Genomic DNA, 57671 nt, shown 5'->3' with positions numbered 1-57671 from the left:
TCGTTGCTGGACACTATTCCTAGAGCTCAAGTTTTGAGATCTGGTTTTTGAAAAGCTTCTCCTGAGATGTCCCCTTTGCTCTCAATCGAGTGCGTCCAGTGTGTTCAGCCAGCCGATGCTGCCATACCTGAATGGTCCTGATCGAATGTGCTGACCTTGCTAGCTTCGTTGCCTTAACTTTGCCCATCTCATCATCTGCTCTATGGAGGTGCCAGCAAGTGCCATGTCTGCTTGGGGGATCTGGCATCCAGCGGAACCATGCCTCATCGATCAGTGAAGAAGATCTAACGAATGCTTCCTAGGAAGCTCATGAGCAGCTCAGGGGATCAGCGATCAAGTTTAGTCTTCTGGGAAAAGCAGGTTGGCGAGTTCTTCTGCATCAACGTCATAGACGCGCGCCAGGCTGGTTTCAATGGCGCTGGTCACGTCTCCTGGAAGAAAGCGCATCGCATTGAGCGCATCTTCAGAGATCTCATCAGTGAGCAGCTGATCCTCAGATTCGAGCTTTTCATCATTGATCACGGCCAATACCCACGTGATGTAGGCATCCACCAAATTCGAAAATTCGAGTTCGGGATCGTTCAGATCCAGGGTCATGGGCCCTGCCGGATTAGACACCTCATCAGTCTGCCTGCTGGAGGAGAGGATGTCTGCCATGGACGATTCCCAAGCAGTTCTGTTTCAGGGCAAATTGGTTGATTTTGCTTTGGCTGAGCTGGTGCGGCAGCACCGGGATAGCTTTCAGCCCCTCTGGACGGTGGATAGTTGGGCCAAGTTGCTGATCTGGATGGCGCTCAACTGTGGGTTGTCGGGAGAGCGCGAGAGCCTTGAGTTATTTGCCGAGGCTCTGGGCCCAAGGTTGACGGGTCGCTTGCGCGGGTTGTTTTACGAACGAACCTTGGAGGATCTCGAATTGCAGCTGATGGCTGATCCAGCTGAGCCCCAAGTGCTGGTGATGCCTATAGCACCTGGGGCCGTAGTGACACCCCAGCAGGCTTCCAGGGCATTGGATCAGGTGGGGTTGCTGGAAAGGGTTGATTCCGACCGCAGTCGCTGGCAAAGGCTTGATGCGCTAGTCGCTATTCCTTGGAAAGTTTCTCAGTGATGCGGGTGATGGTTTCGAGCCGTCATGGATGCGCCGCGGCCTTTTGCGAGCATGGTTCGAATGCCGTCCACTTCCATCGTGACTGAGCTGAGCGCCGCAGACCCAGCCTTTGTTCAGGCGGCTGATGCCCTTGCTAAGACCTATGACCCAGCTGGTACGGAGAGTCGCTGGCAGTGCGCATGGGAGGAGAGTGGTGCTTTTCACCCTGACCCACAGGCTGCAGGCGAGCCTTTTTCGGTGGTGATCCCCCCCCCAAACGTGACCGGCAGTTTGCATATGGGGCATGCCTTCAATACGGCTCTGATCGACACAATCGTGCGTTTTCAGCGCTTGCAAGGAAAAAATGTGCTCTGTCTGCCTGGGACCGATCACGCATCGATTGCTGTGCAGACCATTCTTGAAAAGCAGCTCAAGGCTGAAGCGATCAGTCGTTATGACTTAGGCCGGGAGGCCTTTCTTGAACGTGCCTGGGCCTGGAAGGAGGAAAGCGGTGGGCGGATTGTTGATCAGCTTCGCCGCTTGGGTTACTCGGTTGACTGGCAGCGTCAGCGCTTCACTTTGGATGAAGGTCTCAGTGCGGCTGTTCGTGAAGCTTTTGTTCGGTTACATGAGCAGGGCTTGATCTATCGAGGTGAGTACCTCGTGAATTGGTGCCCGGCTTCCGGATCGGCAGTGAGCGATTTGGAGGTTGAGATGAAGGAAGTCGATGGTCATTTGTGGCACTTGCGCTATCCCCTAACGGGTGGCCCAGCCGCTGATGGCACTACTCATCTTGAAGTGGCCACAACTCGCCCTGAAACCATGCTTGGCGATGTGGCTGTTGCGGTGAATCCGGCCGACGAGCGTTATCGCCATTTGGTGGGTCAAACCCTCACATTGCCCCTGCTGGGGCGAGAGATTCCCGTGATTGCTGATGATCATGTGGATCAGGATTTTGGGACTGGTTGCGTCAAGGTGACACCCGCCCATGACCCCAACGATTTTGCGATTGGACGGCGGCACGACTTGCCTCAGATCACGGTGATGAACAAAAACGGAAGCATGAATGGTCATGCCGGCCGTTTTGAGGGGCTGGATCGCTTTGAGGCCCGCAAGGCAGTGGTGGCGGCCTTGCAGGAGGAGGGCCTATTGGTGAAAGTGGAGCCCCATCGCCATAGCGTTCCTTATTCCGACCGGGGCAAGGTGCCGGTGGAGCCTTTGCTTTCCACTCAGTGGTTCGTGCGTATGGAACCTCTAGCGGCCCGTTGCCATGAGTGTTTGGATCATGGAGCACCTCGCTTCGTACCCAATCGTTGGCAAAAGGTCTATCGCGATTGGCTCACTGAGATTCGTGATTGGTGCATCAGCCGGCAGCTGTGGTGGGGCCATCGCATTCCTGCCTGGTTTGTTGTCAGTGAGACTGACGATCAGTTGACCGATGCCACTCCTTATCTGGTGGCTCGCTCGGAGGAGGAGGCATGGCAGCAGGCTCGTGATCAGTTTGGAGAGGCTGTGGTCATCCAGCAGGATGAAGATGTTCTTGATACCTGGTTTTCCAGTGGTCTTTGGCCCTTCTCCACCATGGGCTGGCCTGATCAAGAGAGTGCAGACCTTGAATGTTGGTATCCCACCAGCACTTTGGTCACAGGGTTCGACATCATCTTTTTCTGGGTGGCGAGGATGACGATGATGGCTGGTGCTTTCACCGGTCACATGCCGTTCGCAGACGTCTATATCCATGGCTTGGTGCGGGATGAGCAGAATCGCAAGATGAGCAAAAGCGCCGGCAATGGTATTGACCCGTTGTTGCTAATCGAGCGTTATGGCACCGATGCTTTGCGCTTTGCTCTGGTGCGTGAAGTTGCCGGAGCTGGTCAAGACATCCGCTTGGATTACGACCGTAAGAGCGACACCTCCGCGACAGTGGAGGCGGCCCGGAACTTCGCTAATAAGCTCTGGAATGCCACTCGTTTTGCCCTGATGAATCTGGGTGGAGAGACGCCGGCGTCGCTTGGTGAGCCTGATCCTGCGAGCTTGCAGCTCGCGGATCGTTGGATTCTTTCTCGCCTAGCTCGCATGAATCGCGATGTTGCTGAGCGCTACGACAGTTATCGCCTTGGTGAGGCGGCTAAATGCCTTTATGAGTTCGCTTGGAACGATATTTGCGACTGGTATTTAGAGCTGAGTAAACGACGGCTACATCCGGGTGAAGATGCCAGTGGTGAAGTTCTGGCCGATCAGTGCACAGCTCGTCAGGTTTTGGCCAAGGTGCTTGCTGATCTATTGGTGATGCTTCACCCATTAATGCCTCACTTGAGCGAGGAACTTTGGCATGGGTTAACTGGTGCGCCCAAAGATACTTTTCTGGCTTTGCAAAGCTGGCCAGCAAGCAACAAATCATCTCTTGATGACGCTCTTGAGCTGTCGTTTACTGAGCTGATTGAGGCCATCCGGGTGGTGCGTAACTTGCGTGCAGTTGCTGGTCTGAAGCCAGCTCAAACAGTGCCGGTTCAATTCATTACAGGCCGCCCTGAGCTGGCGGCTTTGTTAGAGCAGGCGACTGCGGATATCACAGCTCTCACGCGTGCTGAGAGCGTGGTGGTGGCGACCAGTGCTGATCTGACGCAGCGCTGCTTAGCCGGTGTTAGTGGGGAGTTGCAAGTGCTGTTGCCCATCGATGGATTGGTGGATCTGGATGCCCTTAGGGGTCGCTTGGAGAAGGATTTAGCTAAGGCAGAGAAAGAGATTGCTGGTCTGGCGGGTCGCTTGGCCAATCCGAATTTCGCAATCAAAGCTCCGCCGAACGTCGTTGAGGAATGCCAATCCAACCTTGCTGAGGCTGAGGCTCAGGCTGAGCTTGCGCGTCAGCGGTTGTCCGATTTGGGCTGATGTGGTGATTGAGGTAGAGCAGCTCAGTAAGACCTATCAAGTCGCGGATAAGAGTCCTGGTTTTGTTGGCACGCTCAACCATTTTTTTCGCCGCAAGACTCATGATGTTCAAGCGGTTCGTGATGTGAGCTTCAGCATCCAGCCAGGGGAAATGGTGGGCTTCCTTGGTGCCAACGGTGCGGGAAAAACCACCACCTTGAAAATGCTTTGCGGCTTAATTCATCCCAGCGCAGGAAGGGTGCATGTCGCTGGTTATGTACCTCAGCGACGTCAGGCTGCTTTTCTCAAGCAGATCACTTTGGTGATGGGTCAGAAGCAGCAGCTGATCTGGGACTTGCCGCCACTCGATTCGCTCTCGGTCAATGCTGCGGTCTATGGCATTGGAGAGAAGGAGGCCCGATACCGCATTAATGAGTTGGCGGAGATGTTGGAGATCGCAGAAGAGCTCACCCGCCCGGTGCGTAAGTTGTCCCTTGGACAGCGCATGAAGGCTGAGTTATTAGCGGCCCTATTGCATCGTCCCTCGGTGCTTTTTCTTGATGAACCGACCCTTGGCTTGGATGTGAATGCTCAGGCGAGGGTGCGTAGTTTCCTGGCCGAGTACAACCGTCAAACGGGCGCAACGGTGTTGCTGACAAGTCACTACATGGCCGACATCACTGCTTTGTGTTCGAGGGTGTTATTGATTCATCAAGGAGAGCTCATTCACGATGGTGGCCTTGATGCATTAGCCACGAGCCTGTCTCCCTTCCGTCAGGTTCGTCTTGAGCTCAATCGGTCAGCTTCCCCGGAAGACTTCGTCGGTTATGGCGAGTTGGAAGCACTGGATGATCGAGCCGTGCGTCTTCTGGTTTCACGCAGTGAGCTCACTGAGGTTGTGGCACGTCTGCTGGCCAATTTTGATGTTTTGGATCTTGAAGTTAATGATCCACCGATCGATGAATTGATTGGCAGCCTGTTCCGTAAGGGGAGGGTTGTATGAAGATTGCTGGCCTCTCTTGGCCGGTGGTGAGGGCCTTGTTGGCTTCTCAGCACGCCAACATGGTTCAGTATCGCGCTGAGATTGCTCTTTGGGCTCTCTCGGGTGTGCTGCCTTTCATCATGTTGAGCCTTTGGAGTCAAAGTGACGCTGGAGCGTCATTTGGCTTCAAGGGGGTGGGCTTGGCCCGTTATTACCTCAGCGTCTTCATGGTGCGTCAGTTTTCAGTGGTCTGGGTGGTTTTTGCCTTTGAGGAGGATGCCTTGCTCGGGCGTTTATCTCCCTTTTTGCTCCAGCCTCTGCATCCACTTTGGCGTTATGTGGCTGCTCATGTGGCTGAACGAGTCACTCGTTTTCCTTTTTCTATTGGCATTGCAGCCATTTTTTTCTTGCTTTATCCAACGTCTTTTTGGTTACCGTCGCTTGGCCAGTTTTTGTTGGCTTGTCTGGCCATCTTGCTGGCTTTTAGTATCAATTTTTTGCTACAGAGTTTGATTGCCGCACTCTGTTTTTGGAGTGAGAAGGCTAGTGCTTTAGAGCGCTTGCTGTTGATTCCATATCTCTATTGCTCTGGTTGGTTGGTCCCTATTGCTGCCTTCCCAGATGCGGCGCGAACGGTTTGTTTCTGGACACCGTTTCCCTATCTGATTGATTTTCCGGCACGGGTTCTGGCGGGTTTGCCTGTTGATTTTGTTGCTGGCTTTGCGGCTCAGTTGTTTTGGTTGATTCTGTTGCTGCCGTTGGTGGTAATTGCTTGGCGCGCTGGGGTGCGTCGCTATACAGCGATGGGAGCTTGAGATGGGGCGCTACTTGCTCAGCTTGAAGCGTTTTTGGGGCACGGCATTGGCTGGGCAGTTGGAGTATCAGGCCAACATGCTGATCGATTTGCTGGCCATGGTCGGCAGTTTGGCTGGCAGCATCTTTGTGCTGTCTGTGTTCTTTGGACAGGGGCGAGATCTGGGTGGTTGGAGTTGGGAAGCTGCCCTTGTGGTTCAGGGCATTTACACCTTTTTGGATGGTGTTTCCAGCACCTGGCTACGACCAAACCTCGGTGAGATTGTCACCCACGTGCGTGAGGGCACTTTGGATTTTGTGCTGTTGAAGCCGATCGACAGCCAGTTTTGGGTCTCGCTACGCATCATGGCGCCGGCGGGCCTTCCGGAAATGGGGTTGGGGTTGGTTTTGATCGTCTGGGCTGCATCCCGGGCAGGCGCATCTTTCAGCCTTGGCACAGTATTGGGCGCTGTTTTGATGCTTTGTGTAGGCGGTGTGATTCTCTATGCCCTGTGGTTTGTGATTGCTGCCACGAGCATCTGGTTCGTGAAGACCTGGAATGCCACTGAAGTGCTACGGGCCGTGCTGGCTTCCGGTCGGTTCCCAGTGAGTGCTTATCCACCGACTCTGCGCTTGGTGTTCACGTTGGTGTTACCGGTTGCTTTTTTGACCACGGTTCCAGCAGAGGTCATTCTTGGTCGTGCGGCCATGCCGATGTTGGCTTTGGGAATGTTTTTGGCTGTGATTTTTTTTGTTGGAAGCCGGGCTTTTTGGTTGTTCGCTTTGCGCTATTACACATCTGCTTCGAGTTGATGTGTCTTGCCGGTGGGCATTGGTTTGAGGCTTGGATTTAGGTGTCGCTTCCGACCCCATGGTGTACTCGGAAAAGATTGGTTGGGTCGTAACGTCGCTTGATACGCAGAAGGCGCTCGTAGTTCGGGCCCCAGAACTCCTGCTTCCAGTTTGGTTCGAAGAAATTCCCTTCATTCGCGCCGCCAGGGGTGGCGGCGCGAATGAAGGCCATGGCACGATCCACATCCTGTTGTTGCTTGAGGCTTTCTCTTGGGTTTGGCTGATGGCCGCTGATGCTCGGGTAGCGGTATTGCGTCCTATTTGCGAGTGTGACGTAGCCGGCATCATTGAGTACAGCCGGGTTCATTGACGTTTGTCGCTGACGGGATTCAGCTTCCGGAGAGATTCCAGCTAGGCCTTTGCTGGTCTGGAACAGTAAGAAACTGGTGCGGCTTGCGCTTACGAATGCTTTCGCTAATCGGTGTAGTGATTCGCCTTCTAGAGCACTCATGGGTACACCTCGGCCCTGGTCGCCACCCCAGTAAGCACCTACTTCATTTTGGTTTCCTTTCCACCAGAATTGTCCTGATGGTGCCCCATCTAGGCGATTCCAATGCACAGTATCTGCTTGAGGTCGCCATTTGTTCTCAAACGGCACGGCATGGAAATTGACTTGAACGTCGAAGGCATGTGGTTTGCTTTTCAATTGCTTTAGTAAGGGTGTCCAGATGGCTTCAGCTTCGTTGGCCTCGAGGTCGATAAATGACGTCATGATCTGTAGACGTCTTTGGCCTGGCTCAATCACGACACCTTCTCCCCAGTTGGGATTGATCAGGACCTTTTGAACCAGTTCTAGGTAATTCGTCAGCAACTCTTCAAGGGCGCCATCGTCGCTTGCTTCTATCTAGCCGGAGATCCAGCCATCGAGTCGAGGTATCGGATGGGCGAGCAAAGTTTGGCTGACTACGACTCCGTAGGTGCCACCACCTCCACCTTTTAGGGCCCAGCAGAGGTCTGGTTCTTGGAAGGCGTTGACGTTACGCAACTGACCATCGGCGGTTACGACCTCCATTTGCAGCACACCGGCGGCTCCACTGCCAAAGCGTTTGGAGTAGCTACCAAAGCCACCTCCTTGGCTAAAGCCTCCACATGCTCCTACGGTTGTGCACCCTCCGCCCTGCACATAGAGCCCGGCGGCAGTTGCTGCTTGATAGGCGTGGAGCCAGGCATTGCCAGCGCTGACGGTGAGGGCAGTGACTGGTGGCTGAGAAGCAGGAGCACCTTCTGGGGTGAAGCTTTGATGTGTTGTGATTGCGTTGAGGTCATGGGTCCAGATCAGCAGGGAGTTTGGCGGTCCGCTCGAGCGTCCGAAGTAATCGCCACCCATGCCTTTAATCACTAAGCGCAAGTTGTGGAGTCGGGCCACATCTACAGCAGTGGCAACGTCTGCTTTGCTGCCAACACGCACAGCGTTATGACTGGCTTGGGCAGTCCAGGCGCCCACCATGCCGGTTGATTGAGTGCCACCAGCTTGGCTGCTCAGTGCCCAGGGATTTTTGAGTTCCACGGGGACTGGGGTTTTCGCTAGTAGGTTTGCCCAGGGAAGTTTGGGCCTGATCAGACGAGTGCCGAGGCGTCGTTGTAACTCCTTGATGGCTGCTGTTGTGTTTGTAGCTTTGGCTTGTCGCCAAAGTGCTGGTAGGCCTAGGGCGGAGAGAGTGGCCAACGAGGCTTGCTGCAGAAGTTTGCGCCGACGCATCGCCAACTCAGCATGAATCTTGAGTATGAGAGGTATTGGTGTTGCATGCAGATTGCTTGTGTTGATTGATCCAGGGACTTGGTTGGAGTCTTGGCTGCCTTTCTTGCAGACACCTATTGGTGCAGTTCTATTTGTGCCTCTCTATGCAGTTTGGGTCACCTTGTTGCTGCCAGGGGTCTGGGCCTCGATGCTTGCAGGTGCGCTCTTCGGGACTGGGTTAGGAAGTTTGCTGGTGTTTGTCGGCGCCTGCCTGGGTGCAGAGGCATCCTTTCTGCTTGGACGTTACTGGCTAAGGAATTGGGCTCGACGTCGCTTGGCAGTTGTGCCAAAACTGCAGGCTGTTGAGAAGGCCGTGAGTCGTGAGGGGCTCAAGTTGGTGCTCTTAACCCGCCTGTCTCCGGCGTTCCCTTTTAGTGTGCTCAACCTGGCATATGGCCTCAGTGAGGTGAGCCTGCGGGACTATTCGATCGGTTTGATCGGCATTCTTCCCGGCACTGTTTTGTTTTGTGGTTTTGGTGCACTGGCTGGAGATGTGGCGCGATTTGGCGATGTCCTCTCTGGCCAGGCTGACCCGGCCACCTGGACTCTCAGGATTGTTGGGGTGTTGGCCACGGTTGTGGTGGTATGGCTGGTAGGCCTTGCAGCCAAGCGAGCTCTTCAGGATTCCGAGCCATCCAGTTGATCTGGGTTGTCTAGCTGCCAGTCTTTTAGGGCGGCAAAGAACACGAACCAGCTCAGCCGGAGGCGTGCAAGCACCCCAGTGCGTTGAGCCAGATCTGCATATTTGGCACGTCCGCAGGCTGTTTTGATCCAGGTGTTGATGTTGGCTTGGCTCATGCTCTTATGCAGTGATTCAAAGCCTAGGGATGGAGAACTTCAGCTGGCCAAAAGTTTGAGCAGCTCCTCCTGGTTAAGGACCGTGACTTCAAGTTTCTCGGCCTTGTTCAGCTTGCTGCCCGCTTCAACTCCAGCCACCACATAACTGGTGTTTTTGCTGACAGAGCTATTGACTTTGCCACCGGCGGCTTCGATCAGGGCTTGGGCTTCGCTGCGGCTCAGGGTTGGCAGAGTGCCTGTTAATACAAAGGTTTGGCCCTCCAAGCTGACCGTTCTTTGGTTTTGATCTGTGTCGTGAGCGAGCTCGTCTTCATTGGCTTCCAGGGAGATGCCTAGCTGTTTCAACTTGGCCAGAAGCTGTTGATTGGCGGGGGTGGCAAACCATTGTTGTAGTGACTGCGCAATTTCGTTGCCGACTCCGAACACTGACGTGATTTGTTCGGGTGCCTTGCAGGCGGCGTTGGCCAGTGTGGCGGCGCTGGGGAACTTTTTAGCTAGGGCTTTAGCGTTGACTTCGCCGACGTGGTGGATGCCTAGGCCGTAGAGCTGCTTATGCCAGGGCTTGCTTTTGGAGGCTTGCAGGGCGGTTATCAGGTTTGCTGTTGATTTACTGCCCATACGATCCATGCTTGCCAGAAGGCTTGCCTCGAGGGCATAGAGGTCAGCAATCGATTGCACTAGACCGCGATTTACCAGCTGTTCGATCAGCTTGCTGCCGAGGCCATCTACATCCAGAGCTCCTTTGCTGACCCAGTGACGTAGTGTTCCGCGCAGGATCGCTGGGCAGCTGCTGTTGACACAGCGTGTTACTGCTTCGTCTTCTTCCCGCACTAGGTCTGATCGGCATTCCGGACAGATATGAGGCAGCTTGAGTGTCTGTGCTCCTGCAGGTCGTAGTTCTCTCAACACACCTATCACTTCCGGGATGATTTCGCCGGCCTTGCGCACCACGATGGTGTCGCCGCTATGGAGATCGAGCTCGCTGACCCGATTGGCGTTGTGCAGTGTGGCGCGGCTCACACTTGTACCCGCTAGTGGTATTGCTTCGAATTCAGCCACAGGTGTTACGGCGCCTGTGCGTCCCACCTGGCAGGTGAGTCTTAGCAATTTGCTTGGGGCTTCTTCAGCGGCGTATTTGAGTGCAATCGCCCAACGTGGGGCCTTTTGAGTAAAGCCTGCGGTTTCTTGTAGTTGTAAGTCGTTGAGCTTTACGACTACTCCGTCGGTGGCGTATGGAAGTTGATGGCGATCCTCATCCCAGAGCTTGAAGAAGTTTTCTACCGCAGTTAAATCCGCAAGCAACGCGGTGTTTGGATTCACTTTGAAGCCGATGGCCTGGAGCCATTGCAATGCTGCCCATTGGTTCATGGGTCTGGCTGGATCATGAGCTTTCGCTTGCCAGTTGTCTGGTAGATGCAGGGTGTAGGCAAAGAAGTCCAGCTGACGTGAGGCCACCACCTTGGGATCTAGTTGACGCAACGTGCCGGCACAGGCATTGCGGGGGTTGGCAAAGGCTACGTCGCCCCGTTTTCCTCGGGCAGTGTTGATGTCTGCAAAGGTGCTATTCGGGATAAACGCTTCTCCTCGCACTTCCAGCCAGGCTGGAGGATGCACGAGTTGTAATCGCAGCGGAATGGAGGCAATGGTGCGGACGTTGGCTGTGATCTCCTCTCCATTAGCGCCATCACCGCGGGTGGCTGCGCGTATGAGTACGCCGTGTTCGTAGCTGAGGGCTAGCGCGTTGCCATCGATTTTCAGTTCGCCCACCATCGATAGATCAGGTTGAGGCGTTTTAGGGTTGGTTTGATGACCAAGCAGCTTGGCGAGTCGGACGTACCAGCCCGTTAGTTCGTCAACATTGAAAGCATTGTCGAGGCTGAGTAATGGGATGCGATGCTGAACACTTGCAAAGCCTTGAGCAGGGGCTCCACCAATCCTTTGGGTGGGGCTGTCTGGGGTGAGTAGCGATGAATCTTTAGCTTCTAGGTTCAGTAGCTCGCGATAGAGGCGGTCGTAGACGGCATCCTCCATCGTTGGTGTATCAAGTACGTAGTAAGAGTGGGCGGCCTGATTGAGTAGTTGGCGTAGTTCGGCTGCCCGCTCTGGGGGTGTTATCGACGTCGGGGTCACCGCAGCTGTCTTAAGAACGATTGGTCATGAATTGAGGGGCACAATGCGATCGACTCGCCATGAATCGTCAATCTTGCTGAATGTGAAATCCATTTTTAATTCATCTTTGCCATCAGATTTGAGTTTGATAGTGAGGATGACCTGACCTTCTTGGAGCCTAGGTCGACCGGATTTGAGGTTGCGATATCGGTTGAGTTTCAGACTGGCCAGGAAGCGGATGAATTGTTGTCTGTTGACGTGCTGCCGATAGGTCTTGGTGGTGAGTAGGTAGGCAGCATCAATCCGACCTGCCGCGACCTGAGTGAAGAACTGCTTGACCAAGGGGTTGATGCCCCTTGCACTGAAGACCAGCCTGACGGCCGTGATGGTCCAGTAGAGCAGTAGGGCTCCAGCGCCAGCTAGTAGGGCTTTGGTCCCAATGTCCCGTGCCAGGGCTAGATCCATCATCTTGATGCAATTGACAAGAGAGTCTGACTGACCGACTTCAGAAATATGGCTCTTCAGCGATTGTGTGAAGTGGGCAGACTGTCAAAGCTTGATTTAAGGGCCTACCCCACGCGCATTAATGCCTCTGGTGCCTCTGCTGCCGCTGTTTCATCGCTTCAATAGGGAATATTTCAATGGCGCCCTAGCGATTGGATCTCAGCCTCTTCTGTCTGTGCGGTGGAGTGATGGTCGATTGCGCAAGACAGCAGGTTTTTATCGTCGTGGCTTAAGGGTTGACGGCCGCAACAGCTGCGAGATTGTTCTTTCTCGTCCGTTGCTGGAGCTTCTGCCTCAGACCGCCACTGAAAGCACTCTTTGCCACGAAATGATCCATGCCTGGATTGATCTTGTACTGCAGGTTAAGGAGAGTCATGGCCCCAACTTTCATGCCCGGATGGCCGCCATTAACGCTGCCCAGAACCAGTTTCAGGTGAGTGTGCGCCATCAGTTTCCCGTGCCTCAAACGCCGCCGCGCTGGTGGGCGGTTTGCCCTCGCTGTGGTCTTCGTTCTCCTTATCAGCGACGTGTTCATCGCGCTGCTTGTCGGCAATGTTGCGACCGTCACTATGGGGGTAGCTGGCATGCCAGCTGTGTGTTCGTCTATGAACCTGCGTTACCGGAGGCCTGAGTGGACATGTTTTTCTGGGTGCTTCAGGTCAGTGGGGTCTCGATTGCCCTAATCGGTTGGCAACGGGAGCAGTGGTTGCACCGGCGGCGCCGGTAACGTCGATTCATGGATACACGTCGTCAACGTCGCCAAAGGTCCAGGGATCCCTTGGATCGACGTTTGGATCAGTGGCTTGAGACAGGTCGTCAGTTGGTTGATGGTGTGGCCGGCACCCGCCCTGGACAGCGTGGATCTGGTCGTACAGACCGTCGTTCCGCTGCGAGCTTGGGAACGGTTGGTCGCTGGGTGGGTGACAAGCTTGAATGGTTGTTGGAAGAGGAAGAGGACGATGGTTGGTTGGAGCCTTGGCAGTCTGAGCCTCAGTCCACTGAAATGCGAGTGAAGCGACCACTGGAAGCGATCTCTCGCCGTGTTCCCCCTTTGATTCAACCTGCGTCTTCTCGCAGTGAGGTTGTGCCTCATGAGGATGACTGGCCCGATGAGTCCACCTTCCAGGTTGATCGTTGGCAGCGTCGCCCATCAGAGCGGCTTAATCCTGAGGCCGTTTCAAACCGAAGCGCATCAGAATCATTGAAGCGACCGCTGGAGCGGAGACCTTTGCCGCGTTCCAGTCGTCGGCGAGATTGAGCCTGCGCGATTCAATCAGGCTGCAGCGCTCAAAGATGCCTGATGTGGTTTGTGCGCTACGCGAAAATGGCAGCCTCGCAGTGCGAGTTGATCATTGACGTCACCTACCATTTCTTCAGGTAGGTCTTCAGCCATTTGCTCTGCTGTTGCATTGATGGAGGGCGATCCCTCTTCAAGGGCCTCAAGTAGTTCGGCCCATTGCTCCACCTGAAGTGTTCGGTTGATGGGTTGGTAGCCGCTTTTCTCAAGCAAGCCTTTGCAGATTTTGGCGTTCCAGAGAGCTGTGCGTGGAGGGGTTTGTGGACCGTGCTTATGGGCTGCACCAGTCTCAAGGGCTCCTGGAGTTGGTCGTCCATGTCGATCGCGCAAGCCTTGCAGTTGTAGAGCTCGGCCGCAATTGATTGCTGAGATGCCGTAGATGCGTCCCAGATCAGTGAGGCTCAGCCAGCTTGGGGAGGGTGCCATGGAGAGGGGAACCGCTTGAATAATCTTCCCGAAAGCACAAGAGTTGGCAAGTTGTCAAGTTAAAAATCGACAAATCGAGAGCTCTGGTCATGAACAGAGTTGAAGCTCTTGTCGTGGAGTGGGTCCGAGCCATTTCTCGAGCTCAGGGCTGAAAACTTCTCGGATCACTGTTAGTTCACGCTCTTGGCGAAAGAAGCGATAATGACGGCTCCAAAATGGCCCTGTTTGGCCGAATGCGGATTCGAGCCAATCGGCAGCGACAAGGCCTAGTCCGTCGACTTCACGAAACAGTTCGGAACGGCCTTTTGTGAGACTGTCCCAGATGGGTTGATTGCGATTGTGGAGATGCTTTTCGGCTTCATCGAAATTCCACCAGCTTTCTGCCCAGGCCAGGGTATGGGAGTCGCAGATCAACCACACCTGGCGCCTTAGTAAAGGTGGTTTGAGTTCGCGAACTTCCTGCGGGGCTGTTGCATCAGGATTGGGTTCCGGTTGCATGGCAATGAGGTTGACTTGCACTTCATGGCCTGTGAGCAGTCTCAGGTGGCGGGTTGGGCTGCCATCCCCAAGCAGCATCAATCGCCAGGGTCCGGGCAGTTGCCAGGGGCCTTCACCAGAGAGCACTGCCTTGCTAGGGGCGTCCCAGACCCGTGCTGGTGAGATCAGTCCTGAGGGTGTCTGGTTCAGAAGGCGCCTCCAATGTTGAGCTGACGTTGCTGACCTTGATTTTTGATGACGGCACCATTGGCGTTGACAGAGTCCAAGCGCCAGTTGCTGCTACCGATGCTCTCTCCGGGTTTTGCGGAGGTGGAGGTTTGCTTCAGCTGAAAGATTGCTGAGCTGCTGCCTTTAGGGCCATGTACGACACCTACAAGTACGGGGACTTCGCTTGCATTGTCCTGCAAGTGACTTGAGTGGCTGGAGAACGTTTCTTCGCGGATGGGAACGATGACAGGCTCCAAGCTTTGGACCCAATCAGGATCAAGCGGGGTTTGGGGAAGGACTGCCAGCTCAGCGTTTGTGTTTTGGGCGTTAATGCTTGAGCTGTTGCTGGGTTCTTCGCTGGTCGTTCGAGATGCGGCGGGTAACTTTCTGAGCCGCTCCATGACTAGCAAATTTCGTTCTCGGTCAAGCTGGGCTTGGGAGGCCTGCCAATTGTGAGCTAGCCAGACACTGCTGATTAGCCCCGCAGTGGCAAGACCAGTAAGAGTAAGAGTAAGAGTTTGCCACTGAGGTGGCTTCGCCCTGAGTGATTCGTGGACATGCACCCTGGCAGAGGTCAGATGATTGTCTTGCGCGCGGAAGATGCGGTCCATCACCTGTTCAGCTCGTAGGTTCCAGTAGGCCCGCGAGGTGGTGAGCTGAGAGGGCACCGTTCGTTTCCAATGACATCCAACGTTATCGATCGTGACCAGAGGCGGCGAGGGTTCGACGCTTCTGCAGTTCCAGCCAGACCAACAGGGCGGTGAGATCTGCCTTGCTAACACCGGGAATCTGGCTGGCCTGAGCGAAATTGAGTGGCCCTACAGCGGTTAGTTTTTCGCGGGCTTCCTTAGAGAGGGTGCTGATGTTGGCGTAGTCGAGATTTGCAGGTAGGCGTCTTTGGCTCTGCCGCTTCAATTGATCAATTTGTTGTTGCTGCCGTTGTAGGTAACCGCTGTACTTGATATCAATTTCTGCTCCTTCTCTTACGCCTAGGGCAAGCTCTGGATCGACTAGGCCATGCTCGATCAGATCAGCACTACGCACGCCAGGACGTCGGAGCAGATCGGCCAGAGTTATGGACCCTTTGATTGTTGCGCCTGTTTTGGCCTCGAGGGCCGGTGCGGCTGGATCGCTAGCTTTGAGTCGCTGCTTTTCGAGTCGTTGTTTTTCATCCTCTAGAGCGGTTTGTTTGTGTTGAAACAGCTGCCAACGGCGTGCATCAATCAGGCCTAGCTGATAGCCCAGAGGCGTGAGGCGTCGGTCTGCGTTGTCGCCCCGCAAAATCAGGCGGTATTCGCTTCGACTGGTGAGCACCCGGTACGGCTCGTGTAGATCCTTGCTGACAAGATCGTCGATCATTGTGCCGATATAGCTGCCCTCGCGCGGAAATTGCACTTGCTCTTGGCCTTGGACGAGACGGGCTGCATTGAGACCGGCAACCAGCCCTTGGGCGGCGGCTTCTTCATAGCCGGTTGTGCCATTCAGTTGCCCAGCAGTGAAAAGCCCTTTGACGCGTTTGGTTTGCAATGAAGGACTGAGCTGTGTGGCGGGAAGGTAGTCGTAATCGACTGCATAGGCAGGCCGCAGCATGACGCATTGTTCAAGTCCTGGCAGGGTGCGTAGCAAGTCGAGTTGCAACCGCTCAGGTAGTCCGGTGGAGAATCCCTGCACATAAATTTCTGGCGTGTCGCGACCTTCCGGTTCGAGAAAAATCTGGTGAGAGTCTTTGTCAGCAAAACGGACGATCTTGTCTTCGATTGATGGGCAGTAACGCGGCCCTTTGCTGTCGAGAAAGCCTCCATAGATAGGCGTTAGTTCGAGGTTCTCTTTGATCAGTTGATGGGTTGATGCGGTGGTGCGGGTGATGTGGCAGCTCATCTGTTCACCGCTAACCCAGGCGGTTGGGTCGAAGGAGAAGAAGCGATCAGCGGCATCGCTGGGTTGCTCTTCCAGTTGATCGAGAGCAATGCTGCGTCGATCGACTCTGGCCGGAGTGCCTGTCTTGAGGCGATTGGTTTGGAAGCCAAGTGACTCGAGGGCTTCGGTGAGCCCTTCTGCGGCTTGCTCGCCGGCACGACCTGCCGGCATGGATTGATTGCCAATCCAGATCTGACCACCAAGGAACGTGCCGGTGGTTAGCACGACGGCTTGGGCCCGATAAATACTGCCGAAATAGGTCCGTACGCCTGTGATTTGTGCTGCATGTCCTTGAGCTGGCTCCCAGTGCTCCCCGCCACCCGATGGATCACCTTTGACTTCGAGGCCAGTCACCATTGCTTCTCTTAGAGAGAGGTTGGCTGTTTGTTGAAGCAACTGCAGCATTTGGCGTGAATAGAGGCGTTTGTCGGTCTGGGCGCGTAAGGCCCAGACCGCAGGGCCGCGGCTTGCATTCAGCACACGTTTTTGCAGCGCCGTCGCATCGGCAAGGCGTCCGATGACCCCCCCAAGGGCATCGACTTCATGCACGAGTTGACTCTTGGCTGGCCCTCCCACTGCGGGATTACACGGTTGCCAGGCAATCCGATCGAGGTTGAGGGTGAATAAAGCTGTACTTAGGCCTAAGCGCGCTGCCGTAATAGCGGCTTCACAACCGGCGTGCCCACCGCCGACGATGATGACGTCGAAGTGTTCGGTTGGGGGAGCACTGAAGGGCATGGGGCCCGTGACGTTCTAGAGAACAGTAGAAATCATCAATGTATTGCTGCTTTAGGCCGCCAGGTTGCGGAACCGTGTGAATTGGGGCTCGAACAGTAGTTTTACTGTGCCGACAGGGCCGTTGCGGTGCTTGGTCACGATGACTTCGGTGATGCCGCGGTCGGGGGTTTCTGGGTTGTAGTACTCGTCGCGGTAGATCATCAGCACCAGGTCAGCGTCCTGTTCGATTGAGCCTGACTCGCGCAGGTCGCTGAGCATTGGGCGTTTGTTGGTGCGGGATTCCACCCCACGGCTGAGCTGTGATAAGGCAATCACAGGTACGTTCAGTTCCCTGGCCATGCCCTTAAGGCCGCGGGTAATCCGGGAGAGTTCCTGAACACGGTTATCAGGCGTGGAGCCCTCCATCAGTTGTAGGTAGTCGATCACGATGAGTCCGAGTTCTTTGCCTTGTTCGGCCATGAGCCGCCTGGAGAGAGAACGCATCTCCAGGACGCCTGAATTGGGTTTGTCATCGATGTAGATCGGCAGCTGGCCAAGGGTGTTGATGCCCTGGCCCAGAAGAGGCCACTCCTCCTGTCGTAAACGGCCTGTTCTCAGTCGACTGCTCTCAATGCCAACCTCCATTGAAAGGAGGCGATAGGTGAGTTGTTCCTTGCTCATCTCCAGGCTGAACAAGCACACAGGCAGGTTGTGGAGTTGAGCAACGTTTTTGGTCAGATTGAGCACCATGGAGGTTTTGCCCATGGCTGGGCGGCCAGCCACGATGATCAGGTCACTGCGCTGCAGACCCTGGGTCATGGCATCGAGGTCGTAGAAGTTCACAGGGATGCCTGCGACGGACGTACCTAGTGAGCGGCTTTCGATCTCGTTGAAGGTGCTGGTAAGGATTTCTGCTGTGGGGGTGAGACCTTTGGATGGCTTTTCCTGGCTGATCGCAAAAATTGTTTGTTCTGCTTTGTCGAGAACCTGTTCCATCGGTAGGCCCTGGTCAAAGCCGAGTTGAATCACTTCGTTGCCTGAGCGAATCAACTGTCGCCGTAGGAATTTGTCCATCACCAAACGGGCCACTTGCTCGATTGATGCAGTGGAGGCGACGCGCTCTACAAGTTCGATCAGACGGTTGCTGCCACCTACCTTCTCCAGGGACCCTGTGTCGGCCAACCAGGCGCTCATTGCTGTGAGGTCGGTGGGTTTGCCCTGGCTGTGAAGCATCAGGGCTGTGCGGAAGATCTCTCGATGGGCGTTGAGATAAAAAGCCTCAGGTTGGAGCACATCGACCACTCTGCCGATGGCATCAGGATCAAGAAGGATGCCTCCTAGAACAGCTTCCTCTGCCTCCAGATTTTGAGGAGGCACGGAGTCTGGCAGGGCTTCAAAGCTCGGTTCTCGAGATGTAGAAGAGGCTTTCCTGAAGGGACGGGACCCCTCTGCGGCGGTATCGCCGTTGTTTGGCAGGGGGGCGCTCACCATGGATGAGGAGCTGACGTTATAAGGAGACCTACTTTGGCTTGTTTTGTAAGCCTTGCCAGCAATCAGTAGCTGACGACTTCGAGGTTGATTTCGGCGTTGACTTCATTGTGCAGTTTCACTTGCACCTTGTAGCTACCGGTTCGGTGAATTTCCGGAACGATGATATTGCGTCGGTCGATCTCCTTCTTTGTGGCTGTTTCGATTGCTTCAGCGACATCACCATTGGTGACTGTGCCGAACAAGACGTCGTCTTCGCCGGTTTGCTTTTTAACGGTGAAACGCCCGATTGTGACCAGCGCGGTTTGGAAGTCCAGGGCTTCCTGCTTGATTGCCGCCTGATGTTCGGCCTGCTTGGCACGTCGGTGACCGACTTGTTTCATCACGGCTGGGGTCACAGGGACAGCCTTGCCGAAGGGAAGCAGGAAGTTGCGGGCATAACCAGGAGCAACCTCAACTAGGTCGCCGTCCTTGCCGAGGCTGAGGACGTCTTCGTTCAGGACGACTTGTACGCGCTTGGCCATGGCGATAAGAAGACGGACGACGACTGTTGAGCGATCGACAACCTTACGATGTGATCGGTAGCCGGATCTTGCGAGCCAAGCCTAGGGCTCGCATGAGGCGGATGTGCTGCCAGGTGAGGTCGATCTGACCGCGCTGGAGTCCATGAATGGCGGAGTGCGGGAAGGCGTGGTGGTTGTTGTGCCAACCTTCGCCAAAAGTAAGAGCTGCTACCCAAGGGTTGTTGCGGGAGTTGTCACCGCTGTCGAAGGCCACAGTCCCCCAGCAGTGACTGGCGGAATTGACCAGCCAGGTGATGTGATACACGATCGTTAGGCGCAAGGGGATACCCCACAGCACGAGGGCCCACCCACCGGCTCCACTGACGCTGCCGATCCAGAAGAGCAAACCGGCTAGAGGGAGCTGCAACAGTAGAAAGTACTTGTTAAGCCAGCGGTAATAGGGATCCGCTGCCAGGTCAACAGTGAGGCGTGGCACGACCCGCATGGCTGGAATGGGTTCAAACATCCAGCCCATGTGGCTCCACCAGAAGCCCTTATGACTGTTGTGGTGGTCGGGATCAGTATCGGAAAACTTGTGATGGTGGCGATGGAGTCCTACCCAGTCGATTGGACCGTGTTGGCAGCTCAAGGTTCCGCAGGTGGCAAAGAAGCGCTCCAGCCAGTGGGGTACTCGGAACGATCGGTGTGAGAGCAGACGGTGGTAGCCGATCGTCACGCCGAGGCAGGCCGTGACCCAGTAGAGGACGAGAAGGGTTGTGATCGCTTGCCAGCTCCAGAAACGGGGCAACAGGGCCAGGATGGATAGGGCATGAATGGCGATCATGAATCCGATCGTTCCCCAGCGTCTTGATTCTTTAGGTGGGCAAATGGCCTGGCTTGTGTAGGAGCGCTGAAGTTTTGTAGAAAGGCTTGAGGCCTTATGCGAAGCTGCAGGCCTGCTTATCGTTGAAGGCGTAGGTATCACTCTGGAGGCCATGAGCGATCTATCGAATGTGCATAAACTATACATGATACGGATCCTTATCCAGTGACTAAGCCTGATGTTGAATCTGATTCGGCGACCAGGGGCTATCGCGAGCGCTTGGATGATGGGCGGCGGGCCATGGCTCATCTCATTCATGTCTGGCATGAGCGCAATGGTTGGTCACATAAGGTCTTGCCGGCTCTGGCTGAATGCCTTGATCTCGGCCGGGTGCACAATTCGCAGATCTCTAATCTGCGCAACGGCAAACTCGCTTCACCAGGCCCCGAAGTGTTTCTGGCATTGGGTCAAGCCAACGCCATCCTCCATGCCGGTCTAGAGCCGATTCGTGATCGCTTGGTTGAGGGGCATCCCGACTTACTCAAGGTGCTTTCGGAAAGTTCTCTTCCTCTGGAAGGAGCAGATGGTGAGCCACTCGGCGCTGGCGCTCTGTTTGAGATTTTTGTAGGTCTTGCTGCCTTACCTGCTGGCTTTGATTGGCGAATTGAAGAAGATGAGGCCGCAGCTCTTAGTGCTGCTTTGGCTGATTGTCTATGCAATGGAAAATCGTGGCGTCAATGCCGGGACAAGGTGATGGAGGCTTATCCAGTCACTAAGGCGCAGCGCAGAGAACGTTTTGCGGAGGTGATGGCTGGTTTGAGGGATTACAACTCTGAGGAGCTCGATGGCGAATTGCTTGATCTGCACGCAACTCAGGTGGCCTTGGGTGGAGTAAACAGACAGGGAGCAGAGGGGTTTTTGGATGATCTCAGGGCCCGCTCAGAGTTGTTGGTTGCTCAGGAAGCCCCGGAAACATAGCGGGCTTGCTGGACTCGACGAGCCAGGCCAAGACGCCGCAACGCCTTCACGTGTTGCCAGGTGATGTCGAATTCAAACCATCGCAGGCCATGACGGGCGCTGGAGGGATAAGCATGGTGATTGTTGTGCCAACCCTCGCCGAAGGACAGCACCGCCACCCACCAGCAGTTGCGAGAGAGGTCTGGGCTGTCGAAGTTGCGGTAGCCAAATGCATGGGTCGCCGAGTTCACAAACCAGGTCACGTGGTACACAACCACCAGTCGCAGGGGGATGGCCCAGAGCACTAGGCCAAGTCCTCCACCGTGCACCTGGGCGACTTCTCCATACCAGTAGAGCCCAAGACCGAGAGGGATCTGTAGCAGCAGGAACCAGCGATCAAGCCATCGGAAGAAAGGGTCGGCTAGCAGATCTCCTGCAAAGCGGTCCATGTGAGCCAGCGCTGGAATCTCATGCAGCATCCATTCACTGTGGGCCCACCAGAGGCCACGGCCGGCGTCGTGGTGGTCATTGGTTTGGTCGGAGTAGCGGTGATGGTGGCGATGCAGAGCCACCCATTCGATGGGGCCACTCTGGCAGGCAAGCGTGGCCATGATCACCAGAATCCTCTCCAGCCAAACGGGTACGACAAAGCTGCGATGAGCGACCAGTCGATGTAATCCCAAGGTCACCCCGAGCACAGTGGTCCAATAAAGAACGGCAAAAGCGACCAACCCTTGCCAGCTCCAAAAGCGAGGTAGCAGTGCGAAGGTTGCTGCTACATGCATGGCCAGCATGAAACTGGTGGTGCCCCATTTGAATCGACGTTGTTTTGCTGGTAGTGGCTCACGATGAGCCTTTACAGCAGCCCACAAACGTTGCTGACGGTTTGTGGCTGAAGAGACCGGAAGAGGGGAAACCAAGAGGTACTCCTTTGGATGGGTCGGCCGCTTGGCTTGTAAGGCGAGTGGAGCGGAAAGGGCCGAGACATGTTCAAATCTAAAGGAACTATGGAACTGTTTCCAGGGGCCATAGCTCAGCTGTGCATCTTCTTGATGCGTGCTGAGCTATGGCAGTTTTGCCAATGATTTGCGCTGACTTGGTTCGGTGAACTGTGATTTTGGCAATGTTCTGCTCTTGCTCTTCACTTTCGATTTCGTTTGACGTTCAACGAGCATTCAGCATGGGGATGATTGATTCTGATCCCGGGTTGTTTTGAAGACATTCCCCGCAGCTGGCTTTGATGAACTGCTGGTGCAGGCGTGGGCCAGGCGGCACGTCGGTTTTGTCTCTAAGCGCCTTGAGGGGATCGCATGCGAGCGGACGGCTGCCGTAGCGGTTCGCCTTGCGAAGGTGTTGGAGGCTTTCAGCAGCGAACGAGTCGCCACGCAACACTTTGCTTCCATCACCGGTTATGGCCATGGAGATCAGGCTCGGGAGGTGGTTGATCGTGTATTTGCAAGGGTACTTGGTGCTGAGAAAGCAGCTGTTCGACTCCAGTTTGTGAGTGGTACCCATGCAATTGCGACTGCGTTGTTTGGCGTTCTTCGGCCTGGTGACCGACTCGTGTCAGTGACCGGAGAGCCTTACGACACACTTGAAGAAGTGATTGGTCTGCGTGGATCCGGCCAGGGGTCTTTAACCGAATTAGGGATCTCTTATGACCAGCTGCCCCTCACGGCCGAGGGATGTGTGGATATTTCAGCCTTGGAACGTGCCTTGGAGGTGCCAACAAGGATGGTGTTGATACAGCGCAGCTGTGGCTACAGCTCGCGGTCATCTCTTTCGATCAAAGCCATTGGCGAGTTGTGTCATCGCATCCATAACTCTCAGCCTGGATGTGTCTGTTTTGTCGACAATTGCTATGGCGAGCTTGTTGAGGATTTGGAGCCCCCAGCAGTTGGTGCTGATCTGATTGCGGGCTCTTTGATCAAAAATCTCGGTGGCACGATTGCTCCAACTGGTGGATATGTCGCCGGTCGGGCTGATTTGGTCGAGCAGGCTTGCTGCCGGCTCACTGCCCCAGGAATTGGTAGTCAGGGGGGCACTGGCTTTGATCTTTATCGGTTGGTGTTGCAGGGGCTGTTCTTGGCTCCACAAATGGTGGCAGAGGCATTGATCGGAGCTGATTTGGTCGCGGGTGTGTTCGACACTTTGGGCTTTGCAGTGAAGCCCTCGATGGGAGCCTTTCGTAGCGATTTAATTCAGGCGGTGCAACTTGGAGACCCTGAGGTTTTGAAAGTTGTTTGCAGGGCCTTTCAGGCATGTTCACCTATTGGGGCCTATCTCGATCCTGTGCCGGCAGCGATGCCTGGGTATGCAAGCGATTTGGTGATGGCGGGCGGAACATTTATTGACGGCAGCACCAGTGAGTTTTCTGCAGATGCTCCCTTGCGCCCCCCTTACAACCTCTATGTGCAGGGAGGTACCCATCGCACTCATGTGGAATTGGCACTGATTCGAGCTTTGGTGGCTTTGGTTCGCGCCGGTTTGCTGGATGTACCCCAGACTGGGTGAGCTTTGCCTCGCCAGGCTCGATGGCTTTCCAATTCCCCGACCACTTTCGGTTTGCCGATACCCATGAATACGCCAGTTTGGATGGTGAATTGGTGCGGATAGGTATCAGTGCCTTTGCTGTTGATCAGTTGGGTGACATTGTGTTTGTGGATTTGCCGGAGGTGGGCGATCGGCTGAATCGCGGCACCACTTTCGGGTCCGTTGAGTCGGTGAAAGCTGTCGAGGATTTGCATGCTCCGATCAGCGGTGAGTTGGTGCGGATTAATGAGTCGGTGCTTTCCAGCCCGGATGAACTTCAAAATGATCCTCATGGTGAGGGGTGGTTGCTCGTGGTTCGCCCGTCGGACCCAGCTGAATTGCAGGATCTGATGGACGCAGCCACCTATGCCAACAAGGTTGCTGTCGAATCCAGCAACTAATCACCCGATGAAGTGCGATGGTTCTGGGCCAAATTTTCTAAACTTCTTTCCATCTTGTTGATGAATGTCCCTTGACCCTGCTTGAACAGCGTGCAGTTGAGGCTTCAAGCATTCAGTCTTCACCTTTTTTGGTGAGGCACATTGGGCCCAGCTTTGAAGACCAGCAGCAAATGCTGCTGGAGCTTGGTCATCGTGATCTTCAGAGCTTTGTTGCTGCTGTAGTTCCTCCAGACATTCTCGAGACAACTGCACCCAGCAGTTCCCTTCCTGAGGGCTGTGGTGAAGTTCAGGCTATGGAGGAACTGCGTCTCATCGCGGCGGCCAATCGGGTGAGGCGTTCTTTAATTGGGCTTGGCTATTACGGCACAGCAACGCCTGCGTTGATTCAGCGACAGGTGCTTGAAAATCCTGCTTGGTATACCGCTTACACCCCTTATCAGGCTGAGATCTCTCAAGGACGGCTTGAGGCTCTGTTCAACTTTCAGACGCTGATCAGTGAGCTCACGGGGTTGCCGATCGCCAATGCTTCCTTGCTTGATGAGGGAACGGCAGCTGCTGAGGCGATGAGCCTCAGCTTTGCGATTTGCAAGCGCCCTGAGGCTCATCGTTTTCTCGTGGATGCGGAGGTTCTTCCCCAGACTCTTGCCGTGTTGAGAACTCGGGCTGAACCTCTGGGCATTGATCTCGAGGTGGCCGAGCCGATGACCTTTCAGTTTGATGCTGAGGTCTTTGGTGTTTTGCTTCAGTTGCCTGGACGTAGCGGCAGGCTCTGGGACCCCACGACCTCCATTCAGGCTGCTCATGAGGTAGGGGCTCTGGCAACTGTTGCCATTGATCCTCTTGCTCAGGTTTTGCTTGCTCCAGTGGCTGAATTTGGAGCTGATATTGCTGTTGGCAGTGTTCAACGGTTTGGGGTGCCAATGGGCTTTGGGGGACCTCACGCCGCCTTTTTTGCCACCCTTGAGATCTTCAAGCGCCAGGTCCCCGGACGTCTAGTCGGCCAGTCTGTGGATGCGGAGGGCCAACCGGCTTTGCGATTGGCGTTGCAGACCCGGGAGCAACACATCCGCCGAGACAAGGCCACCAGCAATATCTGCACGGCGCAGGTCTTATTGGCTGTGATGGCGTCGTTCTATGCAGTGCACCATGGACCCGATGGGCTCGCTGCAATCGCTAGACGAGTCCTGCTTTTACGGGCTCAACTGGAGAGGGGATTGCACCAGTTGGGCTATCCAGTCCAGTCGATAGCTCGCTTTGACACGATTGAGGTGATCTGTCGTGAAGCTCCTGCTGTTCATCAGGCAGCCGCTTTGGCGGGATTCAACCTGCGGGTGTTGCCTTTGGGTGTTGCTCCAGAGGCAGCCCATGGATTTGGAATTAGTTTTGATGAGCTCAGCACCGATCAGGAGCTGAAGTCGATCCTCCAGATTTTGGCTGAGGCTGCAGGTCAGCCTGTGCCAGTTCTCGAAGACCCTGGAAACCCTCACCTTGAGGAGCTTGTTGGCTTGCCGTTGCGCCAGCGACCTTGGCTGCAGCAGCAGGTGTTCCATCGCTATCGCAGCGAAACCGAGTTGCTTCGTTACCTCCAGCGACTGGTGGGCCGCGATCTTTCATTGGTGCACGGGATGATCCCCCTGGGCAGTTGCACGATGAAGCTCAATGCTGCAGCTGAACTGATCCCCATTAGTTGGAGGGAGTTTGCGGCGCTGCATCCTTTTGCTCCTCAGGATCAGTGTGATGGTTATCAGAGATTGGTTCAGGACCTGGAACATTGGTTTGCAGAAATTACTGGCTTTGCCGGGGTGTCTTTGCAGCCGAATGCCGGCTCTCAGGGGGAATTAGCTGGCTTGTTGGTGATTCGCGCTTGGCATCATTCCCGCGGAGAGCAGCAGAGAGATGTTTGTCTGATTCCGACCAGTGCCCATGGCACCAATCCAGCCACGTGCGTGATGGCCGGTTTGCGGGTGGTGCCTGTGGCTTGTGATGCAGAGGGGAACGTGGATCTCAATGATTTGGCTAGCAAGGCAGAGGCCCATGCTCCTCAGCTGGCAGCCCTGATGGTCACCTATCCCTCAACCCATGGTGTCTTTGAACCGCAGATTCGTGAAATCTGTGAGCTCGTTCATGGTCACGGTGGCCAGGTGTATCTCGATGGCGCCAATCTCAATGCGCAGATCGGTTTTTGTCGTCCTGGGACTTATGGCGCTGATGTTTGTCATATCAATCTGCACAAAACATTTTGTATCCCCCATGGCGGTGGTGGACCAGGGGTTGGTCCGATCGCGGTGTCTGCTCATTTGATGCCCTTCCTTCCAGGTCATCCCCTCGCTGCCTGCGGCGGCGAGCAGGGAATCGGCGCAATTTCGGCTGCGCCATGGGGCAGTGCAGGCATCCTGCCGATCAGCTGGATGTACCTGCGCATGATGGGTGCGGAGGGATTGCGGCAGGCCAGTGCCGTTGCACTGTTATCTGCTAATTACCTAGCCCATCGGTTGCATCCTCATTACCCGGTGCTGTTTCGGGGTCAAGCAGGGTTGGTTGCCCATGAATGCATCCTCGACCTGCGCCCACTTAAGCGAAGTGCAGGCTTGGAGGTGGATGACATTGCAAAGCGGTTGATGGACTACGGCTTTCATGCCCCAACCGTGAGCTGGCCGGTGGCAGGGACTGTGATGGTGGAACCCACTGAGAGCGAGAGCTTGGAGGAGCTCAACCGCTTCTGCGACGCCATGATTGCTATACGCGAAGAAACGGCAGCGATTGAGTCAGGCCAGATCGATCCTCAGAACAACCCGCTGCGACGGGCACCTCACACCTTGGCGGCTGTCACAGCAGAGGTTTGGGATCGTCCATACTCCCGCGCCGAAGCTGCTTTCCCATTGGCTGAGCAGCGCCAAAGCAAGTTTTGGCCTGCGGTTTCGCGAATTGATAATGCCTATGGCGATCGCAATTTGCTGTGTAGTTGCCCATCAGTTGAGGAGCTTGCTGATAACGCTGTTCTTCAACCTCCCCTGGTGTGAACAGATTAAAGGCAGTAACTTTTCACTGAAAACCGAATTTTTGGTTTTTAATTCAGCACATGTGGCAGTGTTTTGACCATACTGTCCCGCATCTGCACCATCGCTGGGGGGACAGCATGGATAGCGACACTTCATTGAACCAAGTAGATCAGTCCTCTAGGGGGGCTGGGGTAACTCTTCCTACCCTTCCAGATGGATTGGAATCAGCTCTGCTGCAGGGACATACCTTGGCGGTTGATGGAACCAATGTGGTGCGTGTCCCTTTTGGTGTCCGTCAGCCACTCCGTCAACGACCTGAGCGTCCAGAGCGATGGGCAACATTGGTGCTGCCATTTCAATCTCAAGGACACCCCACACCTCCTCCTCATGCTGCCTAATTGATCAGGCAGCATCAAGCAACTTTGATTGTTGAGAGAGACGCCAATCCAGCATCGACTTGACATCTGTCAAGGAACAGATTGGGGTGCGGAACGGCAACAAAAGCATTGGACTGCGTTCAGGCCTAACTAACCATGTTTGGTTGCTCTGTGGCAGGAGCAGAAAACCGCGGTATCGAACAGCAGCGTTTTGGCCAGGCTGAGATCCCATCGCGCCGAGGGCTGAATGCAATGACTTGTGCATTTCAAGCCACAATATCTAGCGTGCCAATCTTTTTTAGATTGTCTTTATGATTGGGATTGTGTCTGGCTTTTGTTGCTTCTAGACAGGGCAAGGCTTCTGGCAGATCAGGCTTTTGCTCTCATTCTTAAGTTAGCAAAACCAGATTTTTTGCGTTTAAAGTTGTAGAGAGTTTCTTTTGTATGAATCCATATCTAGTGTTCACTAGATTTAGTTTGTTTCGCAGTTCTAGGCCTTCGAGCGGTCTGCGAGAAGATCCTGATCGAGGCTTGAGCAACAAGGTGATTGGTTCGGATGGATCAAAGCTTGAGAGGTTGCATCTGCATCAGCAGGTGCACTAAGTCTCGAATGGATTCGTCTTTGGCGGGTTTGGCGTGGTTACTCATCAGCTGCCGTCCAAGCACTTGAGCGCCGAGGTGGCTGAGTTGACTGCGCAGGCTCATCGACATGCCCATGCCGCCCCCGCCGGAAAAGCTTGCCATTGCGATTGGCCTGCCGTTGAACAAACTGCGGAAGTCATCTCCTTCTACGGAGAGCCAGGCGACGGCACTTGTGAACGCAGGTGGAATCGAGCCGTTGTATTCAGGCGCGCAGATCACCCAGTGCGAGGCCGCCATCAGCTGTTGATGGAGTGGGGTGACACCGTTTGGCATTCCAGCTTCCTTTGCCACAGGCGTGAACAGTGGCAGGCCCAAGCTTGTGAGATCGAGAATCTTGGCTCTGTGGCCCTGGTGTTCAGCTTGAGCGGCGATGCGACGAGCTAGCTTTAGGTTCTCGCCATTGCTAGCGGCGATGACAAGCAGATCAGGGGGGGGTGATAAAGCCATAAACCTGGTCTAACTCAACAGATGCTGTGCTCACGCAACAAATTTGTACACGGCTTTGCAGCACCTCAGCCAATCTCAGTCCGCTTCTTTGAGTTCGGCTTCTCGGTAAGGCACGAAGTTGGCTTTTCGGGTGCCGCAGATGGGGCAGACCCAATCTTCTGGGATTGCTTCAAATGCGGTTCCTGCTGAGATGCCTGACTCGGGATCGCCGATGGCCGGGTCATAGATCATCGAGCACACTTTGCAGATCCATTTACTAGTTACGGGTTGATCCGCTTCGCTTACGACGCCCTTGCCTTCCAGTGCTTTGAGGGCAACGCCGTAACGCTCAGCATGATGTTGCTCGATTGGCACCAAAAAGCCGAAGTTGCTGGCTGCACGACGAAAAAGGTTCGCGTGTTGCTGAGACTCTTCGATCTGTTCGTTGAATTCTGCTTCTGCAGTGCTGTCTCTGTCCTGGCGGGCCTGAGTAGCGAACTCTGGGTACATGGTGGTGTACTCATAGGTTTCACCTTCAATGGCCAGCTCGAGGCAGCGGGTGAGCATCTTCTGCTTGTCAGCAGCGTTGAGTGCGGCAGGATCTTCGATTAATAGCTCAGGATGGAGCAAGCGGAAGTGAGCGAAGGCGTGTTCGGTTTCCTGGGCCGCAGTGTCGCGGAAAAGCTTGGCTAATTCATTGTTGCCAAGTTTTTTGGCAACGTCGGCAAAGAAGAGGTATTTACGTTGGCCATGCTCTCGCCGCCAAAGGCCGCTTCAAGATTGGCGTTGGTGGTGAGATTCATGAATGGAGGGATCCGCAACAATTGGCAGCCTAACTCATAATCAGTATGAGTTAGAAGGAGCGTATGGGGCCTGTCTGCGCGAGTCTCTCGCAAGGCTGCTTCTTCAGTAGTACGCCCCGCTGCGGCGCTGATGCACAGCCGTCGTGCCTTCTCGCTCAAGTAGGGCACCATGGCTGATCTCGGCATATAGCAGCCAGTGGTCTCCACATTCCATGCGTTGCTGTACGCATCCTTCAAGCCATGCCAGAGCATTTTTAAGCAGCGGTTGACCTGCGGGACTGGCGTCAAGGTCTAGCCCTGCGAATCGGTCTGAACCAGCTGGGAATGGTTGCAGGAAATGTTTCATCAGTTCGTGTTGCCTTCCTGCTGCCAACACATTGAGAGCAAAGTGGTCGCCCCGATGCAGCAAAGCTTCAACGGCTCGGTCTTTGGCGACGGCCACGCTCAGCCCTGGCGGTGAAAAGCTGGCTTGGCTGACCCAGCTTGCGACCATTGCGCCGCTAAGCGCTGTATTCCCTTCCCCTTTACGAGCCGTCAAGATGCATAGTGAGCCCACTACCCGACCCAGGGCAAGCACGGCTGGATCGCTACGGCTTGCACTCATGCCACTGCTTGCTCGTGGCTGCTGACGCCGCTGTTCTTTGAGCAGGTTTCGCCCAAACAGTGTTCCTGTCTCTTCCAGGGTTTTCACCATGGCAGCATCGGGACTGAACTTCACTTTGATTGGCTCGAATCCAAAGGAGAAACCACCATCACGTAGCTTCTTTTCGAGAAGTTCCAATGCCTCTCCACTCCAGCCATAGCTGCCGAATATGCCTACCTTTTTGTTGCGGTCACCTTCGGCCAGCAAGGTTCCTAGGGCCGATACGATTGGTGTTGGTGCATGCCCTCCAAGGGTTGGGGATCCAATCAAGTAGGCATCGGCTTGTTGGATTGCATTCACCAATTCATTCGCAGGTGTGAATTCGCAGTTGAGGCTTTCTACTTGAATACCAGTACTGGAGACTCCTTTTGCGAGTGCGTCAGCAATCGCCGCTGTGTTGCCGTAGGCGCTGGCGAAAAGAAGAACGACCTTTAAAGGGGCTTGTTGTTGGCTTTCACCCCAGCGGCGGTAGTCATTCAGCAGGCTCCGCCAGCTCGTTTCTATGGCTGGCCCATGGCATGGGGCGATCGTGCGGATGTCTAGCTCTTCAAGCCGCTCTACTAAGGTATCTACCTGGCTGGCCATGGGAGCCATCAGGCAGTCGTAGAAGTGCCTGCGCTCCTCTTCGGTGCTGATGCGATTGGCTTCTGCCCATTGGCTCGTGCAGAGGTGGGCGGCGAATAGTTTGTCGCTCATCAACAAGCCAAGGCTTGCCTCGAAGGCCAGCAGACCGCCTGGCCAGCGAGCTGTTGGCGCTGGTAGCAGCCACAATTCGTGTTCATTGCTGAGGGAGAGTTTTTGCTCTTGTCGAACAATCTCAATGGATGGAAGAGAGGGAAGGGATGGCTCTTCCTGTTCGTTGCTGTTGGGTGTTGCTGGTTTGCGTTGCTCCCAAAGCTCTCGGAGCAATTTGGCGCCGGGATTGGAACTGATTAACTCCAGCTCGGTGTAGGTGTTGGCCAGCTTTTTGAGTAGCGCGACTCGGTTGGGGTTGATGTGACCAACGACCACCTTCAACGTTGTGGTGCCTGAAGGGAGGGCCTTGGCGAGTGCTGGCATGAAAACCTCGGCATAGGCGTCGCCAGGAGGGTGTACCAGGAGAGCCGATTGAGGTTGCCCATGTGAGTCATCCCCGGCAGAGAAAAGAAAGCCATTGGCTGTACTGCCTCGCTCCAGGGCATATTCCAGCTCAAAGCGCAGGCGTTGAGGACTAAGGCCACGCAGGCTGATCAGGCCCGTTTCGATTGGTATCGTAATTACCGTTCGCTGAGATGTTGTCTTAGAGCGTTGCATGAAGGCCATCTATATCAGGTGTCGATATTTACTGACTGAGTGATCATTTTATTTTGGGTAGTGACGGGAGCCTAGATAGTAGTTCTATCCATCTGGAGCTTGCCCAAATGGATAGAAGATTTTTTGGAGAGGCGCTTTGGACCTTTTTTGACCCATGATCTATTTAGATTGGATTGCTAGAGGGGAGGCAAATTTCTTTAGCCAGATGCATTCATTGTTAACCTCAAGAAAAAAATTCGACTAAGATATAATGGAATGTTCATAGGTATTATTTTCTTCGATGCCTGCCTGTCAAGAGGGCCTCATTAAATTTCTGTCGATGCTTTGCTAACTGGTGCCAAGCTTGAGGCTTGGGTTTTCAATTTAATGATTAAAATATTAGTAGGGCAATTACCTGAATAAGGGCGCTCCTTTGGGGAAAAGATATAGTTTATAGGACCTAGCTAAAGTATGGATTGCCTTTTTGGGTTAGTTTCTGCTATTATGCTATAAATAAAGACTTTGTATTCACTCTCATGCCTGTACCTACAAGCATCTCTCCAAACCCAAACTCAGGAGTAATTTCATTGTCTGACAAGGTTTACCTCGAAGAGGACTTTGTTAACTATGGAGAGTTGAAGGATATTTTTGCGTTGCATAACTTTGCCGAAGTAACGAATTCCGGAGAAGACGCTTTGATCGATGTTTCAGGAGTGATGCTTGTTAATCGCGAAGATGGATTTATCAAGAATTATTCAGGCGCAACAATTGTAAATAATAAGAGAATGACAACCAAAGATGGTTCGAAAATATGGAGTGATAAGGGGAAATTTGTAAATAACGCGGGGGCGACCTTTGTCAACGGTGGGCTCTTTAATGCCTTCGGAGCCTCAGACTGGGCTCCGCTCACGAACTTGGGTAGGCTAATAAATAATGGAGAATTAAAGAGTAAAGACGACATCAAAAATGCCAACTCTTTTGAAAATGGAGAAGATGGTTATATTGCAATAAGCTTTGGTAAGTTTAGGAATCTAGGCTCTGACGCAAATTATCCTACCAATGGGATTTTTGAGAATAATGGCAAAATAGATCTTTACACAGAAGGGGTGGTAATGGTTAACCATGCTAATGCTGTAATCGACAATCAAGACGAAGGAATAATGTCTATCGGCAAACTAAGCACCTTGATAAACCGGGGGGACTTCGAGAATAATGGCTTGATTAATCTTTGGGGTAAGATTGACAATCAAGACGAAGGCGTTTTTATTAATTATGGGAATATTGTAGTTAATGAGGGGGCTGAAATCCTAGGCGAACTTAATGATAGGCAGACAATACGTCTTGAGTCTGATCTTTCGAGCAGTTTAGATATTGAAGGAAATTATATCAAATCGGACGGCAATATCATTCTTCGGCCTGGTGGCAACACTATTAATGTCAAAGGTGATGTAGAGTTGGCAGGAGGCTTAAAACTGGATTTGGATGAAGTCAATCTATCTGTAGGAGAACAATTTACTTTTCTTGAAGTAGGAGGTGATCTAAGCGGAACTTTCTACAATCTCAGCGAAGGGAGTTTAGTTGAAACTTATGTAGATCAATATGGTGAAGCCCATGATCTTCGCATAACATATAAATCAGGTGATGGCAATGACATATCCCTCTATGCCATCAAAAATGGTGATGACACCCAAGGCACGAAATCGTCAGAGACTTTAAATGGAGGAGATGGAAAGCAATATATGCATGGAGGGGGAGGAGATGATAAATTAATAGGAGGTAAAGGAAGTGATGTTTTGGTTGGTGGTGACGGTTCAGATTTATTCGCTTTCCAAACCGCTCAAGACTCTAGAAGCGGTAAATCTCATAGAGATGTGATTATTGATTTTAGGCGAGGTGAAGATAAGATTGATCTATCCTCTGTGGATGATGAATTGACCTTCATTGCAAGTAATGACTTTAACGGTGATAGTCAAGTTAGATTTTCTAATGGGTTGGTTCAAGTTAGTACAGATAGTGACTCTAGGCCTGAGCTTGAGATTCAGCTCTTAGATGTAGATACTCTTGCTGCAACTGATTTCATATTTTAGCTAGTTATAAGCTTCGATAATTGATAAAATCAATCACGCTGGCTTTTGACTTTACCTGAAGAATGATGGTCTTTCTGCATTATTGGAAGAGAGTTATAAGTACCTGACCTATATTTTTAAAATCAATTCTTGAATTGTAACTCTGACCTGAGAATATGGCATAATAATATCAATGGAAATGCTTTTCAGCATCCCTACTCTTGTATTGTTGCCGTGCAGGTATAACAGCTGCTTGCTCCGCTATTAGGCGGAGCTTCCTTGCAGAAATTGATTTAAATTGAAGACAGGGATCTCTGTTGCATCACCGCAAAGTAGGGCTAATAGTGGTTCCCTACTTTGCGGTGATGTACTGCTGTTTTGGCTTCAGCATCCGCCACATTGCCTTGTTCCACCAGGGCGTAGACGATCCAGTGATCGGGGGTTTCTAGTCGCTGTTTGACGAGGCAATCCAAGAAGGCCAGCGCATCCACGAGGACGGGGCCTCCTTTAGCAACGTTGTTGAGTATATTCACTCCTTCGAAACGATCGGCTCCGGGGGGGAAGCGTTTGAGGAATTGCCTTAGTAAAGGTTGATAGTTGTCTTCTCTTAATACGTTGATCACGAAGCGATCCCCTACTTGCATCAGGGTTTCTATGGCTCTGTCTTTGGCTACTGCGACGGTTAGCCCTGGCGGTGTGAAACTTGCTTGACTCACCCAACTTGCGATCATGGCGCCACGTCGTTGGCTGGACTCTTCATCTTGGCTGGCGGTGACGACATAAAGGCCGCCACTCAGGGTACCCATGGCCTTGTCAAGTTCAGTATCTAGGCTTTTCATGGCCGCAATATTTTGCTTTTGGTTGAGTAGTTGTCCAAGGTCGGTACCAGCTTCTTCGAAGCGTTGGTAGAGATTGCCATCAGGAGCTTGCCGCACTCTTAAAGGTTCGAAAGCTTCTTTTTGCCCAAGGCTACGCAGCTGCGCTGCTATTGCATCAATTGGCTCATCATTGCCGCCATAGGCATCGTAAACGGCAACCCATTGTTTTTGATTCAAAGCTGCCAATAGGGTGCCAATTGAACTCTGCAGTTCTGCATCTGGTTGGGATGGCCAGGTTGGTACTACTACTGCCTTTGCTTCACCAATTAATGCGCTCAGTTCTTGCGCATCAGTGCCTCGAAGATCGACTAGTTGTACCTCTCCTTTGGCTTTGCCGATGCCGTGGGCAATGGCTTGGCTGAGCCGGTCGCAAAAGCCGTAATAACTGAGATAACAGATGGCTGCATAGCTTTCTCCTTGGCTTCGTTGGCTGCTCCAGTCGCGATAGTCGTCGACCCAAAGTTTGAGATGGTGGCGCAGTAGTGGGCCGTGACCAACGGCAATTGTGCTGATCTCTGGCAGCTGATCCATGCGCTTCAAAGCTTGGACAACACTGCGCGCATTGGGCCCCATCAAGCAGTCGTAATAGAAGCGGAAGTCAGGGGCCAGTGCGGAGGGGTCTTGGTCGAAGAGTTCTTCTGAGCAATAGTGCAGACCAAATGCATCACAGGTGTAAAGAATCCCTGTGGCGTGGTCGAAAGAGAAGATTGTGTCTGGCCAGTGCAGGTTGGGCGCACTCAGAAATTCGAAGCGGTGAGCGATACCGCTTGTTGGGTTAGTGCCTAGATCCAGTTCTTCGCCGCTTTTGACTTCTCGTGAGCGGAAGGGGCGATGCACCTGATCTTCTAGGAACTTGATGGCGACCTTCGAAGCAACGATTTCGATCTCGGGATTGAGATCGATGATCTGGCCCACTAGACCGGAATGGTCGGGTTCGGTGTGGCTGATGATGAGATAGTCGATCGCTTTTGGATCGATTTGCTCCTTAAGCATCGGTAGCCAGGTGTCCTCAAACTTGAGGTGGTTGGTATCGATCAGTGCTGTCTGGGCACCTCTCACCAGGAAGCTGTTGTAGGTGGTGCCGTTACGGAGGCCGAACTCGATATCAAAGCGGCTGCGGTCCCAATCGAGGGCACGGATCGTGGTGGTGTCGCTAGCGATAGCTGCGCATTGCAGTGACAACCTTGGAGCAGTGCTGGTCGCTGTCACCGTGGTGTCTTTGCTCGCAACGTTCATGGACCCTTTACACCAATGCCAAAACTCTACGGAGGGTTTTCGGAGAACTGTGCTTTCTTTCAGGAGGCGGCAAGGTTGGGCAGCCAATCCACTAGGGGTGGGGCTGCAATGATCAGCACCAAGACAGCGATTTGCAGGCCCACGAAGGGCAGTGCACCCTTATAGATTTCTTGTGTGGTAATGGTTTTAGGGGCTACTCCGCGTAGATAAAAGAGTGCGAAGCCGAAAGGTGGAGTGAGGAAGGAGGTTTGCAAATTGGCGCCGATGACCACACCTAGCCAGATCAAGGCCTCGGGTCCAAGGATTTGGCGAGCTGCGGGCAGTAAGAGCGGAACGGCAATAAAGGCGATTTCAAAGAAGTCGATGAAAAAGCCGAGGCCGAAGATCGTGAGCATGCTCACGGCCATAAAACCAACCTTGCCGCCGGGCAGGTTCAGCAAAAGATCGGCAATGAGTTGATCGCCGCCTACTCCGCGAAAGACAAGGCTAAAAGCTGTTGAGCCCAGTAAAATCGCCATCACCATGGCGGTGGTTCGTAGGGTTTCATCGCATACTTTTGAGAGGCTGCTGCGGCTGAACCCTCCATTGAGCGATGCTAGGACCATGGCGCCAGTGGCACCAAGAACGCCAGCTTCGGTGGGTGTTGCGATTCCAAAGAAGATGCTGCCTAGCACCAAGAGGATCAGGCCTAGGGGCGGGATGATCACACGCAGCAGTTGGCCAGGTTGCATGGGGATCAGGTCTGCTGGATTCAGTTGGGGGGCGAGATGAGGTTTGAGGTGGCTGATCACGAGCACATAAGTGGCAAATGCACCAGCCATGAGCACCCCTGGAATCAGTGAGCCAAGGAACAGATCTCCTACTGAGACACCCAACTGGTCGCCGAGAACCACCAAGACAATGCTGGGTGGGATGATCTGGCCAAGGGTGCCTGAGGCAGCAATGACCCCCGTGGCAAGTGAGCGGTCGTAGCCCGCTCTCAGCATGGCCGGTAGAGAGATCAGCCCCATAGTGGTGACTGTCGCTGCTACGACTCCGGTGGTGGCAGCGAGCAGTGAGCCGACTAGCACGACCGCCAGGGCCAGGCCACCGCGCAGTTTGCCGAGTAGACGTCCCATGCTCTCGAGCAGTCGCTCTGCAATACCTGATGTCTCGAGCATGGCGCCCATGAACACAAACGCCGGAATGGCCAACAAGGTGAAGTTGGCCATGATCCCCAGGATTCGCTGCGGCAGAGCGGTAACGAACAGTGGATCGATCACACCAAGAGCCATGCCCAGCAACGCGAAGATCACGGCAATGCCACCGAGGCAGAAGGCCACTGGATAGCCGCTCAATAGGGCGAAGACCAGGGCTATAAACATCCCAGGCCCAAGTGTGGTGGCGGGATCGAAACTGATCACATGGTCGAGTAGTTCAATCTCAATCAAGGCGATCTCCGCCCTGTTCACCTTCAGAATTGAATGACATCAATGTTTGGGCTTTTAGCTTTGCCCAGGCTCGAATGGCTTCGGCGACGCCTTGTAGGGCCAAGAGTAGGAAGCCCAAGGGGATGAGGGATTTAACCCAGTAGCGCGGCAGGCCGTTGGGGTCGGGTGAGGCTTCGCCGATCCTCCAAGACTGCAGGGCGGGTTCGAGCGAGATCAGCATTACTCCCAGGGCAAATGGCAACAGGAAGACCAGGGTGCCAAGCAGCTCCATACGTGTTTGGTGCTTTTCTCCCCAGCGGCTTTGAAGTACATCAACCCGCACATGCCCATGGCGTTGGAGGGTCCAGCCCAGTCCTAGTAGGAACACCAGATCAAAGAGGTACCACTGCCCTTCGATAAGACCGTTGGAGCTGAGATTGTGGCCGATGGATACACCGAGATAGCGCCCCACAACGTTCCAGAGCCCTAATCCCAACATCATCAACACCGACCAGCGCGCAATGACTGCAAAGGCCTTGTTTAAGGCGTCAAGGCGTTCTGCTAGGTCTAACCAGCGTCTCATCAAGTTCCTTGCAGCTGGTTGTAACTGAAGCGAGCGAATGAGAACTCATTGACGTTGTTCCAGGCGTAAACCTCTTTGCGGAAGCCTTGCCATTGCTGCAGCAGGCTGCGGAAGCTGGCATCTTTTGCGGCGGTATCGCTATAGAGCTGGAAGGCTGCTTCCTGGGCAGCTTTAAGGATGCTTTGGTCATAGGGAACCAGCTCGGTGTTGCCCTTTAAAAGCCTTTGCAGAGCAGCCCCGTTGAGGTTGTCGTATCGGCTGAGCATGGTGAGGTTGGCTTCGTAACAGGCGGTGTTGAACATCGCTTGATATTCGCTCGGCAGCTTGCTCCAGGCTTGTTGGTTGACCAGAGCGGCAAGGGTGGGGCCGGGTTCCCACCAACCTGGGTAGTAGTAGAAGCGTGCGGCTTTGGCTAGGCCAAGCTTTTCGTCATCGTATGGGCCGGTCCATTCAGCGGCGTCGATCGCGCCACGCTCTAGAGCCAGGTAGATCTCTCCACCAGGCAAAACCTGGACGTTCACACCCAGCTGGGCAAGCACCTTGCCGCCCAGGCCAGGGATACGCATTTTGAGTCCCTGTAGAGAACTGAGGCCCTCGAGTTTGCGCTTGAACCATCCGCCCATTTGTGCACCGGTGTTGCCAGCGGGGAAGCTGATCACTCCGAAATCGGCATAGAGGTTGTTGATGGCGTCGTTACCGCCTGCTTCGTAGAGCCAAGCGTTCTGTTGTTGTGCGGTAAGGCCAAACGGTACGGAAGTGCCGAAGGCAAAGCCGGGATTTTTGCCAATGTAGTAGTAACTGGCGGTATGACCGCACTCGACGGAGCCCGCCTGAACCGCATCAAGGACTTCTAAACCTGGTACGAGCTCGCCGGCCGCATAGGGCTTGATTTGGAAGTTGCCTCCGCTTAGTTCATTCACCCTTCTGCTGATTGTTTCGGCCCCGCCGTAAATCGTGTCTAGTGAGGGGGGCCAGCTGGTGGCCATTCGCCAGCGCACCTTCGCCTGGCTGCTGCTACTGCTGTTTTCTTCCTCTCTACGGATTGTGCAGGCACTGAGAATGCCTGCACCGACGGCTGCTGAGACAGCCGTAGCACCAGACCCGAGTAGTTTTCGACGTTGCATACAGTTCTCTGGGTCGCTGCGATTTTACGGCGCATCTACAAGTTCGGAGCAACGATGTCAGTTGAAGAATGAAGTTTGAAGTTGCTTTTCGGGCTAGGGCTGGTCCCAAATAGCACTCCTCCACAACATTGAGCCATGCTTACAGGGTCTTGTTGGTATCTCACGTCGTTCTTCAGCTGAATCGTGTTGGCGATGTGATGCTTGGTTTTTGGCGACGCTGATCTCGAGAATCGCACCGCGCTAGGCGGCTTTTGTCTGTTCGCGCTCTCCCCCTTAGGGCCAGTGGAAGTGATTATGCAAGACCCCATGGCTGAATGTTTTGAGTAGTTCATGATCCAAAACTTTGACAGCAGGATCAGAGACTCTTTGTTGTTATTTGTCAGCGAAGTATTTTGTCTTTGTTGCGCCCTTAAGTATTTAATATTAGGGTCAGTTTGGTAGTGTTTTTAACTCATGGCGGCTTGGCCTAAATCCGATCGGTTAACTGAAATTGTGTAACTTTCATTTCTGTTTGCACGATTTCAGTTGTGGCGATGGGCTGGAATGTGTCGAGTTACTAGTTGCTGACCCAGGCGTTTAAAAGAATCAAAGGAAGATTGCTTTTGATCAGAATTCTTGGACACTCAAAATAGAAAATATTCAAGGCTTAAGTGATTAAGGCAAAGTTAATATGCATATTTTGCCTAAATTTCATGTATCAAAGTTCATGTATCAAAGAAATGGACTATGCCTATTGGCTGATGATCTCCTTAATTTTTTGCATGAACTTGGTTGCAAGGCAGCGTCAATTTTTGATTGTTAATGGGCTGGTGTGCACTCACAACCAATACCAGCTGCCGATCGCAGCAGCTTGGCCGATGCGTAGACCTTCTTGATTCCATAGGGTCCATATGCGTGCGTTCTTGATTAGAAACCTTCGCCCTTCATGGTTAATACGGATCCCTTGATAGTCCTTGATTGCATCCTGTTGGAGCGCTTTGTCTAAGGCATTGGCGCGTGCATCTTGTTCGCTGGTTGGTGCTGTCAAGCGGGAAGGCATGCCGACCATCTCTGCCCAGCGCCGTCCCCACAGCTGAAGTGCTGCAGCATTGGCATAGCTGAGATTGGGATCTTGCCCGTCACTATGGGCCAGTACGGGCTGTCTTGAGGCAAACAGTTCCTGGCTGGCAAGACGTTGTGAAGGCTGCCGCCGCTCACATGCCAGAAGTGTGTGATTGAAAGCTTGTTGGTGAGAGATTAAAAGCAGGTTGACTAGCTCCTGCTTCTCCGAAGATAGCCAGGGGGCTTCAGCCACCGGTCGCCATTGCTTGAAGCATGGCTTGCTGGGATAGGGCTTGTCCCTGCTCCCTGAGATGATTCAGAAAAGTCTGACGGGCTTTTGGGAAGCGGGGTTCTTCTGCCAGGGGTAGATCACCTGCTGCATCGAGCCCTGTGTCGCCTTCCATGGCTGGAGTAATCACCACCAGATCGGCATCGAGGCTGGAGTCGTAGCGCCACCATAAGCTCGGGTCCACAACGGCGGGATGGGGTGGTACAGGTAGGTCTTCGCTGCTGGATGGCTCAGCAGGAACCTCATTCTTTGCGGCAGCTGTTTCTGCCAGTTTTGCGAGTGCATCACGCCGTTGTTCGGCTAGATCCGCAAGCAATTTGTTGCGGGTGCGACCGCGTAGCTGAAACAGTACAAAGGGATCTTCGCTGAAGCGATCCCCCATCAGGAAATAGATGGCGCTGATGTGTTTGCAGGGATTGGCTTTATCTGGGCAGCTGCATTCACTGCGGACTTCCTGCAGCTTGAAGGGAAAAAGACGTCGACCACTGGCGGCAAATGCCCGCTCGATGTCTGCCGGCATGATCCCTGCCAGCAACTGGGCAGACCAGCGCGCTTTCTGGGTAAGGGCTTCCAGTACATACCCCCAGTCTTCGTCGTTGAGGACATCAAGCCAGAGTTTCACCTTGTAGGGGTCTTCCCCGGTGCCCTGGACGCGGGCGTGTACTCGGCGACCCTCGAAGCGTATTGAGGTGACATTGCCTTCTCTGGCGTAGGTCCAGGCACGCTCAAGTCGCTTTTTGAAGCGGTAGGAATTAATCAATTCCATCCATTGCTCCACCCACCAAGGCTGTTGCCCTAGCCCCTCTTCCCCTAGGGCGGTTGTGATGCTGGTGTTGTTGGTGCTGCTTGTCATGACGTCATCTTTGAATCAGCTGTCTTCTAGGGCCACTAGTTCGCGCAATTGACTGACGCCCAAGCCACCTAACCAGTCTTCTCCAGAGCCAATGATGTCTTCGGCAAGTCGAGATTTTTCGCGAATCATGCGATCAATTTTCTCTTCAACTGAGCCGCTGGTGATGAATTTGTGCACCATCACCCGATTGATTTGCCCGATCCTGTAAGCGCGATCAGTGGCCTGGTTTTCTACGGCAGGATTCCACCAGCGATCAACATGAAACACATGGCTGGCTCGCGTCAGGTTGAGGCCTACACCACCGGCTTTGAGTGACAGCAGGAACAGTTGGGGTCCACGTGGATCCTCCTGGAAGCGATCAACCATGGCCTGACGTTCAGTTTTGCTTGTGCTGCCGTGCAGGAAGGGAACTTCAAAGCGCCAGCGTTGTTGCAGGTAGGCCTTAAGGAGATGCCCCCATTCTGCGAATTGGGTGAATAACAGAGCGCGATCTCCTGCCTCGATCACTTCCTCGAGAATTTCTTCCAAACGCAGCAGCTTGGCGGAACGGTCCATGAAGCCTTTTGCAACGGTTTGTTCTTTGAGGGCTAGGGCGGGATGGTTGCAGATTTGCTTCAGTCGGGTAAGCAATCCGAGCACCTTGCCATGGCGTTGACCTCTGGGTGCGCGGGCAATGGCCTCCAGTGTTTCATCCACTGTGTTGCGATACAGGGCTGCCTGTTCTTTGCTCAGACCCACCCATTCGCTCAGCTCTACCTTTTCGGGTAGGTCGGAGATGATTGCCTTGTCGGTTTTTAGTCGTCTCAGGATGAAGGGACCAACACGGCCCTTGAGGTCTCGGAGGGAAGACATGTCGCCATAGCGCTCAATCGGCAGCCGGTAGCGCTGGCGGAAGAAGTCTTCTTCACCGAGAACCCTTGGGTTAAGGAAGTCCATCAGTGCCCAAAGTTCACTGACTCGGTTTTCGACGGGTGTGCCGGTAAGAGCAATCCTGAAGCGATTGTTTTTGTCTGGGCGACCCATATCGCGTGCTGCTTGGCTCTGTTTGGCGTTGGGGTTCTTAATGGCTTGGGCTTCATCGATGACCACGCCTTGCCAGTCGACCGTTTCCAGGAGCTCACTATCTCGCTGCAGGAGCCCATAACTGGTGAGAACGAGGTCTAAGCCTTTGAGTGCTTTCTTTAAGGCGGCGGGGGTAGATGGCCGACGCGGCCCATAGTGTTCGCGGACGTTTAACTCTGGTGTGAAGGCCAATGCCTCTCTCTTCCAGTTGGTGAGTACGGACGTGGGAGCGATCAGCAATACCGGCCGTTTGAGTTCCTGTTCCGCCTTGAGGTGTTGCAGGAATGCCAGTAGCTGGATCGTTTTGCCCAGGCCCATGTCGTCGGCCAGGCATGCCCCTTGATCGAAGCGATGCAGGAAGGCCAGCCAACCCAGACCCCTTTCCTGATAAGGCCTTAGCTGACCGCAGAAGCCTTCGGGAGCAGGTAGGGGGTCTGGTGCTTTTTGCTGGTGGTACTGCTCCAACACCGCCTGTAGTCGTGGACCGGCCTCAAAGCGGTGAACGGGCAGTCTCATCAGCGTGTCGCCATCGGTTGCGGTAAGGCGCAAGGCATCGTCGAGGCTGATGCCTGGATTGACGCTGCAGAAGTGTTCCGCATGTTTGAGATCGTTGGGGCGTAATTCGATCCAGGCGCCCTTGTGGTTGACAAGCGGGCTGCGCTTGCTTGCTAGTCGCTCCAGTTCGCGAAGCGTCAGGGTGACGCCACCGATCATGAGCTCCCAACTCCAGTCGAGGGTTTCGCCCAAAGTGAAACCTCTAGATCTCTCCGATAGCTCCGCCTTGATCGCTAGGCCTAGGCGACTAGCCAGCCCTCCCGAGAGGCTGGCAGGCAATTCCACGCCAACGCCAACATCACGCAGTTGGGTCGCTGCAGTGCGCACTAATACAAAGGCTTCAGCAGGGGTGAGCTGCATTGCTTCTGGTGTGGCGCTGTCGAGGCCTCGTTCGATCGGTGCAAACACCGTGAGGGCTCGCCCCATGCCTTCCAGTAGCACCTCGCCTGGATGTTCCACACGGATTTCGCCTAGTTGCAGGACCTTGGGACCAGCTGCCCAGGCTGCTGCGGCCGGTACTTTGATCGTGGGATCAGCCTCAGCTTGTAAGGAGAAGCGCAGCTCCCAGAGGTCTTCCCCTTCTCCGGGAGTGAAGAGTTCTAAGCAGGCCCTGGCTGGTGCGACGTTGCCAGCCACGCCTTCACGCCAATGGTTGCTTGCTGTAGCTAGACGTTCGGCTTCCTCATCGGGGAGGTTGATCACGCCGCTGTCCGACCCCAGTGCTTCCTGCCAGGCTGTGAGCAATGGGTCTAGGCCTTGCTCACTCGCTTCAAATCCGGAGCGCAGTTGGGCATCCAAGAGTTCTTCCAGCAAGCTGGCTACGCGAAGGCGACCGCTGCGGGGTCTGCACGAAGCCACAGGGTTAGCGGCTCGCATCGCCTCTGGTCTTAGGCGGGTCATTCGGTTGCTACGCCTTCCGGTGGGCTCCCGCCAGGGGAGGGCGCAGGTGGCCACTAAGGGAAGCTGAGCGGCAAGGTCTTCGAGGCGGCGGCGATCATCTTCACGGTTGAGTAGCGGTGTCCAGCGTGCTCGGTGGGGATAGCCCTCTCCCTTGCTGAGTTCCACCTGGGGTAGCCAACGTCCGCGAGCAATCATGCTCAGGGCCCAGCGCTGTAGATGGCTCCACCAGCGCAATTCATCGGCCAGATCAGGATGATTTCCTGAAAGAGGCAGTTTCGAAAGCCAGGCCGTTGCGGCAGCAGGTTCCACTGCCAGGCCTTGCACCTGCCAGGGCCACCATTCCGTTTGTTTGGGAATGGGTTCGCCTGCTTGTAAGGGCAGTCCTGTCCAAGTTGTTGTGTGGTCTTTGGCTTCGTCGGATTCAGTGGATACGTTCTTGGTTTTGCTGCGCGGTTTGACTGTTCGGCTAGGCAGGGTCAGGCATGCTGTGGCGTCGATGATTTCATCAGGCAGTAGATCGCGCTCAATGAGCCAGGCACGTAGATCGTCTGGGCTGAGGGTGAAGGGGTGGAGTGCGGGAGTTGCTGCTGGTCCTGCTGGGGTGGCGACTCGCCAGGTATCTGCCCACACAAGGAGCGCAGGGCGACCGGAGCTGGTCGGAGTACGGATGGCTGGAAGCCAGGTGGCGTGCAGCAGGCTCATGGCCGCGACGCAAAAAGTATGTGTTGGGTTTCTTGGAGCAGGAGTGCACTGCCGATCAACGGCAACCATCCACGCAGGAGTTCCACAACCAATCATGCCAGGGCGCCGGTCCCCTAGCTATGCCCAGCTGCTTTCGAGGGGGTGCAGCTGTGGATTGCGCAAGCTACAGCTGCCATAGAGCAAGCCCAAGCCTTAGGAGCGCAAGTCCATTGCCAGTTTGAAGGGCAGGTTTAACAGGGCTGCACGCATGCCTGAAGTTGGCATTGCCCAAGCGAATGCAAATACATCTGGGCCCCAACCATTGGGTTGGTTGCGGTGGCGGGCAACGTCATAGGGAGGTCCAAAGGCGATCATGGCTGGTGGATCCTTGTTCCACGTCCGAATTCTTCATGGCCGTTGCAAGATCATTGCGTTCTGGTGATTCGCGACCTCGCACTGGGTCAGAGATCCGCACTGCTTTTCTGACATTTTTTGCTGAGCGTGCGCATCAGGTGATTCCTAGTGCTTCGTTGGTTCCTGAAGACCCCACGGTGCTACTAACCATTGCTGGCATGCTGCCGTTTAAGCCCGTTTTCATGGGTCAGGCTGAACGCCCTGCGCCGCGGGCCACCAGTAGCCAGAAATGTATTCGCACGAATGACATCGAGAACGTGGGTCGCACAGCGCGGCATCACACGTTTTTTGAGATGCTTGGCAACTTCTCTTTTGGCGATTACTTCAAGCAACAAGCGATTGAGTGGGCCTGGGAGCTCACGACAGAGGTGTTTGGACTTGATCCGAAGAATTTGGTGGTGAGCGTCTTTCGTGAGGACGATGAGGCTGAGACCATCTGGCGAGATGTGGTGGGGGTGAATCCCAAGCGCATCATTCGTATGGATGAGGCTGATAATTTTTGGGCTTCAGGGCCGACTGGCCCCTGTGGACCTTGTTCGGAGATCTATTACGACTTCAAGCCTGATCTGGGCAACGACGACATTGATCTGGAAGACGATGGTCGTTTTGTTGAGTTCTACAACCTGGTTTTTATGCAATACAACCGAGATGGGGAGGGCAATCTCACCCCACTCGCGAACCGCAATATTGATACCGGCATGGGCTTGGAGCGGATGGCTCAGATTTTGCAGGGCGTCCCTAATAACTATGAAACTGACATTATTTACCCATTGATCGAGACGGCTGCTGGGCTGGCGGGTCTCGATTATCAAAAGCTTGATGAAAAGGGGAAGACCAGCTTCAAGGTGATCGGCGATCACTGCCGCGCGATTACGCATTTGATCTGTGATGGGGTTACTGCTAGCAACCTTGGTCGCGGCTACATCATGCGGCGTTTGCTACGCAGGGTGGTGCGTCATGGGCGACTGGTCGGGATCGAGAAGCCTTTCTTGCAGGCCATGGGGGAAGCGGCGATTGCCTTAATGGTGGAGGCTTACCCCCAGCTTGAGGAGCGCCGCAAGCTGATTCTGGCGGAACTCAATCGCGAGGAGGCCCGCTTCTTGGAAACGTTGGAGCGTGGTGAGAAGGTGCTGGCTGATGTGTTGGTTGCTAATCCCCAGATGATTTCAGGGGGCCAGGCCTTTGAGTTGTACGACACCTATGGCTTTCCTTTGGAACTCACCCAGGAGATTGCTGAAGAGCATGGTTTGACTGTGGATCTCCAAGGATTTGAGCAAGCGATGGATCAGCAACGTCAGCGGGCCAAGGCCGCTGCAGTGAGCATTGATCTCACGCTGCAAGGGGCTATCGAGCAAATGGCAGCTGAGTTGGAGGCCACTCGCTTCAAGGGTTATGAGGTCTTGGAGCAGCCTTGCTGTGTCTTGGCCCTAGTCGTGAATGGGGAGTCGGCCGAACGAGCCAGCGCTGGTGACAGTGTGCAGATCGTGCTCGATACCACGCCCTTCTACGGTGAAAGTGGCGGCCAGGTGGGTGATCACGGTGTGCTTTCGGGTGAAGGATCCGGCGGCAATGGTGTGATCGTGACTGTTGACGATGTGAGTCGTCATCGCAACGTATTTGTGCATTTTGGTCGTATTGAGCGCGGCACGTTGGCTCTGGGCGACCTGGTTAACGCTCAGGTGGATCGGGCCTGTCGTCGCCGTGCCCAGGCCAATCACACTGCAACTCACCTCTTGCAGGCGGCGCTCAAGCAGGTCGTTGATTCGGGGATCGGTCAGGCAGGTTCTCTGGTGGACTTCGATCGCTTGCGCTTCGACTTCCACTGTTCGCGAGCTGTTACGGCCAAGGAACTCGAGCAGATTGAGGCTTTGATTAACGGTTGGATCATGGAATCTCATGATCTGATTGTTGAGGAGATGTCGATCCAAGAGGCCAAGGCTGCCGGCGCTGTAGCGATGTTCGGAGAGAAGTACGCCGATGTGGTGCGCGTGGTGGATGTGCCAGGTGTGTCGATGGAACTTTGCGGCGGCACCCATGTGGCCAATACAGCTGAGATCGGCTTGTTCAAGATCGTTGCTGAGAGCAGTGTTGCTGCAGGAATTCGGCGGATTGAGGCGGTGGCTGGTCCGGCGGTGCTGGCCTATCTCAATGAGCGCGATGAGGTGGTGAAGAAACTTTTGGAGCGCTTGAAGGTGCAGCCCAGCGAAATCGTCGAACGGGTGACATCGCTGCAGGAGGAGCTGAAGAGCAGCCAAAAAGCGTTGACTGCAGCACGGGCTGAATTAGCGGTCGCGAAGTCAGCGGCCTTGGCAACCCAGGCAGTAGCTGTTGGTGAGTACCAGTTGTTGGTGGCCCGTCTTGATGGTGTGGAGGGTGCGGGCTTACAAAACGCAGCTCAGGGTTTATTGGATCAATTGGGGGATGGTGCTGCTGTTGTGTTGGGAGGTTTGCCTGATCCGAGCGACGAAGGCAAGGTGATTTTGGTGGCAGCTTTTGCCAAAGCCGTGATCGCTCAGGGTCAGCAAGCGGGCAAGTTCATTGGCTCGATCGCTAAGCGTTGCGGCGGCGGCGGCGGCGGTCGCCCGAATCTGGCTCAGGCGGGCGGACGCGATGGCGCGGCTCTGGATGCTGCTCTGGAAGCGGCAAAGGTTGAGCTGAAGCAAGTCTTGGTCTGAGTTTTTAATTGCAGGGAGACGTCTTAACTAAAAGCTTGATTGTCGAGATATCAAGTAATTGTATGACCTTGCTGCATTAGTTTTCTTATTGAGCTCATTCAACGATATTTGCTACGTCTTTAGGGCGGGAGTTTTGAAAGATATGCTTCTAGGCGCTTACTTATGGTCAATCGTTTCAGTTAAGATCTCTAGTATATGCAGCAAAATCAGATGATATTTATTGGGCTAATATATTCTAATAGCTTAGGTTTAATCAAAAAAAGAAATTTCACAAGGCTCTGGATTGCAATCACCGCCTAAGCTTGTTGATTTAATCAGCTTAGTAGTTAATTAATGGTAGGCCTGCAGGTGGCGGATTTAGAGCTCTTTTGACTTCCTGTTGCACTGATAATTTAAATTTTGACCACTGGGGACTGCGGATAATCTGTTGAGCAGCGGCCTTGCCGAGTCGGTGACCTGCTTCTACGTCGCTGGGGTAGTGCAAGCCGCAAAACGGACGGACATAGATCCCCTGGCGCCCTGTTAGCAACAGGGGCTCACGCCGTTGCGGGAACAGATCGGCTAGCAGGTAACTCGCTGTGGTGTACCAGCTTGCATGGCCACTGGGATAACTCTTGCTATCTTCCAATGGTAGGCAGGGTTTGATGGTGGAATAGGCGACGAAGGGCCTATCGCGACTGATTTCTTTCTTGAAAGTGTCTTTCACGTTGTTGACTAGCTTGATGAATTGCGGAAGCTTTTTTTTGATCTTTGGAGCTGTTTTGGAGAAATCAGAACCCAAGGCAGGTTCGAAAACTGTCAAAACTTTGTCCAGATAGGTCCAAGCATTCCTAACTCCGCTAGGGTTTCTGCTGTTTTGAAGCCAGAAGAGAATATCGAGATCACGTTGTAATGACTTGCTACCTATTTCTGGAGGATCACCGATTACTTTGCGCAGGGCAGAGATATCTAGAACTAATCCCTTCGCTGGATTGCCTGATTCGGCATAAACAGATGGTGACACTAAGCCAGTGAAAGCAAAACTTAGAAGAAGACTGCGGACTGAAATGTTTTTCATGGAAATTACTTATAGTTGATTGATGATTGCTAGTGGCAATAAGTAAAGCAATATTGCTTGGATAGGTTTCTTTAGGACTAGACTGTCATCGATCGGTTAACAGGTAAACATTGATCGATCCGTCTGATGGCGCTAGCTTTTCAGGATAGGATGAATGTCTTGATAATGGCTCTCTAGTTCGTTGACGAGGATTTTTCTAGCTTAATCTAGAAAATCGTTTTCCTTGGGAGTCAATTTGCTATTTATCAAGATGGGTTCTCTTTAGCTGATTTTGCTTAGACCTTACGAGTTGCTCTATGAATAATGAGTCTAAATAATATTTGTCTTGCAGAAAATTAAAAGCTATCCCTTTCCATGCTGGCAATAATCAGTCCATCAAGAAGTTGAATGCATAGCTACAGGATCTTAATCCATTTATATCTAGAATCGTTTTGCTGGCAAGCTTAAACGCAGAGTGAATCAGTCGACATTCTGGTGAGATAAACATCTACAAATATCCAAATCATCATGTACTCATGTATATGAAATATTATTCTAGCTGAATTAATATACGGCTTTAATTCTCCGCTATTCCACCTATAGGCAGGTATTGGGGCTTGAAAAGCAACAAACACTTATCAACAAACTTAATAGTATTATTCCAGTGAAAAAATACAAGCCAAGTTCGAAGTGGTAATACTAGTTTGAAGAAAAGGCATCTTGCAATAATGTTGTCAGCGCATTGAGTAATGCACACAAAAGCTGTTCGCCAAAGGTTGAGCCTTGACATGTAGATGCTGTAGGGGCTCCCATATCATCATCAAACATATTTGGGTTGTCATTATCATCATAACAATCGTCCTCATCACAGAATTCACCCTCTGATTCACCCTCGCATAATTCAGGGTCGTCAACACACAATTCATCTGTTGTCTCCTCATTATCATCGCTTGAGTCCTCTTCACATAGGTCAGGATCATCAGCACACCATTCGTCTGCTGTCTCCTCATTATCATCGTTTGAGCCTTCTTCACATAGGTCAGGATCATCAGCACACCATTCGTCTGTAGTCTCCTCATTATCATCGTTTGAGCCTTCTTCACATAGGTCAGGATCATCAGCACACCATTCGTCTGTAGTCTCCTCATTATCATTAGCCGTAGTATTATCATCAACATTTCCACCCTGAATCTCTCCAATCTCATTGAAGAGCGTCTGGCAAAGGCCTAGTTTTCGACTTTGCCCTGAGTAGATAGAGTCACAATCTTCTAATTGACTCACATCCTGGCTGCTTAAATCATCACAAATAGCGCCATAAAATTCAGAGTGAAACTGACAATAATTAGCAGGGCTTATTTGGGAAATGAGAATCTCTCCGGGGAAATAAGCAGGATTCACCTGTGGATGCTCTAGTCTCTCTTTATCAACTATGCTATTCGTAAAAGATGTGGTCAAAGGAGTAGTGTGATTGCTTCTACTTGCAATCAAATAATTTTGACTTTGGCCAAGCATAAATCTCTCAGAAAAAGATCTTGTTAACTTCTCAAGCCGAAGTCTCCTAAGTTTCTTATAACGTATTATTCGCTTAAGAGATGGTTTCGCCGATTCAGAGAGAACCTCCCTAATTGGTCTTGCAACATTCACATAGCGAACAAGAATATTTGCTGGCATAAACTTGAAGGTGCTAGAATTTCGAGCATCTACAAAAAGTATTAGTGCATTATTAGCAGTTACCCTTAGCAACGAATTGCTTCCTTTTGAAGACTTAAGGGGCAGGCTGGTTGCGAACAGACCAAACTTTGCGGCCCTACCTTTATTTGCCTTCAGAAAAGACCTGTATCCTGGATAAATGCTTAACGAGTATTTATCACGACTACGGATCGCAGAGTTAGGCAGCCTTCCTCCCATATACTTATCGAATAAAGATGGCTTGAGAAAAGCACTGTACTGACACCTTGATAAATTTCCACCTGAAGCCTGATAGGAAGACAGACGACTACGTAATTTTGCCGCTACAGCATTAATATTCCTACCATAAAGCCTAAACCTAAATCCAGACACTTGCCTATTTGTCTTTTTATTTTTAAAGCCGCGACAACGCAAGATTGGCTTTTGCATTGTGAGATATCTAAATTTCTTCTTGTTCCCCTTGGACTTGGGTCTTACATTAGTTGAATCCAAATCAGAGGGCAGATAAATCTTGGGTGTTGTATTAGGTGTTTTCTTAGTTGGCGGCAAATAAATCTTGGGTGTTGTATTAGGTGTTTTCTTAGTTGGCGGCAAATAAATCTTGGGTGTTGTATTAGGTGTTTTCTTAGTTGGCGGCAGATAAATCTTGGGTGTTGTATTAGGTGTTTTCTTAGTTGGCGGCAAATAAATCTTGGGTGTTGTATTAGGTGTTTTCTTAGTTGGCGGCAGATAAATCTTGGGTGTTGTATTAGGTGTTTTCTTAGATGGTGGCAGATAAATCTTGGGTGTTGGCTTAGGTGTTTTCTTAGATGGTGGCAGATAAATCTTGGGTGTTGTATTAGGTGTTTTCTTAGATGGTGGCAGATAAATCTTGGGTGTTGGCTTAGGTGTTTTCTTAGATGGTGGCAGATAAATCTTGGGTGTTGGCTTAGATTGATATGGCTGAGTTCTTAAATAAGTTTTTGATTTTTGCTTTTCGTTGATATTGTTAGATTGAGCAATATTCCTTGGTGGTTGAATCAATGCTGGCGTAGTTAAAAGCTTAGTCTCAGACAGAAAAGTACTCTGCGAGGATAGCAATACAGGCGAGTGTGTAACTGGAGGTATAACAGCAGAAGAAAGTAAGCCTAAAAAACCAATAAAGGTATGTGCGGCCAAGGCGTTGAAAGCATCTACCTCAACATACTATGCGCTTTTGGAGATAACGAAACAAAATCTTAGCATTTATTCTCTCGGCTAATTTTAAACGTAGCTTTGATTAATAGGTTAGACACCAATAAGAAGGCAATAAATCACGATTTGCTTTAGAAATAATCCATATCACTGCTAAGTATATGAAAGGCTATTGATCTATCCGCCTTCATTAGCTACTCAACAGCAATTACAGCAGGAGGTCTAGCATGTGTAATCAGGATGTAAACAACTGCTATTAATGCACCTCTGAAAAACTCGGACAAGGCCCATTAGTGAAAAGAAATAGGAGTAATGTAGCTTTGAATGGTGATGGTTTATTACACAATTAAAAGCCTTCAAGCAAGTTTTTCTAGCACGCTAAATGCCTTAATGATGTGCTTCTTGCTTTTACGCCTTTCAGTCTTTGGCATTATTTGAGTGCCCAATTCTTCTTGGGTTTTTCGCGCTTGGTGAGCCGATTCCATTCTCCATGCTTTGCAATCTTTCGGCGATTACCTAGATTAATCTTGTCCCAAATAGCGGCATAATATATTTTCCCTTGGACGTCAACCATTGGCGTTGAGGCTTTTAGTTGATGCCTTTGAGAGTTTGGGCGATGTTGAGTTTTCTCCATGGGCCTATCTAGATAGCATTGCTATCAGCTTATGCCTTTTGATTGGTCTTTTGTGTTTTATCTCGATGAGCTAAGGCTTCTCTTGGTAATCCAACCATTTGCCCTCCTGCCTTAGTGGTCAAGGCTTTCTCTTGAATGGGCAGCCATAAGTATTGGGGTTTTTAACACAATACTCTTCCACAAGCATTCCTGCTGATTCCGCATAGCAACCTGCCGTTGCCGCTTTGCATCCCCAGCCACCTTTTGGCCGTTGTTTACCACTGCTGCAGATACCGTGCCATGGATATTTTTTATTGGTCTGGTTGTCATACCAATATTCGCCACTGAAGACGCATTCTGATTCAAAGTTAAAGGTAAATCCCCCTTGCTTACCCTCTTGGTTGCTGAATGTGCCATGTACCTCTGCTTCTTCGCGTGGTCTTTCTCTCCAGTATGTACGTGTGATCGCAATAGTCCCATAACGATTACCGTAGACACCAGTTCGATATTGACCATTGCTCCTTTTGAATATGAGTGGACCAAACGTTGTCGTAAACTTTTTTTTGTAGGCGGGGTTGAAAAATCCTGACAAGTTTATTCCGCTGTTCCCGGATCCAGTCATTTTGATTGTTCCTGTCCACTGCACACCGGGCGGATAATCGCACACTCCAAATTTTCCGCGAAAACTGTCGGAGGTGAATTTCAGGATGGCAGGTCCCCAATAGTACGAACCATTTACGGGGTAATCACAACGTGGGGTGTTGCGCTTGTTGTTAATCCAGTGCCCAGTGAAATTCCCTGTTGTACTTCTTGCGCCTAGGAGTATATTGCCCTTGAAATTGCCTGTGTAATTGTTTCGCCCTTTTGATTGAAGTTGCAGTTCTCCTTCGCTGGTATTCCAGTATTCAATAGATTGTGCTTTTACTTTGTTAGTTGAGCTCGTTCCTGCAGCACAATGAACTGCTACAGCCGCTACTAAGGCAATCTTCAATGAGTGAATGATTTTGGTCACCGATCGCTCTGTGTCGATGATCTTTAATAGCAATGATGAGAGCCGAGATTGGAATCTGTTTCACTTCTTAAAATTATCTTTGTAGGTTGAGACCGTGGTGTCTGGATTTTTGTCGCGGCTCGGCTCAATCTATGTAGCATTTTGTTCTCATTTTCAGAGCACTGTCTTGTAGGAATGACTCGCTACCCATGGCCTAGGCCTCTCCATCTGTAAGCGGCATTGGAGTATCTGGCGGATGCCTGCATCCGCCAGCTCGGCTCACTGGTCAACTTCGAGCGACTGCGTTTCGACCTCCATTGTCCGCGGGCTGTGAAGACGGCGCAGCGAAATGTTTCCCTTGGGATTCAAGTCGCTATTTATCAAGATGGGATCTCTTTTGCTGGTTTTGAGTAGACTTGGCGAGATGCTCTATTAATACTTGAAATCCACGATGAACAAGATATCATTGGTTAATGAATGATTTCTTTGGTTATTCATTCACCCTATAGCGGTGTTTAAGTTGTTCGGCCGTTTGTGAAACGAACTGGTTCAGACTTTTTAAGTCTTGGAGTGCTTTGTCCAATAAAACATCATCCCCTTTACAGGCTCCGTTAATTCCATCAAGTAGCAATGTGATTACCTTATTGGTATTGCGGACACGCTCACTCATCAGAGTAAGCAGTTCGATCAGCAGTTCGGAGTCATAGATCAGTGCTTTGAGTAGATCGTTACCGTTGATTTGGAGTAGTTCCGCAGGCCCATCAACCACCCGGACATCAGCAGAGTGGGTGCCATCGCCGAATAGGCCCATCTCCCCCAATAATGCTTCGGCTTCTATCACTGTCAGCGTGTGAGGAGATTGACCTTGTTGTTGGATCTCAATCGCCACCTTCCCTTGAGTCAGCAGAAGCAGGTGCTTGGCTGCTGCGTCTTGCTTGAGGAGCAGCTCTCCTGGCTTTGCATACAAGGGTTTGGGATGGAGTGCATTGGCGTGGGTCGCCAGCAATAACTTCAGGCGCTCGCGGACTCGCTGAAGTTGAGGCTCTTGTCCCCACATGGCTGCTATGGATGGCTTTCATTATCTTGGTATGACTGGCAACATCGCGCAAAATAAATGCAAATTGTTGCTTGATGGGTGAACACTGTTTTAGATAAATGAGTAATGTTGGCAACTGGACATCTCTTTTCAAGATGATTGGCCTTTGATCAGTCCTTTTGATCAAGGCTTGATTTATCTTCTCGTCAATTTTGTGCATTTTATAGAATATTTTTTGTTAAAGCGATAGGAAATTTTAAGTTTGAGTTCATATTTTGGCGAAACGATTAACGCTTCAGCTCATTGAAGAGGGCTAATGCGTTAATGATTTATTGATGCTTATTGATGGCAGAGCTTATCGAATGTTTGTAGTCGTGCGTGTGTTAATTGCAGGCGTATTAGATGTAATGGTGCGTGTATTGGTATTGGTAGATGTGCGTGTATTTGTGGCTTGATTGCTTGTATCGTCACTCGATGCATTTCTGGAGCTATAATCTGAATTATTGGTAGAGGTATCGTCTGAGTCATTGGTAGAGGTATCGTCTGAGTCATTGGTAGAGCTATAATCTGAATTATTGGTAGAGGTATCGTCTGAGTCATTGGTAGAGGTATCGTCTGAATTATTGGTAGAGGTATCGTCTGAATTATTGGTAGAGGTATCGTCTGAATTATTGGTAGAGGTATCGTCTGAGTCATCCTTAAAATTATCTTTTGAAGTCTTGTCTGAATTATCGCTAGAGCTATTTTTAGATGCTTTATCTGAATCTTTATCTGAATCTTCATTTTCGTTATTTTTGCTAGACTGATCCTTATTGGTGTTCTTGTTTTTGCTTTCTTTGGACTGATTTAACTCAGTTTGTATTGTATCACTCGTTTCAATGAGTTGATTTATATCGCCAAATGGTTGTTCGTCTTTAGAGCTTAAAATACTATTGCTATTGATAATTGGCGTGCCGTTTTCGTTGGTTCCTAAGGTTAAGTAGATGCCTCTACCATATGTTTGTTTTTTAGGGGGAGGAGCAATAGGAGCTGGTGTATTGCTCAGCAGTTCATTAAATGTTTTTGCTATGACAGTGCTTTCTGGAGGGGGGGTTTGCCCTTTGATATGTTTAATAATGAGTTGGGTGTAATACTTAGGAGTCATTTTCATGCAACTTAGGATAGTTCCGTTTGGATCTATTCTCACTTGCTCGCCAGCTTTGATGACATAGGCATCATTAATCAGCGACTTGACTGGCCCTGAGTCGCAAGGAGTTGAGATTTTTCCGATAGATGCAAATCGCAATTTTGTATTTTTAGATTGCTTGCTCTGGGCGACTTCAGTTCTTAAGGTTTCATCATCTTTAAAAATGGCTGGGGCTTCGACAAAGCTTCCGCCAGTGGGGAATCGATAGGATATCTTGCCTCCTATGGTTGTCTCCGAAATCCCATCGTAGGAACCATAGGTAAATAAATTAAATCTTGGACCGATTGGTATATTCAATCCTACGCGCCCACCAGCATAGTTTTTGCCGATCCCTGCAAGTAGATATGGCGATAAGGATAGGGTGATGGGCTCTTGATCAATTTCAGCAATAGGCATTCCTACCGTCGCACTGGCAAAGGAGAATTGGCTCTCGCAGTTGTCTACGGGCACACCACCAGCAGCTGCAAGCTTCCAACGATTTCGTTCTGTCTCTACTCCTAATGAAAGCTGTGAGCGAGAACAACTATCTTTAATTTGACCCTGCCAATGGGTGTACCCCGCCATAACTCCATTGCTTCTTTGGTTATTGGGATCAAACCAGCGATATCCGAATTCTTGGCTGACTCCCCATGCCGTGTCGAAGTTAGAGGATGACGATGTAAGGCTATAGAGAACTGAACTTCCGCTGTTTTGACTGAGAGGTTGAAAGTATGCTAAGTCACCTAAAATAAGCCCCTCAAAATCACTGTTATTGGCATTATTTCCCCAGATGGTTCCACCAATTCCAATCACCGGATTGAGTCGAGGATAGAGGGTGAGAATGTCCGCGTCTGGCTCGTTGAGCAAGCCTGCTTTAGATTTGCCGCTGATTTGAGCTTCTCCAGTGAGTACAGCGAGGTCATAACTACCTACTTCGTTGATGCTTAAGACATAGGTCGTACCACGAATTCCAAGAACTTTGCTACCGATGCAGCTACGCTGGGTGCCGTTGATCAGGACAGACCCATTGCTTAAACTGAAGCAGTCTTCACCGAGGTTGATCAAGCTGTTTTTGCCGAGATATCCAAGAGCTCGACGATCAAAAAGTAATTCAGTTCTGCTGTTGCCTGTGCTTATTTGTTGTCCCTCTTTGGCCGATTGCTTTACTCGTGCTTGATTTTTATCGATATAAACTTCGTTGCCATCAACAATGCGTTGAATGGTTGCTTGTTTAAGGGATGCAGAGAAAGCAGGGCTAATGAACCCTTGTAATAGGATCAGCCACAAGAAACGTTTGCCTAGCTTCATCGTCAACTCTTTTATTATTTTAATTCTCTACTTGATTCATTCAGGGATTTGGCTTTGCTATGGACGCTTTTAATCGCGTACACGTGCTGTGCTTTTTGGCCTCGTATCTCATAAAGTCCCAAGTTTTTTAGGGTCCATTGGTCGCCGAGGAGTTGAGCTACTTCCTCGCTCATAACCACTGTTTGATTGCTTTGTTTGGCTATTTTTTCGAGCCGGCTAGCAGTGTTGACAGCATCGCCGATCACCGTGTAATCCATGCGGCTGCGGGAGCCAATGTTGCCGCTGATCACAGTGCCATAACTAAGCACAATCACCTGTTCCCAGGATTCTTCACCTTGATGGTTCCAGTGTTGATTGAGCTTTGCTAGCCGTTTCTCGATATCTAAAGCTGCTTCGATGGCGGCTTTTGCATCCATCTGACTGCTTCGCTTGATTGGTGCTCCAAAAACAGCCAAGGCGGCATCGCCAATGAATTTATCCACCGTGCCTCCACGTTGATGGATTGCTTCTACAACTTCGGAGAAATAGAGGTTTAGCCTTTCCACAAGTCGGGGTACTTGACCACTTGCTGACATGGATTGGGTGAAGCTGGTGAAGCTGCGAATATCGGTCATTAACACCACGACTTCCGTGAGTCGTCCACCCAGGATGTCATCTGCTTCCTCAGGTTGATTGGCGATCTCTGCGGCTACGGCTGGTGATAAGTAGCGCCCTAGGCTTTGACGTAGGCGTCGTTTTTGCCATTGGAGTTTCAATGTGGCACCAGCACTACTGATGACTCCTGCCGCGAGTGCTCCAGCAGACAGGCTCACCAAACCAACCTCAAGGCCAAGTTGGGCGATGAATAGGAGGCTTAGTAGCAGTAGCCCTGAAGCAATCGCCGTCAGCATTCCCAGGCGGGTGAGAGGACGTTCCCAGCGCTGAGAGGCCAAGGCCATCAGTACCACCATTACTCCTAGCAACAGCGACCATCCAGGCGATTTGTGGGGGAACAGCAGGGTGCGGCCTTCTATTTGATTGGCGATTTCCGTCGCGTGGACTTCCACGCCAGGCATGCCTGCACCTCTTGCAAATGCCGTTTGGTGTAAGTCTTGTAGTGATGGAGCCGTTGGACCGAGTAGGACGAGTTGATTGCGCAGTTGCCCAGACTCTTTCAATGCTGCATAGCTGTTTGGCTCTAGCAGCTGCCAGATGGAAAGGGTCGGAATCGTGCGCGGTGGGCCGTAGGGATCCAGGAGTGGCAACCAACCATCCCATTTCACATGATGATCCACTGGTAGTTCTGCAGCTTGTAAGAGCGCAACCCCAAGGCTAAGAGGAGTGTTTTTGCCAAGACTCTTGCTGACCGTGGTGGCGTAGGTATTCGGGCGTTGGCGGATCACACCATCAGCATCTTGGAATCCATTGAGTAGTCCGTGTTGGTTTGTTCCCAATGCAGCGCTAAGTGCAGGGGTGGCACGCAGAAGGCTTAGGCCTCCTACAGCACCACGGCTTTCGAGCACTTGTGCTGCCAATACGACTTTGGGTTTGAAGCGCTTCAAGGTGACGGCTAAGACCTGATCGTCGTTTGGGCCATAGATACTTGGACTATCGAAGAGCAGGTCAACACCAACAGCCTTCACTCCACAGGCAAAGAGGCGATCCAACACCGTTGCGTAGATTTTTCGCGGCCATGGCCAATACTGCAAACTACGTAAATCGCTTCTCTCACTTAGATCTGTATTGGATGCTTGTTGCAGGCTGAAGTCGTCAATGGCCACGATCGTGATGCCATCAGGAACCCGACGTGGGCCACGAAGCTCTTGGGCAGCATCGACAAATGCCAGTTCAAGAAGCTCTATTTGGTTGGGATAGAGCAAGCCAATGCCGGCAATCACCACTCCAAGGCTTAAGACAGCCGCTTGGCGCTGGATCCACTTGCCCTTTGTCCCCATCCATGCTCAAGACTGCTAATAACCATGGTGATGCCAGTCGTTCTGAACAGCCAGCTCTTGTTGCATTAGGCAGGAACGGCTTTGTCTTGAGATCGACAGTTTTTATCAGGAATAGTGCATGCTTAGTGTGTGAGTGAAGGTTGACTAATGTGCAAATAATTGATTCATATTGAAGAGTGATTTAGTGGCTGCATTACTGTTCAATAACTAAAAATAATGAAACATGGCTGTTTTCAGCGTTGAGCAGTTGCAGGCTGTGCAATTTTTTTCGGCTTTAACAACGGATGATTGTGAGCAATTATTGG

Annotated in this window: 48 protein-coding genes and 1 pseudogene (1 of these 49 running past the window's edge); 17 read left to right on the top strand and 32 right to left on the bottom strand. The window is 52.2% G+C overall.

Going from position 1 to position 57671, the window contains the following annotated elements:
* Positions 1-339: 339 nt before the first annotated feature.
* On the bottom strand, positions 340-597 hold the full coding sequence (locus SIB79_RS11320; protein ID WP_063398958.1) for a hypothetical protein: 258 nt from the start codon (positions 595-597) through the stop codon (positions 340-342).
* A gap of 58 nt (positions 598-655) precedes the next feature.
* Between SIB79_RS11320 and SIB79_RS11315 the strand changes: the two genes are divergently transcribed.
* Genes SIB79_RS11315 through SIB79_RS11295 form a run of 5 tightly spaced genes read left to right on the top strand, consistent with a single transcriptional unit; the run spans position 656 to position 6539 of the window.
* On the top strand, positions 656-1105 hold the full coding sequence (locus SIB79_RS11315) for a hypothetical protein (RefSeq protein WP_063404506.1): 450 nt from the start codon (positions 656-658) through the stop codon (positions 1103-1105).
* 60 nt (positions 1106-1165) lie between these two features.
* A complete protein-coding gene (locus SIB79_RS11310) occupies positions 1166-3973 on the top strand; it encodes a valine--tRNA ligase (protein WP_413681107.1) in 2808 nt (935 codons plus the stop codon).
* A 4-nt stretch (positions 3974-3977) separates the two neighbouring features.
* Complete coding sequence (locus tag SIB79_RS11305) at positions 3978-4955, top strand: ATP-binding cassette domain-containing protein (protein WP_063405338.1); 978 nt, start codon at positions 3978-3980, stop codon at positions 4953-4955.
* Complete coding sequence (locus SIB79_RS11300; protein WP_063404508.1) at positions 4952-5749, top strand: ABC transporter permease; 798 nt, start codon at positions 4952-4954, stop codon at positions 5747-5749. Before SIB79_RS11305 ends, SIB79_RS11300 begins: the two co-directional genes overlap by 4 nt.
* Before the next feature lies 1 nt (position 5750).
* Positions 5751-6539: an ABC transporter permease gene (locus tag SIB79_RS11295; RefSeq protein WP_063404510.1), complete on the top strand. Its 789-nt coding sequence runs from the start codon at positions 5751-5753 to the stop codon at positions 6537-6539.
* Positions 6540-6576: 37 nt separating this feature from the next.
* Here SIB79_RS11295 and SIB79_RS11290 read toward each other — a convergent pair whose 3' ends face one another.
* A complete protein-coding gene (locus tag SIB79_RS11290; RefSeq protein WP_063404512.1) occupies positions 6577-7389 on the bottom strand; it encodes a BBE domain-containing protein in 813 nt (270 codons plus the stop codon).
* Positions 7390-7422: 33 nt separating this feature from the next.
* Positions 7423-8277 carry an FAD-binding protein gene (locus SIB79_RS11285; protein ID WP_063404514.1) on the bottom strand — a complete coding sequence of 285 codons (855 nt, stop codon included), beginning with the start codon at positions 8275-8277 and terminating at the stop codon, positions 7423-7425.
* Between the two features lie 25 nt (positions 8278-8302).
* On the opposite strand from SIB79_RS11285, the gene SIB79_RS11280 reads away from it, so the two are divergent.
* Entirely contained in the window at positions 8303-8959 is a 657-nt protein-coding gene (locus SIB79_RS11280) for a TVP38/TMEM64 family protein (protein WP_236072729.1), read from the top strand.
* Here the strand turns inward: SIB79_RS11280 and SIB79_RS11275 are convergent.
* From SIB79_RS11275 to SIB79_RS11265, 3 genes are read right to left on the bottom strand one after another with little or no spacing between them, the layout of a single operon-like run.
* Positions 8935-9114 (bottom strand): hypothetical protein, encoded by a 180-nt coding sequence (locus tag SIB79_RS11275; protein WP_011131549.1) that lies wholly within the window; start codon positions 9112-9114, stop codon positions 8935-8937. The genes SIB79_RS11280 and SIB79_RS11275 overlap by 25 nt on opposite strands.
* A 39-nt stretch (positions 9115-9153) precedes the next feature.
* On the bottom strand, positions 9154-11244 hold the full coding sequence (gene ligA / locus SIB79_RS11270) for an NAD-dependent DNA ligase LigA (RefSeq protein WP_063404516.1): 2091 nt from the start codon (positions 11242-11244) through the stop codon (positions 9154-9156).
* 24 nt (positions 11245-11268) lie between these two features.
* Entirely contained in the window at positions 11269-11688 is a 420-nt protein-coding gene (locus tag SIB79_RS11265) for a hypothetical protein (protein WP_063396619.1), read from the bottom strand.
* A 121-nt stretch (positions 11689-11809) separates the two neighbouring features.
* On the opposite strand from SIB79_RS11265, the gene SIB79_RS11260 reads away from it, so the two are divergent.
* Both SIB79_RS11260 and SIB79_RS11255 read left to right on the top strand, forming a co-directional pair.
* The gene (locus SIB79_RS11260) at positions 11810-12358 is read left to right on the top strand and encodes a SprT family zinc-dependent metalloprotease (RefSeq protein ID WP_011131546.1); all 549 of its coding nucleotides are present in this window, start codon (positions 11810-11812) and stop codon (positions 12356-12358) included.
* A gap of 105 nt (positions 12359-12463) precedes the next feature.
* Entirely contained in the window at positions 12464-12985 is a 522-nt protein-coding gene (locus SIB79_RS11255; RefSeq protein ID WP_063404518.1) for a hypothetical protein, read from the top strand.
* A gap of 15 nt (positions 12986-13000) precedes the next feature.
* Here SIB79_RS11255 and SIB79_RS11250 read toward each other — a convergent pair whose 3' ends face one another.
* The 7 genes from SIB79_RS11250 to SIB79_RS11220 all read right to left on the bottom strand — a co-directional run bounded on the left by SIB79_RS11250 (position 13001) and on the right by SIB79_RS11220 (position 19777).
* On the bottom strand, positions 13001-13450 hold the full coding sequence (locus SIB79_RS11250) for a hypothetical protein (protein ID WP_063404520.1): 450 nt from the start codon (positions 13448-13450) through the stop codon (positions 13001-13003).
* 87 nt (positions 13451-13537) lie between these two features.
* Positions 13538-14116: a chorismate lyase gene (locus SIB79_RS11245; RefSeq protein WP_169190004.1), complete on the bottom strand. Its 579-nt coding sequence runs from the start codon at positions 14114-14116 to the stop codon at positions 13538-13540.
* A gap of 17 nt (positions 14117-14133) precedes the next feature.
* Positions 14134-14823, bottom strand: coding sequence for a pilus assembly protein PilZ (locus SIB79_RS11240; RefSeq protein WP_236072696.1), 690 nt, complete (start codon positions 14821-14823; stop codon positions 14134-14136).
* A gap of 25 nt (positions 14824-14848) precedes the next feature.
* On the bottom strand, positions 14849-16810 hold the full coding sequence (mnmG, locus tag SIB79_RS11235) for a tRNA uridine-5-carboxymethylaminomethyl(34) synthesis enzyme MnmG (RefSeq protein ID WP_063404524.1): 1962 nt from the start codon (positions 16808-16810) through the stop codon (positions 14849-14851).
* A 51-nt stretch (positions 16811-16861) separates the two neighbouring features.
* Entirely contained in the window at positions 16862-18280 is a 1419-nt protein-coding gene (gene dnaB, locus SIB79_RS11230; protein WP_011131540.1) for a replicative DNA helicase, read from the bottom strand.
* A gap of 62 nt (positions 18281-18342) precedes the next feature.
* Positions 18343-18801 (bottom strand): 50S ribosomal protein L9, encoded by a 459-nt coding sequence (gene rplI / locus SIB79_RS11225; RefSeq protein ID WP_011131539.1) that lies wholly within the window; start codon positions 18799-18801, stop codon positions 18343-18345.
* 43 nt (positions 18802-18844) lie between these two features.
* On the bottom strand, positions 18845-19777 hold the full coding sequence (locus tag SIB79_RS11220) for an acyl-CoA desaturase (RefSeq protein ID WP_063398644.1): 933 nt from the start codon (positions 19775-19777) through the stop codon (positions 18845-18847).
* Between the two features lie 51 nt (positions 19778-19828).
* Here SIB79_RS11220 and SIB79_RS11215 point away from each other — a divergent pair, with 51 nt between their 5' ends.
* Positions 19829-20581, top strand: coding sequence for a hypothetical protein (locus SIB79_RS11215; RefSeq protein WP_063398645.1), 753 nt, complete (start codon positions 19829-19831; stop codon positions 20579-20581).
* On the opposite strand, the gene SIB79_RS11210 is transcribed toward SIB79_RS11215, so the two are convergent.
* Positions 20560-21480 carry an acyl-CoA desaturase gene (locus SIB79_RS11210; protein WP_063404526.1) on the bottom strand — a complete coding sequence of 307 codons (921 nt, stop codon included), beginning with the start codon at positions 21478-21480 and terminating at the stop codon, positions 20560-20562. The two genes, SIB79_RS11215 and SIB79_RS11210, sit on opposite strands and share 22 nt — an antisense overlap.
* A 292-nt stretch (positions 21481-21772) precedes the next feature.
* Between SIB79_RS11210 and SIB79_RS11205 the strand changes: the two genes are divergently transcribed.
* The 4 genes from SIB79_RS11205 (at position 21773) to SIB79_RS11190 (ending at position 26890) form a co-directional block, all read left to right on the top strand.
* A complete protein-coding gene (locus SIB79_RS11205) occupies positions 21773-23074 on the top strand; it encodes an aminotransferase class I/II-fold pyridoxal phosphate-dependent enzyme (RefSeq protein WP_063404528.1) in 1302 nt (433 codons plus the stop codon).
* 20 nt (positions 23075-23094) lie between these two features.
* Positions 23095-23493, top strand: coding sequence for a glycine cleavage system protein GcvH (gcvH, locus tag SIB79_RS11200; protein WP_063405342.1), 399 nt, complete (start codon positions 23095-23097; stop codon positions 23491-23493).
* A gap of 71 nt (positions 23494-23564) precedes the next feature.
* Positions 23565-26513: an aminomethyl-transferring glycine dehydrogenase gene (gene gcvP / locus SIB79_RS11195; RefSeq protein WP_063404531.1), complete on the top strand. Its 2949-nt coding sequence runs from the start codon at positions 23565-23567 to the stop codon at positions 26511-26513.
* A gap of 116 nt (positions 26514-26629) precedes the next feature.
* Positions 26630-26890, top strand: coding sequence for a hypothetical protein (locus SIB79_RS11190; RefSeq protein ID WP_063404533.1), 261 nt, complete (start codon positions 26630-26632; stop codon positions 26888-26890).
* Positions 26891-26894: 4 nt separating this feature from the next.
* On the opposite strand, the gene SIB79_RS11185 is transcribed toward SIB79_RS11190, so the two are convergent.
* The 4 genes and pseudogenes from SIB79_RS11185 to SIB79_RS11170 form a co-directional block, all read right to left on the bottom strand.
* Positions 26895-27101, bottom strand: a complete 207-nt coding sequence (locus tag SIB79_RS11185; RefSeq protein ID WP_041385292.1) for a hypothetical protein — start codon at positions 27099-27101, stop codon at positions 26895-26897.
* Between the two features lie 329 nt (positions 27102-27430).
* Positions 27431-27958, bottom strand: coding sequence for an NADPH-dependent FMN reductase (locus SIB79_RS11180; protein WP_063404535.1), 528 nt, complete (start codon positions 27956-27958; stop codon positions 27431-27433).
* 75 nt (positions 27959-28033) lie between these two features.
* Positions 28034-28740: pseudogene (locus tag SIB79_RS11175) on the bottom strand (rubrerythrin family protein).
* Between the two features lie 103 nt (positions 28741-28843).
* Positions 28844-30676 (bottom strand): diflavin flavoprotein, encoded by a 1833-nt coding sequence (locus SIB79_RS11170; protein WP_063405344.1) that lies wholly within the window; start codon positions 30674-30676, stop codon positions 28844-28846.
* Positions 30677-31191: 515 nt separating this feature from the next.
* Between SIB79_RS11170 and SIB79_RS11165 the strand changes: the two genes are divergently transcribed.
* Positions 31192-32742, top strand: coding sequence for a calcium-binding protein (locus SIB79_RS11165; protein ID WP_081215698.1), 1551 nt, complete (start codon positions 31192-31194; stop codon positions 32740-32742).
* Between the two features lie 317 nt (positions 32743-33059).
* Here the strand turns inward: SIB79_RS11165 and SIB79_RS11160 are convergent, their stop codons facing one another.
* From SIB79_RS11160 to SIB79_RS11125, 8 genes are all read right to left on the bottom strand, one after another.
* Positions 33060-34835, bottom strand: a complete 1776-nt coding sequence (locus tag SIB79_RS11160; protein WP_063404539.1) for a diflavin flavoprotein — start codon at positions 34833-34835, stop codon at positions 33060-33062.
* Positions 34836-34894: 59 nt separating this feature from the next.
* Entirely contained in the window at positions 34895-36265 is a 1371-nt protein-coding gene (locus SIB79_RS11155; RefSeq protein ID WP_081215717.1) for a TRAP transporter large permease, read from the bottom strand.
* Positions 36258-36827, bottom strand: a complete 570-nt coding sequence (locus tag SIB79_RS11150; protein ID WP_063404541.1) for a TRAP transporter small permease subunit — start codon at positions 36825-36827, stop codon at positions 36258-36260. Before SIB79_RS11150 ends, SIB79_RS11155 begins: the two co-directional genes overlap by 8 nt.
* Positions 36827-37951, bottom strand: coding sequence for a TRAP transporter substrate-binding protein (locus SIB79_RS11145; RefSeq protein WP_063404543.1), 1125 nt, complete (start codon positions 37949-37951; stop codon positions 36827-36829). Before SIB79_RS11145 ends, SIB79_RS11150 begins: the two co-directional genes overlap by 1 nt.
* An 817-nt stretch (positions 37952-38768) precedes the next feature.
* Complete coding sequence (locus tag SIB79_RS11140) at positions 38769-39245, bottom strand: MEKHLA domain-containing protein (protein ID WP_063404545.1); 477 nt, start codon at positions 39243-39245, stop codon at positions 38769-38771.
* Complete coding sequence (locus SIB79_RS11135) at positions 39238-40134, bottom strand: SWIM zinc finger family protein (RefSeq protein WP_063404547.1); 897 nt, start codon at positions 40132-40134, stop codon at positions 39238-39240. Before SIB79_RS11135 ends, SIB79_RS11140 begins: the two co-directional genes overlap by 8 nt.
* A gap of 15 nt (positions 40135-40149) precedes the next feature.
* Positions 40150-43353, bottom strand: coding sequence for a DEAD/DEAH box helicase (locus tag SIB79_RS11130; protein ID WP_063404549.1), 3204 nt, complete (start codon positions 43351-43353; stop codon positions 40150-40152).
* 192 nt (positions 43354-43545) lie between these two features.
* Entirely contained in the window at positions 43546-43707 is a 162-nt protein-coding gene (locus SIB79_RS11125) for a hypothetical protein (protein ID WP_236068902.1), read from the bottom strand.
* 35 nt (positions 43708-43742) lie between these two features.
* Between SIB79_RS11125 and alaS the strand changes: the two genes are divergently transcribed.
* Positions 43743-46421, top strand: coding sequence for an alanine--tRNA ligase (gene alaS, locus SIB79_RS11120; RefSeq protein WP_063404551.1), 2679 nt, complete (start codon positions 43743-43745; stop codon positions 46419-46421).
* A gap of 319 nt (positions 46422-46740) precedes the next feature.
* Here alaS and SIB79_RS11115 read toward each other — a convergent pair whose 3' ends face one another.
* From SIB79_RS11115 to SIB79_RS11105, 3 genes are all read right to left on the bottom strand, one after another.
* The gene (locus tag SIB79_RS11115) at positions 46741-47424 is read right to left on the bottom strand and encodes a phosphatase PAP2 family protein (protein ID WP_236072697.1); all 684 of its coding nucleotides are present in this window, start codon (positions 47422-47424) and stop codon (positions 46741-46743) included.
* A 732-nt stretch (positions 47425-48156) separates the two neighbouring features.
* On the bottom strand, positions 48157-50304 hold the full coding sequence (locus SIB79_RS11110; protein WP_155724692.1) for a hypothetical protein: 2148 nt from the start codon (positions 50302-50304) through the stop codon (positions 48157-48159).
* 767 nt (positions 50305-51071) lie between these two features.
* On the bottom strand, positions 51072-51944 hold the full coding sequence (locus tag SIB79_RS11105; protein ID WP_155724693.1) for a hypothetical protein: 873 nt from the start codon (positions 51942-51944) through the stop codon (positions 51072-51074).
* Between the two features lie 219 nt (positions 51945-52163).
* Here SIB79_RS11105 and SIB79_RS11100 point away from each other — a divergent pair, with 219 nt between their 5' ends.
* A complete protein-coding gene (locus SIB79_RS11100; RefSeq protein WP_155724694.1) occupies positions 52164-52337 on the top strand; it encodes a hypothetical protein in 174 nt (57 codons plus the stop codon).
* A gap of 76 nt (positions 52338-52413) precedes the next feature.
* Here the strand turns inward: SIB79_RS11100 and SIB79_RS11095 are convergent, their stop codons facing one another.
* From SIB79_RS11095 to SIB79_RS11085, 3 genes are all read right to left on the bottom strand, one after another.
* On the bottom strand, positions 52414-52980 hold the full coding sequence (locus SIB79_RS11095) for a cyclic nucleotide-binding domain-containing protein (protein ID WP_063404561.1): 567 nt from the start codon (positions 52978-52980) through the stop codon (positions 52414-52416).
* 334 nt (positions 52981-53314) lie between these two features.
* Positions 53315-55432, bottom strand: coding sequence for a hypothetical protein (locus SIB79_RS11090; RefSeq protein ID WP_063404563.1), 2118 nt, complete (start codon positions 55430-55432; stop codon positions 53315-53317).
* Between the two features lie 14 nt (positions 55433-55446).
* Positions 55447-57366 (bottom strand): CHASE2 domain-containing protein, encoded by a 1920-nt coding sequence (locus SIB79_RS11085; RefSeq protein ID WP_063404565.1) that lies wholly within the window; start codon positions 57364-57366, stop codon positions 55447-55449.
* Positions 57367-57589: 223 nt separating this feature from the next.
* Here SIB79_RS11085 and SIB79_RS11080 point away from each other — a divergent pair, with 223 nt between their 5' ends.
* A protein-coding gene (locus SIB79_RS11080) for a Crp/Fnr family transcriptional regulator (RefSeq protein WP_063404567.1) crosses the window boundary here: on the top strand, positions 57590-57671 show its 5' portion. 614 nt of this gene lie beyond the right edge of the window; only the first 82 of its 696 coding nucleotides appear in the window; its start codon is at positions 57590-57592; its stop codon lies off the right edge, out of view.

Source organism: Prochlorococcus sp. MIT 1342 (assembly GCF_047304495.1).
GTDB lineage: Bacteria > Cyanobacteriota > Cyanobacteriia > PCC-6307 > Cyanobiaceae > Prochlorococcus > Prochlorococcus marinus_D.
Note: the sequence above shows the minus strand (reverse complement) of the source record. Positions and strands in the feature narration are given on the sequence as shown.

Excerpts from the sequence above, each read along its gene's own strand:
- SIB79_RS11320 (WP_063398958.1), bottom strand. The coding sequence starts at position 597 with ATGACCCTGGATCTGAACGATCCCGAACTCGAATTTTCGAATTTGGTG.
- SIB79_RS11315 (WP_063404506.1), top strand. The coding sequence starts at position 656 with ATGGACGATTCCCAAGCAGTTCTGTTTCAGGGCAAATTGGTTGATTTT.
- SIB79_RS11310 (WP_413681107.1), top strand. The coding sequence starts at position 1,166 with ATGCCGTCCACTTCCATCGTGACTGAGCTGAGCGCCGCAGACCCAGCC.
- SIB79_RS11300 (WP_063404508.1), top strand. The coding sequence starts at position 4,952 with ATGAAGATTGCTGGCCTCTCTTGGCCGGTGGTGAGGGCCTTGTTGGCT.
- SIB79_RS11295 (WP_063404510.1), top strand. The coding sequence starts at position 5,751 with ATGGGGCGCTACTTGCTCAGCTTGAAGCGTTTTTGGGGCACGGCATTG.
- SIB79_RS11285 (WP_063404514.1), bottom strand. The coding sequence starts at position 8,277 with ATGCGTCGGCGCAAACTTCTGCAGCAAGCCTCGTTGGCCACTCTCTCC.
- SIB79_RS11280 (WP_236072729.1), top strand. The coding sequence starts at position 8,303 with ATGAGAGGTATTGGTGTTGCATGCAGATTGCTTGTGTTGATTGATCCA.
- SIB79_RS11275 (WP_011131549.1), bottom strand. The coding sequence starts at position 9,114 with ATGAGCCAAGCCAACATCAACACCTGGATCAAAACAGCCTGCGGACGT.
- SIB79_RS11265 (WP_063396619.1), bottom strand. The coding sequence starts at position 11,688 with ATGGATCTAGCCCTGGCACGGGACATTGGGACCAAAGCCCTACTAGCT.
- SIB79_RS11260 (WP_011131546.1), top strand. The coding sequence starts at position 11,810 with ATGCCTCTGGTGCCTCTGCTGCCGCTGTTTCATCGCTTCAATAGGGAA.
- SIB79_RS11255 (WP_063404518.1), top strand. The coding sequence starts at position 12,464 with ATGGATACACGTCGTCAACGTCGCCAAAGGTCCAGGGATCCCTTGGAT.
- SIB79_RS11250 (WP_063404520.1), bottom strand. The coding sequence starts at position 13,450 with ATGGCACCCTCCCCAAGCTGGCTGAGCCTCACTGATCTGGGACGCATC.
- mnmG (WP_063404524.1), bottom strand. The coding sequence starts at position 16,810 with ATGCCCTTCAGTGCTCCCCCAACCGAACACTTCGACGTCATCATCGTC.
- dnaB (WP_011131540.1), bottom strand. The coding sequence starts at position 18,280 with ATGGTGAGCGCCCCCCTGCCAAACAACGGCGATACCGCCGCAGAGGGG.
- rplI (WP_011131539.1), bottom strand. The coding sequence starts at position 18,801 with ATGGCCAAGCGCGTACAAGTCGTCCTGAACGAAGACGTCCTCAGCCTC.
- SIB79_RS11220 (WP_063398644.1), bottom strand. The coding sequence starts at position 19,777 with ATGGCCTCCAGAGTGATACCTACGCCTTCAACGATAAGCAGGCCTGCA.
- gcvH (WP_063405342.1), top strand. The coding sequence starts at position 23,095 with ATGGCTTTCCAATTCCCCGACCACTTTCGGTTTGCCGATACCCATGAA.
- SIB79_RS11190 (WP_063404533.1), top strand. The coding sequence starts at position 26,630 with ATGGATAGCGACACTTCATTGAACCAAGTAGATCAGTCCTCTAGGGGG.
- SIB79_RS11185 (WP_041385292.1), bottom strand. The coding sequence starts at position 27,101 with ATGGGATCTCAGCCTGGCCAAAACGCTGCTGTTCGATACCGCGGTTTT.
- SIB79_RS11180 (WP_063404535.1), bottom strand. The coding sequence starts at position 27,958 with ATGGCTTTATCACCCCCCCCTGATCTGCTTGTCATCGCCGCTAGCAAT.
- SIB79_RS11170 (WP_063405344.1), bottom strand. The coding sequence starts at position 30,676 with ATGCAACGCTCTAAGACAACATCTCAGCGAACGGTAATTACGATACCA.
- SIB79_RS11165 (WP_081215698.1), top strand. The coding sequence starts at position 31,192 with ATGCCTGTACCTACAAGCATCTCTCCAAACCCAAACTCAGGAGTAATT.
- SIB79_RS11160 (WP_063404539.1), bottom strand. The coding sequence starts at position 34,835 with ATGAACGTTGCGAGCAAAGACACCACGGTGACAGCGACCAGCACTGCT.
- SIB79_RS11150 (WP_063404541.1), bottom strand. The coding sequence starts at position 36,827 with ATGAGACGCTGGTTAGACCTAGCAGAACGCCTTGACGCCTTAAACAAG.
- SIB79_RS11145 (WP_063404543.1), bottom strand. The coding sequence starts at position 37,951 with ATGCAACGTCGAAAACTACTCGGGTCTGGTGCTACGGCTGTCTCAGCA.
- SIB79_RS11135 (WP_063404547.1), bottom strand. The coding sequence starts at position 40,134 with ATGACAAGCAGCACCAACAACACCAGCATCACAACCGCCCTAGGGGAA.
- SIB79_RS11130 (WP_063404549.1), bottom strand. The coding sequence starts at position 43,353 with ATGAGCCTGCTGCACGCCACCTGGCTTCCAGCCATCCGTACTCCGACC.
- SIB79_RS11125 (WP_236068902.1), bottom strand. The coding sequence starts at position 43,707 with ATGATCGCCTTTGGACCTCCCTATGACGTTGCCCGCCACCGCAACCAA.
- alaS (WP_063404551.1), top strand. The coding sequence starts at position 43,743 with ATGGCCGTTGCAAGATCATTGCGTTCTGGTGATTCGCGACCTCGCACT.
- SIB79_RS11095 (WP_063404561.1), bottom strand. The coding sequence starts at position 52,980 with ATGTGGGGACAAGAGCCTCAACTTCAGCGAGTCCGCGAGCGCCTGAAG.
- SIB79_RS11090 (WP_063404563.1), bottom strand. The coding sequence starts at position 55,432 with ATGAAGCTAGGCAAACGTTTCTTGTGGCTGATCCTATTACAAGGGTTC.
- SIB79_RS11085 (WP_063404565.1), bottom strand. The coding sequence starts at position 57,366 with ATGGGGACAAAGGGCAAGTGGATCCAGCGCCAAGCGGCTGTCTTAAGC.